Below are 57671 nucleotides of genomic sequence, written 5' to 3'. Positions count from 1 at the left end.
TCGCTGTGCGCGTGGCGCGAGACGGTGCCGAACACCGTGACCAGGATGGACAGTCCGAGGCTGCCGCCGACCTGCTGCATCGTCTGGAGCAGGCCGGACGCGGAGCCCGCCTCCTTCGGCTCGACGCCGGAGAGGATGAAGGTGTTGAGCGGCATCATCGTGAAGCCGACGCCGACACCGATCAGGATCAGCGGGCCGAGGATGCCGCCCGCGTACCCGTCGGACGCGTTGAGCGTGGAGAGCCAGACCGTGCCGCCGACGTTGAACAGACCGCCGGTGGCGGCGACGCGCTTGGCGCCGAAGCGGGCGAGGGCGCGCGGGGCGAGGCGGGCGGCGACGAACAGCGGTCCTGCCAGCGGCAGGAAGGCGAAGCCGGTCCGCAGCGGGCTGTAGTGCAGATACGTCTGAAGGTACTGGGTGGAGAAGTAGAACACGCCGAACATCCCGGCGGGGACGAGCAGCATGATCCCGTACGCCAGCGCGCGGTTGCGGTCGAGGAAGAGCCGCAGCACGACCAGCGGGCGCTCGACGCGGGTCTCGTTGATCAGGAACGACACGAGCAGGGCGGCGGCGATGACGAAGCTGGTCAGGGCGCGGGAGTCAGTCCAGTGGCTCTCGCCGACGCGGATGAAGGCGTAGACCAGCGAGGCCATGCCGAGGGTGCCGGTCAGGGCGCCCGCGATGTCGAACCGGCCGCCGGGGTGCCGCTCGGTCTCCTTGATGTAGCGCGGGGCGAGCAGCACGATGGCCAGGCCCACGGGGACGTTGACGAAGAAGACCCAGCGCCAGGAGCCCCAGTCGGTGAGCATGCCGCCGACGGTGAGGCCGATCGCGGAACCGGCGCCGGAGATCGCGGAGAAGACGCTCAGCGCGCGGTTGCGTTCCGAGCCCTCGGAGAACGAGGTGGCGATCAGCGCCAGGGTGCTGGGCGCGGCCAGCGCGGCGGCGGCGCCTTGCAGGCCGCGGGCGATGAGCAGGGTGGTGGAGTCGTTGGCGACGCCGCCGGCCACGGAGGCGAGGGTGAAGGCGCCGACGCCCCACATCAGCGCCCTGCGGCGGCCGATCAGGTCGCCTATCCGGCTGCCGAGCAGCAGCAGGCCGCCGAAGGCGAGCGTGTAGACGTTCAGCACCCAGGACATGCCGGTGGGCGAGAAGCCGAGATGGGTGCCGATGCCCGGCAGGGCGACATTCACCACGGTGGCGTCGAGCAGCAGCATGAGCTGCGTGCCGACGATGGCCACGAGGGCGATGAACGGTCGCCCGCGGGCGGGGGACGGAGTGCGGGATGCGGTGGAGAGCGCGCGCACTGCGGGTGTGGACATGCTGAGTAAGCCTCCAGCGGAGAGCAATAAACGGAGGGTTCCTCCGTTAACTATACGGAGACAGCCTCCGGTTCTACAATCGCTTTTGGGCGGACTTTGACGAACGATGGGTTCGGGCGAGCCGCGGGCACGGGTGGCGTGGGCGTGGTCAGCCGTGGACGTGGGCGCGCCGCGGGTACGGGCGAGCCGTGAGGACCGGCACTTCAGGAGGCATGACGCCATGCGGGCAGACGCGCAGCGCAATTACGACCGGCTGCTGGAAGAGGCCGCCCAGGCCTTCTTCGTGCACGGCACCGACGTCGCCCTGGAGGACATCGCGCGGCAGGCCGGGGTGGGCATCGGCACGCTGTACCGCCACTTCCCCGACCGCTACACCCTGATGAACGCCGTCTTCGAGCGGGAGCTGGTCAAGCTCAACGCGCGCGCGCAAGAACTGCTGGAGGAGCCGGACCCGGTCGACGCGCTCACCAAGTGGCTCTACGCGGTCGCCGTGCACTCCACCGCGTACCGCGGCCTCGCCAAGGCCATCATGTCCGCGCCGGACGCGAAGATGCCCGCGTGCAAGGCGCTGCTGCGCTCGTCGGGCGAGGCGCTGCTGCGGCGTGCGCAGGACGCGGGCGAGATCAGGCCGGACGCCACCATGTCCGACCTGCTCAAGCTGATCAACGCGATCGTGCTGACCGCGGAGAACAACCGGGAGGACACGGGGCTGTTCGTTCGTCTGATGACGCTGACCCTGGACGGCCTGCGGACCCGGCAGGACACCGGCCGCGGGGCCGTGGAGGACACCGGCCGCAGGGCCGTGAGGGAGACGGCCGCGGAGCCGGTCTAGGAAGCTCGGGCAGCGGGGAGCTCCGGTGGGCGGGGTGCCCTAGCGGCGGCGGACGTCCGCCAGCCGCGGGGTGGGCTCGGTGCCGCCGCCTCCGGCCAGCGACGGGCCGCCACCGGGCAGCGGCTGGGCGCTGCGCAGGGGCTGGGGCCGCCGGGGTCCTGGCAAAGGCTGGTCGTGGCGCGGACGTCCGGCGGCGATGGCGTCCGCGCCGGTCAGCGGCGCCACGGTGATCTGCACGCCGCGGTCGGCGAGCGCCTGGAGTTCGGTACCGGCCCGCTCGTCGCCGCCGGGCGGCTCGTCGGTGACCAGGTGGGTGATGAGGTCGGTGGGCACGGTCTGGAACATCGTGTCGGTGCCGAGCTTGGTGTGGTCGGCGAGGACGACGACCTCGGCGGCGGACTGCACCAGCGCCCGGTCCACGCTCGCGGAGAGCATGTTGGACGTGGACAGGCCGCGTTCGGCGGTCAGGCCCGCGCCGGACAGGAAGGCGCGGGAGACCCGCAGCCCCTGGAGGGACTGCTCGGCGCCGCTGCCCACCAGGCCGTAGTTCGACCCGCGCAGCGTGCCGCCGGTCATCACCACCTCGACCCGGTTGGCGTGCGCCAACGCCTGTGCCACCAGCAGGGAGTTGGTGACCACGGTCAGTCCCGGCACCCGCGCGAGCCGACGGGCCAGCTCCTGCGTGGTGGTCCCCGCGCCGACGACGATGGCCTCGCCCTCGTCCACGAGATCGGCGGCGAGTTCGGCGATGGCCGACTTCTCCGCGGTCGCTAGATGGGATTTCTGCGGGAAACCGGACTCCCTGGTGAAGCCACCGGGCAGGACCGCACCGCCGTGTCGGCGGTCCAGCAGTCCTTCGGCCTCCAACGCCCGCACGTCCCGGCGCACGGTCACTTCTGAGGTCTGGACGACACGGGCGAGTTCACGGAGCGAGACCGCCCCGTTCGCCCGCACCATTTCGAGGATCAATTGGCGACGTTCTGCAGCGAACACGGAACCGACAGTAACGCCAACGTCCGTCGGCTTTCAGCACTTTGCACCAGATGACGGAAGTCGTGCACAAAAGAGACCGGCGAGTGCTATACGCCGACCGTGCGTTCGCAAACGGCGCCTTTCCGGATGACGCGAGGGGCCGTCAGCCCAGATCCGCCTCGGCCGCCTTGCGGGTGTGCAACTGCCGTGCCACCTCGGCCACCGAGCCGGACAGCGACGGGTACACGGTGAAGGCGCTGGCGATCTGCTCGACCGTCAGATTGTTGTCGACGGCGATCGAGATGGGGTGGATCAGCTCGCTGGCCTTGGGCGCGACCACCACTCCCCCGACCACGATCCCCGTGCCGGGACGGCAGAACAGCTTCACGAAGCCGTCCCTGATGCCCTGCATCTTGGCCCGCGGATTGCGCAGCAGCGGCAGCTTGACGACATTGGCCACGATCCGCTTGTTGTCCACGTCGGCCTGCGTGTAGCCGACGGTGGCGATCTCCGGGTCGGTGAAGACGTTCGAGGAGACCGTCTTGAGGTTGAGCGGGGCCACCGCATCGCCGAGGAAGTGGTACATCGCGATCCGGCCCTGCATGGCCGCGACCGACGCGAGCGCGAAGATCCCGGTCACGTCACCGGCCGCGTACACGCCGGGCGCGCTCGTCCGCGACACCTTGTCGGTCCAGATGTGACCGGAGTCGGTCAGCTTCACGCCCGACTCCTCCAGGCCCATGCCCGAGGTGTTCGGGATCGCGCCGACCGCCATCAGGCAGTGCGTGCCCGTGATCACCCGGCCGTCGGCCAGCGCGACCTCGACCCGGTCGCCGATCCGCTTGACGGACTGGGCGCGGGAGCGGGCCATCACGTTCATGCCGCGGCGCCGGAAGACGTCCTCCAGTACGGCGGCGGCGTCCGGGTCCTCGCCGGGCAGCACCCGGTCGCGGGACGACACGAGCGTCACCGTGGAGCCGAGCGCCTGGTACGCGCCCGCGAACTCCGCGCCGGTCACGCCGGAACCGACCACGATCAGTTCCTCGGGCAGCTCGTCCAGGTCGTAGACCTGTGTCCAGTTGAGGATGCGCTCGCCGTCCGGGAGCGCGTCCTCCAGTTCGCGCGGGCGCGCGCCGGTCGCCACGAGCACCGCGTCTGCGGTCAGCCGCTCGGTCGTGCCGTCCGCGGCCTCGACCACCACGCAGCGGCTGCCGTCGGCGGCGGTCTGACAGCCGTCGAGCCGCCCCCGCCCGCGCATCACCCGGGCGCCGGCCCGCGTCACGGACGCGGTGATGTCGTGCGACTGCGCGAGCGCCAGGCGCTTCACGCGTCGGTTGACCTTGCCCAGGTCCACCCCGACGACGCGCGCCGCGCGCTCCAGCGGCGGGGTGTCGTCGGCGACGATGATGCCGAGTTCCTCGTACGACGAATCGAACGTCGTCATCACCTCGGCGGTGGCGATGAGGGTCTTGGACGGTACGCAGTCGGTCAGCACCGACGCCCCGCCCAGGCCGTCGCAGTCCACGACGGTCACCTCCGCGCCGAGCTGCGCCGCCACCAGGGCAGCTTCGTAGCCGCCGGGTCCGCCTCCGATGATCACGATCCTTGTCACGTACCCCATTGTCCCGCACGCGCCAAGTGTTCTCCGCCAGGGGGCACGCTTGTCCGATCCGGGCGCCGTCGCCCGCCGTCCGGACACCCCGAAACGGCGTGCGGCCGTCCGCCGCGCGTGCTCCCGTACTCTCGTGGTCATGTCGCTCTACGCCGCCTACGCCAGCAACCTCGACGCGCGGCTGATGACCCGCCGCGCCCCGCACTCCCCCCTGCGCGGCACCGGCTGGCTCGACGGCTGGCGGCTCACCTTCGGCGGCGAGCAGATGGGGTGGGAGGGGGCGCTTGCCACGCTCGTGGAGGACGAGGACAGCCAGGTCTTCGTCGGGCTGTACGACATCGCGCCCGTCGACGAGGAGTCGCTCGATCGCTGGGAGGGTGTGCCGCTCGGTCTCTACCGGCGCGCCACCGTCCGCGTTCACACGCTCGACGGGGAGGTCGCCTCGTGGCTCTACGTGCTCAACGACTACGAGGGCGGGCTGCCCTCTGCCCGCTACCTGGGTGAGTTGGCTGACGCCGCCGAGTCTGCCGGGGCCCCGCATGACTACGTCATGTCCCTCCGCAAGAGGCCCTGCTAGCGCCTGGGCCTTTCCCGGCCGTGTCTTTTTTCCCACCCGCCCACCCGTGCGGGTGTTTTCTTCGTCTGCGGGTGCCGCTTGTGCCTGGGTCGGTGCCGGTCCGGGGCACCTCCTCGAAATGCGGCTACCTGGCCTTGCCCATCCGGCACCCTCCCTGTCACCGCATTTCTGCGGGGGCACCCCGGCCCGTCCCCTCCCGGTACGTCGGCGTCCGCCTGTCCGGTGGGGGTGGCCGGGGTGGGTGTCCAAGACCGTGAGGGCACCCCGAGCGTCCTCCACCCAAGGGGCTGCATGGGTGGCGCACAGGCACACGCCGACGTACTGGAGCCCTCGCGCCCACCCCGGCAGGTCGACGGCGGCGCAGGACCCGCACCCCACCCCCGTCCGTCACCACAGCCGACCGTCAGACGCCGACGTGCCCGAGCCCATCCATCCCCCTCCCGCCGCCGCGGGCGGGTCGGGGGGCGCAGGGGCCGAGCCCCCACCCACCCCCCTCCCGGCAACCCCCACCGGACCGTCGGACGCCGACGTACCGGGAGGGGACGGGGCGGGGTGCCCCCGCAGAAATACGTTGACGGCCGGGTGCCGGATTCGCGAAGGCCAGGTGATACGGATTTCGAGGAGGTGCCCCGGCCCGGCACCGACCAGGCACAAGCGGCACCCGCAGACGAAGAAAGCACCCGCACGGGTGGGCGGGCGGGCAAAAACGGGGTCCTGCCGGAGGAGCCGCACTTCGTAAGCCCAGGGCACCGTCTACGCGCGTAGGCCGAGACAGGTTACCCTCATGCGCGTGAACGCTTCTGTGAATGCCGACCCCTACGCCGCGGCCGACGCCGCCGCCGCCCGCCTGCGCGAGCTGACCGGCGCCGAGACCCACGACGTCGCCCTGGTGATGGGCTCGGGCTGGGTGCCCGCGGCCGACGAGCTGGGCGTGGCGGACTATGAGCTGTCGATCACCGACCTGCCGGGCTTCCCGGCCCCGGCGGTGGAGGGCCACTCGGGCAAACTCCGCTCCGTGCGGATCGGCGGAGTGCGCGCCCTGATCTTCCTGGGCCGTACGCACCTGTACGAGGGCCGGGGCGTCTCCAGCGTCGTGCACGGAGTGCGCACGGCGGTGGCGGCCGGCTGCAAGACGGTGGTGCTCACCAACGGCTGCGGCGGCCTGCGCCCCGGTTACCTGCCGGGCCAGCCGGTGCTGATCAGCGACCACATCAACATGACGGCGACCTCGCCGATAGTGGGCGCGAATTTCGTCGACCTCACCGACCTGTACTCGCCGCGGCTGCGGACGCTGTGCCGCGAGATCGACCCGACCCTGGAGGAGGGCGTCTACGTCCAGCTTCCCGGGCCGCACTACGAGACCCCGGCCGAGATCGGGATGGTGCGGGCGATCGGCGGCGACCTGGTCGGGATGTCGACCACGCTGGAGGCCATCGCGGCCCGCGAGGCCGGCGCCGAGGTGCTGGGCATCTCGCTGGTCACGAACCTGGCCGCGGGCATGACGGGCGCGCCGCTCAACCACGAGGAAGTGCTGGAGGCGGGCCGCGAGTCCGCGACCCGGATGGGTTCGCTGCTCGGGCGCGTCCTCGGACGTCTGTAGGCACGTGGAGCCCGCGGGCGCGTAAAGCCGGGTGGACGGGCGGGGTAGTACGTAAAACTGACCCTGCCGGTGGAAACCGGCCCTGCCGCCCCGCGCGGCGGCATCGGCTGGAGGGGCGGGCCCTGGCGGCCCGACCCACGTGGAACGGAGAGCGGCATGGCGGGCGGAAACGGCGGGCGTGAGCTGGTGGAGCGCGCGCGCCAGTGGCTGGCGGAGGACCCGGACCCGGACACCCGCGCGGAGCTGGCGGGCGTCCTGGAGGCCGCGCAGGCGGGCCCGGACGACCCGCGCGGCGCGCAGGCGCTCGCGGATCTGGGGGACCGTTTCAGCGGCACGCTCCAGTTCGGCACCGCGGGCCTGCGCGGCGAGCTGGGCGCCGGGCCGATGCGGATGAACCGCGCGGTGGTGATCAGGGCCGCCGCGGGCCTGGCCGCGTATCTCGGGGAGCGCGCCGAGGACGCCCTGGTCGTGGTCGGCTACGACGCCCGGCACAAGTCGTACGACTTCGCGCGCGACACCGTGGCCGTGATGGTCGGCGCCGGGCTGCGCGCCGCGCTGCTGCCCTCGCCGCTGCCGACGCCCGTACTGGCCTACGCCATCAGGCACTTGGGCGCCGCGGCCGGGGTGATGGTGACCGCGAGCCACAATCCGCCGCAGGACAACGGCTACAAGGTCTATCTGGGCGACGGCTCGCAGATCGTGCCCCCGGCCGACGCGGAGATCGCCGAACGGATCGCCGCGGTGGGCGCGCTGGCCGATGTGCCGCTGGCGGCGGGCGGTTGGCGGGTGCTCGGCCCCGACGTGGTGGAGGCGTATCTGGCCCGCGCGGCGGGCGTGGTCGCCGAGGGCGGCGCGCGCGATGTGTCGGTGGTCTACACGCCGATGCACGGGGTGGGCCTGAGGACGCTGATGGCGGCCTTCTCCCGCGCCGGTTTCCCCGCGCCGACGCCCGTGTCCGAACAGGCCGAGCCCGACCCGGACTTCCCCACCGTGGCCTTCCCGAACCCGGAGGAGCCGGGGGCGATGGACCTGGCGTTCAAGTGCGCCCAGTCCGTCGGCCCCGACGTCGTGATCGCCAACGACCCGGACGCCGACCGCTGCGCCGTCGCCGTACCCGACCGCGACTCCCCCGCGGGCTGGCGGACGCTGCGCGGCGACGAGTTGGGCGCGCTGCTCGCGGTGCACCTGGTGCGTACGGGCGCGGCGGTGGCCGGGCGCGACACGTTCGCGGCGAGCATCGTCTCGTCGTCGCTGCTGTCGAGGATCGCGGCGGGCGCGGGCCTGGCGTACCGGGACACGCTGACCGGCTTCAAGTGGATCGCCCGCGTCGAGGGCCTGCGGTACGGGTACGAGGAGGCGCTGGGCTACTGCGTCGACCCGGGGGGCGTACGCGACAAGGACGGCATCACGGCGGCGCTGCTGATCGCCGAACTGGCCGCGACCCTCAAGCAGCACTCGCGCACGCTCACCGACCTGCTGGACGACATCGCGCTCGACCACGGTCTGCACGCCACCGACCAGCTCTCGGCGCGGGTCGCGGACCTCTCGCTGATCGCGGACGCGATGGCCCGGCTGCGCGATCGGCCGCCGGCCGCGCTCGCGGGCCTCGCGGTGACGTCGGCGGACGATCTGGCCGAGGGCAGCGAGCAGTTGCCGCCGACGGACGGGCTGCGCTACCGCCTGGCGGGCGCCGGGACCGTCGAGTCGGCGCGGGTCGTCGTCCGGCCGAGCGGGACCGAGCCGAAGCTGAAGTGCTACCTGGAGGTCGTGGTGCCGGTCGCCTCGGCCGCCGATCTGGGCGCGGCGCGGCGTACGGCCGACGAGGTGATGGCCGCGCTGAAGGCGGATGTGGCGTCGGCGGCGGGTATTTGACGGCGCGTCACATCGCGTGCGGGTCGGGCCCGTTCAGTCGCGGGTCAGATAGCTGAAGCCGGTGTCCGGGCCCACGCAGGTCTGGAGGGTGAGGTCGCCCCAGTAGAGGCCGTTGTCGGGGCCGCCCCTGCCGGGGTTGACGTAGGTGGCGTAGACGTGGAAGGACAGCGTGCCCTTCGGGGTGTCCAGGGTGACGCGGGTGCCGACCGGCAGCGGGGCGAGCTTGTCGTAGCCGCAGTAGTCGTGGCCGACGATGACGGAGGTCCGCATCTCGTAGCCGTCGGAGAGCGCCGGATCGGGTCCCGAGAACAGCACGGCCGCCCCGCACGCGTCGATGGTGGCCTGGTCGCCGCGCACGACGGGCCGTGACCAGTCGCCGATCCGCAACACCGTGGTGCCGGGCGGGTATTGACGCTCGGCGGCGGCCTTCTTCGGCGCGGCGGGTGCGCCGCGGGACGGGTTCGGCCCCGGCCGGGCGGCCGTCGTGGCGGGCGGCGGCGCGCCCGTCCGGGAGGGGGCGGCGGATGCCCCGGCTCCCTTCGTGCCCTTCGTGCCCTTCACGGCCTCGGCCTTCCCGGTCGGCGGCGGGAAGGCCGGTGGGGTGCTCGCGGCCGGATCGGCGTACGGACGCGGCCGGTTGGCGTCCCCGGCCGGTGACGCGGCGGACGGGTCGGGCACGGTAGGCGCGCTGGGCACGGCGGGCGCGGACGGCCGCTGTACGGGGACGCGCGTACGGTCCGCGGCGGCCGGTGGGGTGTGCGCCGCCGGGTGGGCGCACGAGGTCAGGGCCGCGGCCAGCGCGGTGGCCACGGACGCGGTCAGCAGCGCGGGTGCGTACGGGCGGCACCGTGGGCTGCGCGGAGGTCGCACGGGGCGCCGCCGCTCAGCCGAACCGGCCGTTGACGTAGTCCGACGTGCGTGGGTCCTGCGGGCGGTTGAACATGTCGTCGGTCGGGCCGTGCTCCACGATCACGCCGGGCGTGCCCTGTTCGGCGAGGAAGAAGGCGCAGGAGTCCGAGACACGGGCGGCCTGCTGCATGTTGTGGGTGACGATGACGATGGTCACGTCGTCGGACAGCTCGCCGATGGTCTGCTCGATGCGCCGCGTGGAGGTCGGGTCGAGCGCGGAGCACGGCTCGTCCATCAGCAGCACGCGCGGCCGTACCGCCAACGACCGTGCGATGCAGAGGCGTTGCTGCTGGCCGCCGGAGAGCGCGCCGCCGGGCTGCCGCAGCCGGTCGCGTACTTCCTTCCACAGCCCGGCCTTGGTCAGGCACTCCTCGACCAGGTCGTCGCGCTCGCCGCGCCCGGCCTTGACGCCGTTCATCTTCAGTCCGGCCAGCACGTTGTCGTAGATCGACATCGCGGGGAACGGGTTCGGCTTCTGGAACACCATGCCGATCTCGCGGCGGGCGTGGGTGATCCGGCGGCCCCGGTCGTAGATGTCCTCGCCGTCGAGCAGGACCTGCCCGGCGAGCGAGGCGGTGCCGATCAGTTCGTGCATGCGGTTGAGGATGCGCAGGAAGGTGGACTTGCCGCAGCCGGAGGGGCCGATCAGCGCGGTGACGCGCTGTGCGGGCATGGTGAGCGACACCCGGTCGAGCACCTTGTGGTCGCCGAACCAGGCCGACACCTCACGGGCGTCGAGGGTCGCGGAACGGGAGGCGGAACGGGGGTCGGAGCGGGGGTCGGAGCGGGGGTCGCCGCCGGTCGGCGGGTCGCCGGGGACGGGCGGCAGTACGACGGTCTCGTCAGTCGCTGACATCGTGTTCCTCATATGCGTCGGGTATGCGTCGGGGCGGTTCGTGGCGGGCTCGGTCCGAAAGCGGCTCAAGCGGTCAGGTCCCAGGCGGTCCGGTACCAGGCGGTCCGGTCCCGGGAGGTCCGGCCTCCAGCACGCCGGTCCAGCACACCGGTCCCAAGTACGCCGGTCTCACAGCAGGTTGGGCAGCAGGCGGGTGGCCTCACCGGACAGGGCGACCACGACGGCGGCGAGCACCGGGACCGCGCAGATCCACGTCTGCCAGCGCCCCCAGCGCCGGTAGGTCCAGGTGACGGCGACCGCGACGAGCAGCAGCCCCTGCGTCCACAGCAGGATCGGCAGCCAGGCGGCCGGGTCACCGGCCAGCGGCTGCTCGGCCGCCGAGATGCCGCCGCCCGCCGCCGGGCCCGGCTGGACGTCGCTGACCAGTTCCGCGTCCACCCGCAGCACACCGTGCGGGGTGTAGAGGCCGCCGGTCGCGGTCATCAGGATCAGCCGGCCCTGTCCGGTGCCGGGCAGCGCGGGCGCCGGGTCGCCCGCGTGCCGCACTCCGGTCACCTGGTACCGCTGCTGGCCCTGGCCCGTCGTGACGGTGATCGGGTCCCCGGCCTTCAGCTCGTCGATGTGGTTGAACGGGCTGCCGTAGCCCCACTGACGGCCCATCACGATGCTGGTGCCCGGCTGGCCCGGCAGCGGGGTGTCCCTGCGGTGCCCAGGACCCGACCTGAGCACACCGGACGTCGTGCCCTGGAAGACGACCTCCTTGAGGCCGATCGCCTTGATGTGCAGCACCGCGACCGGCGAACCCAGCGGCACGGGCTCGCCCTTGTCGTCCAGGCGGCCCACCGGGGCCGTGCCCTTGGCGAGTTGGGCGCGCAGGTCGGCGTAACCGGTCTGCTGGGCGCGGGCGTGCTCGACGTGGCCGAGCAGCGTGAGATTGACGACGAATCCGAGCAGCAGCGCGGCCAGCAGGGTCAGCGCCGCGCCCGGGATGACGAACCAGGCGGCGGGCGGCTGTTCGGCCGCCCGACCTATCTGCGGCTCGGCCGGTTCCGGCGGCGGCCCGGCGGCCTCGCGGGACGGTGACAGTACGGCCACGGGTGGCGCTCCTTCGCGTGCGTGCGTTTCGCTGACGTGCTCGGACGGGGGGGGTCGGCGCCGCGGTCTCGTACGCGGCCCCGACAGCGGTCGTACGGACCGGTCGTAGCGGTCGGTCGTAACGGCCGGTCGTACGGCGGCAGTACGGCCGGTCGCCGGGCGGCGGACGGTCGGAACCGCCCGCCGCCCGGCGTACCGCGTGCCGCGTGCCGCGTACGGTCAGTCGCGCGGCGTGGGACCGAAGGTGAGCAACTTGCCGTCCCTGCGCACCCGGTAGGCGGCATAGCCGCCACCGGTCACCATCAGGAACGCCAGCACGCTCAGCGGGACGACACCGGTGGCTCCGGTGGCCGCCAGCGGGCCGTTGCTGCCGCCGGAGCCGCCCGACGTCCCCGACGAACCGCCGCTGGACAGACCGCCGTTGGACGTGCCGCCGTCAGTCGACGTGCCTCCGCCGTCCGCGCCGCCGGTGTCGGTGGGCGTGTCCGTGGGGGTGTCGGTCGGGGTGTCCGTGGGCTCGTCGGTCGGCGTGCCGGTCGGATCGTCGGTCGGCGAGGTGCCCGCGCCCGCCGTGAACGCGAACGTCTGCTTGATGCCGCTGGTCGCGCCGGTCAGCACCAGGGAGTGGCTGCCGTCGGCGAGGTCGGCAGGCAGGGTCACCGCGTAGTTGGCGATCTTGCCGCTGTTGTCGGCGGTCGCGTCGTCGGCAGCCGGGGACCCGTCCAGCGCGAAGGTGATCTTCTCGCCGTTCCCGCCCGTGGGGCCCGGCAGGAACCCCTCCGCGGTGACCTTGATCTTCTGGCCCTTGGTGAGCGCCGGGGTGTCGTGCAGTTCGGTCCCGGAGTCGTCGAGCACGGTCAGGTCGGGCTCGGCCACCACGGGATACGACACCCCGTTCTGGCTGGCGGCGAACTTGAGCGGGTCGCTGGGCGTGAACTGCGCCGAGAGCGTGATGACGCCGGGGTTGCCGATCCCTGGAATGCTCGCCGTCGCCACGCCGTTGACCAGCGGAATCATGTTCCCGCCGGTGACGGGCACGGCGCCCTGCTTGAAGGTCACGGTGCCTTCGGCGGTGTCCGGCGTGACGGTGGCCTTGAGGGTGATCTTCTTGTCCGCCACGGCCCGGCCCGCCGGGTCGACGGTGAGAACGACGGAGGTCGACGTCGGCGGGGTGACCGTCTTCACCGCCCAGTCGGAGCCGGTGATCTCGATGAACGTGGTGAAGGTCGGCAGGTCCCCGGCGGACGGGTCGGCGGACTTGCAGACCACGTCGATCGGATACGTGCCGTCGGCGAGCTCCACGCTTGACGCGTCGAACGCGGAGCTGATCGACCGGAGGATCGTGCCGTTGCCCCCCGAGGCCGGGAGCCGCGCGGTGATGGGGGCGGTCGAGAACGGGGCGCCGTTGGTCAAGTGGGTCGCCAGGAGCGACTCCGCGCCGTCGAGGACGATGTACACGCTCACGGCGTCCTGGTAGTTCGCGGGGCATGCCTGGTCGACCGAGACCGATGCGAAGGCCGGGGAGTCGTCGACGGTGCCGGCGGCGGGCGACAGCGTCACGTTCCCGGCCAGATCCGCGTTCGCGGTCCCCGCGGTGGTGAGGACCAGGGCCCCGGTGCCCAGGACCAGTGCGAGCACGCTCAGCAGCGCCGCGTGCATTCTTCGTTTCATGTCTCCTCGTCCCCTCGGGGATATGCGTCGGTCGTACGAGTCGCGCGGGTCGTGCGGTGGCGGTGCCGTTCCCGCCGTGTCACGGCGGCAGCCGGGCATCTGGACGATGCCCGGCCGGTGGTACGTCTGTGCTGGTCAGCGCTGTTTCGCGGTTACTTCGTGGTGAAGGTGAAGGAGACCTGGACGAAGCTGCACAGACCGGTGAGGGTCAGGGTGTGGGAGCCGCGGGCGATCAGCTTCGGCACCGTCAGGTCGTAGCCGGTGACCGAGCCCCGCGCGTCGGTCGCCACCGGGGCGAAGAGCGCGAGGGCGTTGGACACGAACGGCAGCACCTGCTCCTGGCTCTGCGGCAGGAAGCCCTGCGCGGAGACCTTGATGTGCTGTCCGGGGGTCAACTGCGGGCTGTCCCCGAGGGCGTTGCCGTCCGCGTCGGTCACCGTGACGGACGGCGCGTTGACGAACGAGTAGCTGAGGACCGAGTAGTCCTGCGCGTAGGCGAGTTGGTCGGCGGGGATGAAGACCGCGATGTAACTGCGGACGTTCGGCGCGGTGTTGGCCGGCGGCTGGAAGGTGGCCACGCCGTTCACGACCGGCACCGGGGTGTCGTACACGGTGACGCCGTTGTCCGCCTCGAACTGGACGGCTCCGGGCACGCCGCCCGCGACCTTCGCGGTGAGCGTGAAGGGCTTGCCGACCTGGACGTGGTGGGCCGGGTCGGCGCTGAGCCTGACGCTGGTGGCGACCGGGGCGGCGTGGCCGGAGACCTGCCAGGTGTCACCGGTCACGTCGATGAAGCCGGTGAACGTCGGGTGCTCGGGGAAGTTCGCCCGGTCGGCGTTCGCGCAGGTCACGTGGATCGGGTAGGTGCCGTCCGCCACCGGGACACTGGCGACGTCGAAGGCGGTGGCGATCGACCGGACGATGGTGCCGTTGCCCGACGCCTCCGGGACCTGCGCCGTGACCGGGGCCTTGGTGTACGGGGCGCCGCCGGTCAGGTGGGAGGCCAGGAGCGACTCCCGGCCGTCCGGTACCACGAGCGACACCGTGAGGGCGTCCTGGTAGTTCGCCGGGCACGCCTTGTCGACCGACACCCGCGCGAACGGCGAGTCGTCGTCGATGCCGGTGCCGCGGGCGGTGAGGGTGACCGTGCCCGAAGTCGCCGTCGGGGTACCGGTGGTGGCGCCTGCGGTGCCCGCCCCCGCGAGCAGCGCGCCCGTGCCCATGGCCAGTGCGAGCGCGCCGACCAGAACGCCGCGCAGTCTTCGTCTCGTCATTGTCTTCTCTCCCCCTGAAGGAGTCCGGTGTGTACGTGGCACCGCGTCGCGGTGCCGGGAGCGGCCGGGCGCCCCCGAGGGACGCCCGGCCCGGCGGACGGTGGTCCGCCGCTGTGACGGGTCAGACGACGGGTCAGACGAGGTCGCGGCTGACCAGGGTGGTCGCGTTGCCGCAGTTGGTGTCGGTGCCGAAGCCGTACTTGTTGATCACCGTGGTGGTGGAGTCGTACTTGGCGGTGCACACCTTGGAGGCGCTGCCGACGAAGGTGTTCTTGATGAGCGTCTCGCCGGTCACCCGGCTGTCCGGGATGACGTTGTAGACCTCACGCGTGACCGGGAACGCGGTGTTGAGGTTCCCGCTCGCGTTCAGCGGCGCGGTGGAGTTGACGGTCTTGAGCACCGCGCCGTTGCGACGGTCGGTCACGCCCGGCAGGGAGCGGCCCTGCGCGATGTGCTGCGCGATCGAGAACGGCATGAGGTCGTTCGGGCCCTGGAGGGCGCTGCCGTTGTGCTCCTGGACGGCGGCGCCGTTCGCGGCGGTGTCCTTGACGCAGGACGGCAGGGTGGTGGCGTTGAAGCCCAGCGTCGAGGCCCAGAACTTGCGGGTGCCGGAACCGGCCTGCGGCACCAGCGGGTGGACGGTGACGCCACCGATGGTCGGGTACGTGCCGGCCGGCAGCGGGTTGCCCGCCGTGTCCAGGCAGTTGTAGACCCGGGTCAGGTCGGAGGTGGCCTTCTGGGCGTTCGTCAGGGAGGAACCGCCGGCCAGGTAGGTGAAGTTGGCGGGCAGGTTGGTGGTGGTCGCCGTCGCCGCCGTCACCGCGTCCACGGCGAACGGGATGAAGGTGAACTGGCCCGTGGCGTTGGGGGTGGAGGAGGACCGGGCGAAGTCGATGCAGTGGCTGCCGGCCGCGATGTCGGCGCGCAGCGCGTTGACACCGGCGCCCGAGCCGTCGGGGCGGGTGACCGACGCACAGGTGGTGTCCCGCGTCGAGATCGTGGAGGAACCGGTGGCGTCGTAGGACGCGATCAGGTTGCCGTCCGAGGAACCGGTCGGGTTCGGGTCGGCGATCTTGTTGCCGAGGCCGTTGAGCACGTCCTGCGTGGTGTCGGAGCCGACCGCGACGAGCGTGCGGTGGACACCGGCCGCCGGGTCGGCCTGAGCCGTACCGGCCACGATGGTGACACCGAGGGTCGCGGTACCGACCACGATCGCCGCCCGCTTGGCGAATTTCACGTTCACTGTATTTCCTCCGAGTCGATGCGGATGGAATTTCCAGACGTGTGACACGCAAGGAGAATTGATAATTCCCCCAAAAGACCTGACCTGTCGGTCCGGCCATGAATGATCCTGCCGATCTCCTCAAGAAGTGGCAACCAAAATTACCGCCCCGCAAAAGTGAACAACGGGTATTCCAAATTCTCTTTTATTTTCCTTCCAAGGGGCGCCCAAGTACCCGTCACACCGGTTTCCTGCCGCGGACGACGGCCGCGCGCATCAGCAGGGGTCCGGCCAGGGAGCCCGCGATGCCCGCGATGAGGACGATCAGCAGCACCCAGCGGACGGCGCCGAGAATCGCCTGGGGGGTGGTGCCGCCGGTCTGGGCGACGTTGCTGACGGGGGGCGAGGCGGCGGGTCCGCCGGTGGAGCCCTTGGTCGTACCGGCCGCGGGGGCCGACGACGACGGGGACGCGGGCGGTGCGCCGCCCGGACCCGGTCCCCCGCCGGTCGCTCCGTGGCCGGCGTCGCCGCCCGTACCGCCGCCGGTCGTTCCCGTACCGCCGGGGCCGGAGCCGGAACCGCCGTTGGAGGACGTGTCACCCGGTCCCGTGGCCGGGGGCACACCGGCGATCAGCGCGGACGCGGCCGTGAGGGCCTGTTCGCGCAGGGTGGCGGTCAGGGGTGCGTAGCCGAGCGGCAACAGGCCGAAGCCGATGCCCTGTCGCTGGCCGGAGCCCGCCGCGTACCGGATCAGCGCGGCGTAGGTCTTGCGGTCGGCGGCGTCCAGCGAGGTGGAGGCGGCGGCGTAGGTGACGGTGGTGAGCGGGTAGGCGCCCGGTGTCTTCGCGGAGGGGTCCGCGTCCAGGACGCCCGGGGCCTTGCCCGCCTTCATCCCGTTCACCGCCCTGGTCATCGAGTCGACCGTCGGGGCGACGAACTGGCCGTCGGCGTTGAGGAGTTCGGCGGTGCCGAGCCGGTAGCGGGCGGCGCTGGCCGCGTCCGTCAGGCCCATGATGAAGTTCGAACCCGCGGGCTGCGTCTCGGCCTTCGTCAGCGCCGGGGGCGTGGACGTGGGGTTGAAGCCGGTGATGCCGCCGTTGTTGGCCTTGCGGACCGTCCTGGCGTCGTCGCTCAGACCGCTGCCGTACGGGTTCACGCCGACGGCCGTCAGCCGGATGTCGGGGAAGCGGCTGTCGGGCGCCCACACCGTCGGGTCCGGCTTGTCGAAGCCGGACGGCGGGGTGCTGACCGGTGCCAGTTCCAGGAAATACGGATTGATGACCGTGCCCCACGGGTCGGGTTTTCCGGAAAGGAAGCTGCGCGCGTCGGGGTCGGAGAGCAGCCATTTCCACAGCTGCCCCGCCGAATCGCTCGCGCCCTGCGGGACCCCGATACCGAATCCGCAGGAACTGCCCACGGGGTAGGGCACACCGGCGTTGAGCCGCGCGAATTCGGGATCGCGCTCGATACCGAACGGGTTCTTCGCCGGAAGTCTGCCGCGCGGGAAGTCGTTGCCCGGCAGGTCGCACTGGTAGGACTCGGTGAGCATCTTCGCCACGAGCCGCGCGTTCAGCCGTATCCGGGGCACCTGTTGGGACGATCCGGCCACCTGGACGCTGTAGCCGATGACGAGTCCGGAGACCGCGACCGGCGCGTGGACGACCGGTGCCACGTCCGGCTGGGGCAGCACCGGGTTCTCGATGAAGGCGAGTCCGGCCGAGCCCGTACCGGGGCTGGTGACCTGCGTACGGGAGAAGTCCTCGAGCTGCGGAACGTATCCGTAGGTGACCTTCTGCGAGGTGCACAGGGTCGGCGCCCAGGAGCTCATCGCCTCGAAGATCATCTCGGAGCCGATGGTGGGCTGTTCGTCCTGGCCGATCGGGCAGGGCGAGTCGGTCGGGGCGAAGTCGAGGCGGAACACGATGCGTTGGGCCCAGTTCCCCGCGGACAGCGGGGAGCTGATCAGTCCGTTGGGCGGCGGCGCTTCGGAGCCGTCGGGTTCGTGGGTGCCGCGGGGCACGACCACGAGCCAGCACGGCTCGGGCGCCTGACCGGTCCTCGCCACCGTGCCGCACCCCAGGATCGGCGAGGTGTCCGCGTCCTCCGCCTGGAAGATCGTCTGGCCGCTGCCGTCGACGCCGGTCGTGGCGAGGTCCTGCTCATTGGTCGCGTACTGCGTGAAGAACTGGTTGACGTCGGTCGAGCTGGCGCCCTTCACCGTGGTGAAGGGCACGGTGTGCTGCGCCGGCTCCAGCGGGTCCAGATTGCCCACGCTCCGCCCGACGTTGAGCACGCCCGTGTTCGGCGGCGGGTTCCCGTACTCGCACTGCTCCGGGGTCGGGCCGGTCGCCGCGTCACCCCAGCACTGCATGAGCTGGAGGTAGTTGCCCGCGTTGTTGGGCGAGCTCTTCACCCCGCCCGCCCATGAGACCTTCAGTCCCTGCGTCCGCAGATTCCTCGTCTGCTCGACCGTCACCCTCAGGTGCGAGAAGTCGTCGTAGGGACCCTTGGTGCCGGGCTTGGTGACGGCGGAGCCGGTGTCCGTGCCGGTGTCCGCGTGGGCCTGTCCGCCGCCCGCCGACGGCGGCAGCAGGGTCAGGCCGACGGCGGCGAGCACCGAGGTGAGAAGCGCGCCGAGGCGGACCGACAGGACGCGGCCTCGGGCGGCTCCGGGGTGGTTACGCGCGGCCATCACGCCTCCCGTTCCTGGTCAGCCGCCTGGCGAGGGTGGGCGGGGCGAGGACGACCAGCAGCAGCGCCAGGGCGGAGAGCCCCATGAGCCAGGTCCGCATGCCCCAGAAGGTCTCGTTGCCGACGCCGACACTGGAGGCGACGATGTCCTGGTTGCCGCCGGTGCCGCCGGAGTCGCCCGCGGGCAGGCCGGTGTCGGGGTCGACGCTCTGGCCGGTGCCGCCCGTGGCGGTCGTACCGCCGGTGGCGGCGCCGCTCGTACCGGCCGTGGTGCCGCCGGACGTGGTGCCCGTACCGCCGCTCGCGCCCGCCGTGGTGCCGGACGAGCCGCCGCCCGTACCGCCGGAACCGCCCTTGCTCCCACCGGAGTTGCCGCCGTTGGAGCCGCCGCCCGAGGCGGCGTTGGCCTGCGGCTTGACCGAGGTGGGCTGCCTGGACGCGCCGCCCGTGCCGTCGGAGCACTGCTGCGTGCCCTGCCGGTCGCACGCCTTGGGGAACGGCGCGTTCTTGGCCAGGGTGTTGGTGCCGTCGCTGGAGAAGGTCGGATTGTGGCAGCCCGCCAGATTGATGGTCTGGGCCTGCACACCGGGGACGCGTTTGAGCTGGTCGAATCCGGCCTGTACGAGGTTCTTCGGCAGCGGCGAGAAGCCCAACGGCTGCGCCTGCGACTGGCCTTGGCACAGGAAGTAGTAGCCGAACGCGCCGAGCGTTCTGCCCTTGTCCTCGGTCAGCGGCGAGTCCAGCGAGGTCGGCAGGATCATGTAGCTGTAGCTGGACAGCGGATACGTCCGCGCGTCCTGGTACGCGTAGACCTTGTCGAGGATCTGCGTCAGATACTGCGAGGAGTTCTCGTCCTGGTTGATCTGCGCCTGGGTCAGCGCCACGGCGACGTTGGAGGCGGTGGGCTCGGTGTAGTAGCCCTTGGCGTTGAGCACCTTGGCGACCGGGAAGCCGGTGGTGACCGCGTAGGAGTACTCGACGTAGGTGATGGCGCCCTCGGCGTAGTTCTGCCGGGTGTAGCCGGACACGCCGAGCGAGCCGGACTGGGCGATGAAGCCGGAGCCGGGGATCACCGGGTAGTACGACGTCAGGCCGCACGGGGTGGGCTTGTTGGCGCGCTTGCAGTAGTCGTTCCACACCGCGCCCTGCTGCTTGGACATCCACAGCGTGAACTGGGCGGTGGTGCCCGAGCCGTCGGAGCGCACCACCGGGATGATCTTGCGGGCCGGGAGGGTGAGGCCGGGGTTGTCGGCGGCGATCTGCCGGTCGGACCAGTTGGTGATCCGGCCGGTGAAGATCTTGGCGACCGTGCCGCCGCTCAGCCGCAGATTGGTGACCCGCTTGCCGCCGATCTTCAGGTTGTACATGAAGGCCGTGCCGCCCGCGACGATCGGCATGTACGCGTAACCGCGCTTGGGCGGAGGTTCGCGCACCCCGAACTCGGTCATGCCGTAAGGGATTTCGGACACCGCGAAGTCGACGGTGCCGTTGGTGAACTGCTGGCGGCCGTCGGACGAGCCGCTGCCCGTGTAGTCGACGGTCATCCCGTACTTCTTGACGCTCGCCCGCCACTGGTCGACGGCGTTCTGGCTCCAGGTCGAGCCGGCGCCGCTGATCCTCGCGTACGAGTCGGCCTTGGCCGGCGGTGCCTGGCCGAGGAACAGCAGCGAGATCAGCAGCGCGGCCATCGCCCCCGCTGCCGCCCTCGCCGCCCTGAGGCCCGTCAAGCCGATCCTCTTCACGATCCGTCAACTCCCTGTGCAGGTTGAATTGTTGTCGTGCGGAAGGCCGGGGCGGCCGACGCCGACGAGTAGCCGTCGCGCGCCGCGGCGCGCTCGGTGAAGCGGCGCGCGTCCCGGCGGGAGGCGACGACCCTGCGGTGGGTGCCGCGCCTGCTCAACTGGCCCGCGTCGCGCCCGCCGAGGACCCGGGCGAGCGCGAAGAGCACCAGGACGAGCACCAGCAGCACCGACGCCGCGCCGAACCCGCGCGCGATCATGGTGGGTTGGGGGGACTTCACGAACTCGAAGGTCGCGAGCGGCAGCGACACCATCGGGTTCTGCGAGGGGTCGTAGTTGGTGCTCGCGCCGAAGCCCGCCGTCAGCAGGACGGGAGAGGTCTCGCCGATGCCGCGGGCGGTGCCGAGGATGACCGCGGTGGTCAGCCCCGACCGGGCGGTGGGCAGCACCACATGCCATACGGTCCGCCAGCGCGGCGACCCCAGCGCGTACGACGCCTCGCGCAGGGTGCCGGGCACCAGCCGGATCACCACGTCGGAGGCGCGGATGATGATCGGCAGCATCATCACGGAGATGGCCAGCGACGCCGCGAAGCCCGACTTGGGGACGTTCAGCGCGAGGATCACGGTGGCGTAGATGAACAGACCGGCCACGATCGACGGCAGCGCGGTCATCGCCTCGACGACCGTACGGACGAAACGCGCGTAGCGTCCGGGCACCTCGTTGAGGAACACCGCGCACAGCAGTCCCGCCGGGACGGTGAGGACCAGGGCGATGCCGATCTCGATCAGCGTGCCGACCACGGCGTGCTTGATGCCGCCCGCGCTCAGCGGGTCGAGCGGCCCGGTGACGGACATGTCCCGGGTGAAGAAGTTCAGGTGCGGTATCGCCCTGCGGCCGGACCACAGCGTGTAGACGACGACGAACAGCAGCGCGACCAGCAGCAGCACCGCGATGCTGTGGACCACGGCGGAGGCGATCTTGTCGCGCACCACCGGGCCGTCCTCGTCGAAGGAGACCAGCAGCGCGTACAGCGCGATGAACAGCGCGTACCAGAAGACGACGAAGCCGAGGGCCCCGCTGAAGGGGGCGATCCTGGCGAAGAACAGCCAGGTGAGGGAGAGGGAGGCGGCTGCCGAGCCGAGCAGTCCGAGCAGGTCGGTCTGGCGGACGGTGGAGGTGGAGCGCCGGCGTTCCGCTGCCGCGGGGGGCGGGCCGGGGATGACGGTGCCGGTGCCGGGGGCCTTCGTGGCCGGGTGCGCCGGGGCCGGGTGCGCCGGGGCGGTGGCGGTCCCGGCGGATTCCGGCGCCGTGGTGACGGAGTCCGGTGCGTCCGTGGTCATACGAGGGGGTCTCCTGGTTCCGCCGATCGCTCGGCCTACGGCGTGCGTGCGGCTGACGGATGCGGGCTGACGGTGGGGCGGCGGCTCAGCGGCTCGGCTACTGGGCGGCTCGGCTGTCGGCTGCTCGGCGGCTACTCGGCGGTGGCGCCGGACCGGCTGCGGGCGACGATCGACGAAGCGGCGAAGTTGACCACCAGCGTCATGAGGAAGAGGGCCAGACCCGCGGCCATCAGCGCGGACATGCCCAGCGGGCTGGCCTCGCCGTACCGCAGCGCGATCAGCGACGAGACGGAGCTGGTGCCGCTCTGGAGGATGTGCGGCTGGATGACGAAGATCGGCGAGATGACCAGGTAGACGCCGATGGTCTCGCCGAGCGCGCGGCCCAGGCCGAGCATGGTGCCGCCGATCATGCCGCCCATGCCGTACGGCAGGACGACCGAGCGGATCATGCCCCAGCGGGTCGCGCCCAGCGCGTACGCGCCCTCCCGCTCCCCCACCGGGGCCTGCGAGAACACCTCGCGGATAATCGAGCAGATGATCGGGGTGACCATCATGGCCACGACGATTCCGGCGACGAAGGTGGACGCGGTGTAGACGGTCGCGGTGGCGAGCGGGTCGTGCGGGTCGGCGCCGTCCACGTGGAAGAGCGGGATCCAGCCGAAGTACGTCGACAGCCAGCGGGCCAGGCCGATCACCTTGCCCTGGAGGAAGAACAGCCCCCACAGGCCGTAGACCACCGACGGCACGGCGGCCATCAGGTCCACGGTGCTGACCAGCGTGCGGCGCAGCCTGGCGGGGGCGTACTCCGAGATGTACAGCGCCGTGCCGATCGCCATCGGCACCGCGATGACGATGGCGACCGCCGCGATCAGCACCGTGCCGATGATGACCGCCGCGATGCCGAAGTGCCCGGCGTCCGGGTCCCATTCGGCGGTGGTCAGGAACGCCGGAACGCCCACCTTGCGCAGTGCCTGCCACGCCCGGTACAGCAGGAATCCGCCGACCAGCAGCATCACGACGAGCACCAGGCTGCCGCCGCCGCGCGCCACTGCCCTGAACACCCGGTCGGGCAGCCCCGAGTCGGCGTGCAGCCGCCGGGCGCTGTCGGCTCCGGGCCCGTCACCCTGGTCCGGCTCGCCGGTTCTCGCCAGTGTTCGCATCGTCACGCATTGACGCTCATGGTCCGCGATGGCCGCATTCGCAAGCCGATGTGAACGACAGCACCCGTAGGGGCAACTTCGGTTTCCGTACGGAATCACGTGGGCCGTACAGCCGTACGGGCCGGGGGGCGGCGGGCGGCTCGGGGCGCGGGGTGGACGCGGGGCGCGGGGGCCGGCCGGGCGGGCGGGGAAACACGGCGGCCACGTCCCGCCGCGCGTCGGCGCGGCACGGAACGTGGCCGTTGAGGTTCTTCGGTCAGCTCGCGTCGTCCCAGGGCACGGATTCGGCGGCGCCGAGCCCGAGCAGTGTCAGACGGAACCGGTCGTACGCGGCCTGGCACGTCGAGTGCCGCTCGTACGCCCGCGCCGACACGGCCTGCACACGACCCTCACTGTCCCGTAACCGCCAGATCCATCCATTGGACTCGGCGGCGTGCTGTACTCCGCCCGCCAGTCCCTCCGCGCTCTCGCACAGCCCCTCGAAGGAGGCCCTGCACTCGGCGTCGTCCGGATACGCGTTCGCCCCGAGAGCGATCACCCGGCCGTTGTTCGCCGTCAGTCGCCACGAGTGCCACCCGTTCTCGTCGATGTCGATCTGACACCGTGTCCCCACCACACTGGCCCCACCGATCTCTCCTGCCATCTGCCGCAACCCCACCCCTGATGACCTCTTTGTCGCCCCACGTCGAGGAAGGCCGCACGCGCGGTAGATCGTGCGGCACGGGCAATGTATGTGGCCTCAGATAATTGAGGGTTGTCTCACAGGTTGCCCACGGCATCCTTCACCGCGAAGTTGCCCCTTGTTCACGGACGGTCGCTAGGGGTGACGTGCGCAGGGCGCGCCGGGCGGCGCGGGGGCCTCGGGGGGTCTCCGCAGGGCTCAGGGGGCCTCGGGGGGAGGGTCAGCCGCCGATGGCGAGGAGGACGACGAGGACGACGAAGCCGGCGACGGCCGGGGCGATGACCTCGTAGGCCCAGCGGATCTCGGGCTTCGGGGGCTCGGAGCCGTCGTCGGCGCCGTGCCGCTCCTTGAGCTCGCGCAGCTCGTGGATGGCCTGGTCGGAGGGCGAACGGTAGGCGCCGTCGTCATCGACCGGGAGGCCGGGGCGCGGCTTGCGGCGCGGGGGCGCGCCGAAGGGGTCGTCGCCCGCCGCCTTGGCGCGCATCTGCTGCTTGGTCGCGCGCTTGCGCGCGCGCAGCGAGACCGGGATCGCCCAGATCTGGTACTTCTTGCCGCCCGCGAACAGCTCGTTCGAGAACGACGCGCGCAGCGACTCGACGCCGGCCCACGCCACCGAGATCGTCCTGAACGGGTTGCGGACCTTGAGCCGCTGCTCGCCCGCGTAGACGGCGGGCCGCAAGGTGAACGCCACGATCAGCGGGATCGCCAGCAGCAGTGAGGCCAGCGCCAGCCACGGCGCGTGTCCCTTGCCGTGCACCACGGCGTCGCCGCCCAGCCACAGCGCGAGCACCAGCAGCAGCACACCGGCGCACAGTCCGGCCACCGAGCGGTAGACCCGGTCGGGGTACTGCGGTGTCCCGCCTGCCGGGTCGGGCGTGGTGGCCTGCGCGGCCGGGCGGTTGTGGTGGCTCGTCATAATCCCCGATTCTGCCCCACCGAGCCGCCGCCCTCGCCCCCAGCCCTGTTGCGTTCCCGCATCTTTCCCCCAAACCCGCACTTCCCGCCAGGCGCGCGGGGAACCGCGCGCGCAACCCCCCACCGGCCGGAGGCGGGAAAACATCCGGGCTGCCCCGCCCGGGACCGGTGGCGACCTGCGCGAGCGCTCCAACTGACCGCGCAGTTCCCCGCGCCCCTCTAACGATCGGCCCGCCCCGCCGGGGGCGCGGGGAACTGCGCGAGCAACCCACCACCGACCGGAGGCCGGAAAACAACCGGACTGCCCCGCCCGGGACCGGTGGCGACCTGCGCGAGCGCCGTGGCTGGCCACGCAGTTCCCCGCGCCCCCCCAAAAAAGACCGGCCCGCCCCCCAGGCGAAAAGAGGCCCGCCCCGCCAGGGGCGCGAGGAACCGCGCGAGCAACCCACCACCGGCCGGAGGCCGGAAATAACCGGACTGCCCCGCCGGGGCCGGTCGTGACCTGCGGGAGCGCCGTAGCTGGCCGCGCAGTTCCCCGCGCCCCTCAAAAGACCGGCCCGCCGCCCGGGCGAAAGGGGCCCCGCCCCGCCGGGGCCGGTCGCGACCTGCGCGGAGCGCCATGGCTGACCGCGCAGTTCCCCGCGCCCCCAAAAGATCGGCCCGCCGCCCAAGGCGGAGAAGCGTTCGGAGGGGAGCCCCGGGAGATCGGGGGCCGTCGAGGGTGGGGGAACCCTCGCCCGGAGGGGGGTGGCGGGTTGCTACGCGCGTAGATATGCTGAGGTGGTGACCATGTCTTCGCCGCCGCCTACGCCGGTAGTCCCCGCCTATGATCCCGATGCCGCGCGCCGTACGGCGACGATGTCGGATGTGACCGCTTCGGACAGCGCCCTGCGCCGCTTCCTGCACGGACTGCCGGGGGTGGACGCGGTGGGCCTGGAAGGGCGGGCGGCGTCGCTCGGCACACGGTCGATCAAGACGACGGCGAAGGCGTACGCCATCGACCTGGCGATCTCGATGATCGACCTGACGACGCTGGAGGGCGCGGACACGCACGGCAAGGTCCGGGCGCTGTGCGCGAAGGGCGTGCGTCCTGATCCGACCGACCGCACGACCCCGAAGGTCGCGGCGATCTGCGTGTACCCCGACATGGTGGCGACGGCCAAAGAGGCCCTGGGCGACTCCGGCGTGCACGTCGCCTCGGTGGCGACGGCCTTCCCGGCCGGCCGGGTCGCGCGCGACGTGAAGCTGGCCGACACCGCCGACGCGGTCGCGGCCGGCGCGGACGAGATCGACATGGTGATCGACCGCGGCGCGTTCCTGTCCGGCCGCTACATGGATGTCTTCGAGGAGATCCGCGCCGTCAAGGAGGCGTGCGCCCGCCCCGACGGCGAGAGCGCCGCCCACCTGAAGGTGATCTTCGAGAACGGCGAGCTGGCGACGTACGACAACATCCGCCGCTGCTCCTGGCTGGCGATGCTGGCGGGCGCGGACTTCATCAAGACCTCGACGGGCAAGGTCGCGGTCAACGCGACCCCCGCGAACACCCTGCTCATGCTGGAAGCGGTCCGCGACTTCCGCGCGGCCGTCGGCGTACAGGTCGGAGTGAAGCCCGCGGGCGGCATCAGGACCTCCAAGGACGCCGTGAAGTACCTGGTGATGGTCAACGAGACGCTCGGCGACGACTGGCTGTCCCCCGACTGGTTCCGCTTCGGCGCCTCCAGCCTGCTCAACGATCTGCTGATGCAGCGTCAAAAGCTCAGCACCGGCCGGTACTCCGGTCCCGATTACGTGACGGTGGACTGAAAACCATGACCGACCAGAGCACCGACCAGAGCACCGGCCAGCCCGGCATGCGGCCCGGCCGGAATCCCGGCCAGCGACCCGGCCAGAAATTCGCGTACGCGCCCGCGCCCGAGTCGCGGTCCGTCGTCGACATCGCGCCTTCCTACGGCCTGTTCATCGACGGCGAGTTCACCGCCGCCGCCGACGGCACCGTCTTCAAGTCCGTCTCGCCGTCCAGCGAGGAAGTCCTCGCCGAGGTCGCGCGCGCGGGCGAGGCGGACGTGGACCGCGCGGTGAAGGCGGCCCGCAAGGCGTTCGAGAAGTGGTCCGCGCTGCCGGGCGCCGAGCGCGGCAAGTACCTCTTCAGGATCGCCCGCATCATCCAGGAGCGCTCCCGCGAACTGGCGGTGCTGGAGTCGCTGGACAACGGCAAGCCGATCCGCGAGACCCGCGACGTCGACCTCCCGCTGGTCGCCGCGCACTTCTTCTACTACGCGGGCTGGGCCGACAAGCTGGCGTACGCGGGCTACGGCCCCGACCCGCGCCCGCTCGGCGTGGCCGGCCAGGTCATCCCGTGGAACTTCCCGCTGCTGATGCTGGCCTGGAAGATCGCCCCGGCGCTCGCCGCGGGCAACACGGTGGTGCTCAAGCCCGCCGAGACCACCCCGCTGTCCGCGCTGTTCTTCGCCGACGTCTGCCGCCAGGCGGGCCTCCCGCGCGGTGTCGTCAACATCCTGACGGGGTACGGGGACGCGGGCGCGGCCCTGGTCGCGCACGAGGGCGTGGACAAGGTCGCCTTCACCGGCTCCACCGGGGTCGGCAAGGCCATCGCCCGTACGGTCGCGGGCACGGACAAGAAGGTCACGCTGGAGTTGGGCGGCAAGGCGGCGAACATCGTCTTCGACGACGCCCCGGTCGACCAGGCCGTCGAGGGCATCGTCAACGGCATCTTCTTCAACCAGGGCCATGTCTGCTGCGCGGGCTCCCGGCTGCTGGTCCAGGAGTCGGTGCAGGACGAGGTGCTCGACGCGCTCAAGCGGCGGATGGCGACGCTGCGGGTCGGCGACCCGCTGGACAAGAACACCGACATCGGCGCGATCAACTCGGCCGAGCAGTTGGCCCGGATCACCGCGCTGGCGCAGGCCGGTGAGGAGGAGGGCGCCGAGCGCTGGGCCCCGGCGTGCGAACTGCCCGACGCCGGTTACTGGTTCGCGCCGACGCTGTTCACCGGCGTCACCCAGGCGCACCGCATCGCCCGCGAGGAGATCTTCGGCCCGGTCCTGTCGGTGCTGACCTTCCGCACCCCGGCCGAGGCGGTCGAGAAGGCCAACAACACCCCGTACGGCCTGTCCGCGGGCATCTGGACCGAGAAGGGCTCGCGCATCCTGTCGATGGCGAACAAGCTCCGGGCCGGTGTGGTGTGGGCGAACACGTTCAACAAGTTCGATCCGGCCTCCCCCTTCGGCGGCTACAAGGAGTCCGGTTACGGCCGCGAGGGCGGTCGGCACGGCCTGGAGGGGTACCTCGATGTCTGACGTCCGCGACGCTCGGCTGAGCGTGTTCAAGACCTACAAGCTGTACGTCGGGGGCAAGTTCCCCCGCAGTGAGAGCGGTCGGGTGTACGAGGTGACGGACTCCAAGGGCGGCGCCTGGCTGGCCAACGCGCCGCAGGCGTCCCGCAAGGACGCGCGGGACGCGGTGGTCGCCGCCCGCAAGGCCGTGTCCGGCTGGTCGGGCGCGACCGCGTACAACCGCGGGCAGGTGCTGTACCGCGTCGCGGAGATGCTGGAGGGGCGGCGCGAGCAGTTCGTCCGCGAGGTCGCGGAGGCCGAGGGGCTCTCCAAGACGAAGGCCGGGGCCGCCGTCGAGGCCGCCGTCGACCGCTGGGTCTGGTACGCGGGCTGGACCGACAAGATCGCCCAGGTGGTAGGGGGCGCCAACCAGGTGGCCGGTCCTTACTTCAACCTCTCGACGCCCGAGCCGACCGGTGTGGTCGCCGTCCTGGCTCCCCAGGACTCGTCCTTCCTCGGCCTCGTCTCGGTCCTCGCCCCGGTGATCGCCACGGGGAACACCGCGGTGGTCGTCGCCTCCGAGCGCTCGCCGCTGCCCGCGCTCTCCCTCGGCGAGGTCCTCGCCACCTCCGACGTGCCGGGCGGCGTCGTCAACATCCTCTCCGGCCGCACCTCCGAGATCGCCGCGCCCCTCGCCGCCCACCAGGACGTCAACGGCCTCGACCTCACCGGCGCCGACGCGGACCTCGCCGCCGAGTTGGAGCGGGGCGCGGCCGACAACTTGAAGCGGGTGCGCCGTCCGGCGCCGGAGGACTGGGGGACGGACCCCGGCCTCTCCCGCCTCACCGCGTGGCTCGAGACCAAAACCGTCTGGCACCCCATCGGCGCCTGACGGGTCCCCCGTAGGGGCGCGAGGAACTGCGCGACAAGCCACGACGTGCGTGCACGTCACCACCCGCCCCGGCGGGGCAGATCGGTGGTCTCCGGACCACCGGCCGGTGGGGGCGGGCAGCGCAGTTCCCCGCGCCCCTAAAAATCGGCCTGCCGTCCCCGGCAAAGGAACCGCTCAGTGCGGGAGGAGTCCCGTGACAGGTCCCACCAGGGGAAGCGTGCCGAGGGAGCCCCCGTTGGTGATCGGAGCGGTCACGGCGGAGGTGGAGACGGGGTGGAAATCGGCGACCTGGGAGCCGACGGCGTTGTCGAGCGGGTCGACACCGGTGTTGCTCAACGGATCGATCGTGAGGTCGCGGACGGGGGCGACGCCCGCGCCGAGTGCGCCGGTGACGTACTGGGTGGGGAGCGCGGAGGTGACGTCGGACGTCGGGAGGGCGTCGGTGGCGCTCTGGGCCGCCGCGAGGGGATCGGCGGCGGCGACACCGGCCGGTACGACGACGGCGGCCGCGGCGGCGGTGAGGGTCAGGGCGAGGGCGGTACGGAGCGAGGGCATGGACCGGTTCCTGTCGACGGGAGTCTTCCTGGCGCAGCGTAACGCAATGACCGCGCAGGGTAGTTGTCCTACGGCGGGTCGTCCCCCGGCCGGGGATACGGGACAATTGTTCTCCGTGAGTTCATCCCCGGTGTCGCTTCGCTCCCGTGTGATCCTGCTGACCGGCCCCTCGGGGTCCGGCAAATCGTCCCTCGCCACCCGTGCCGGACTGCCGGTGCTGGCCCTCGACGACTTCTACAAGGCGTGCGACGACCCGACGCTGCCCGCCCTGCCCAGCGGCGCGGGCACCGACTGGGACGCCCCGGGTTCCTGGAACGCGGACGCGGCGCTCGCGGCCGTGGCCGCGCTCTGTGCGGACGGCGCCGCCGACACCCCGGTCTACGACATCGCGACGAGTTCGGTCACCGGCCGTACCCGCCTCGACCTCGGCGGAGCGCCCGTCTTCGTCGCCGAAGGCATCTTCGCCGCCGAGATCGCCGGGCGCTGCCGGGAGCTGGGGCTGCTCGCGGACGCCCTGTGCCTGCGCGGACGCCCGACGACGACCGCGCGCCGGCGTTTCGTACGGGATCTGCGCGAGGCGCGGAAGTCGGTGCCGTTCCTGGTCCGCAGGGGCTGGAACCTCATGCGCGCGGAACGCGCGATCGTGGCCCGTCAGACCGCTCTCGGCTGCCACCCCTGCGGCCGTGACGAGGCGCTGGAACGTATCGCCGCGGCCGTCACCCCCGCGCCCCCGCTGCCCCGCGTCCCGGCCGAGGCGTAACGCCGTAAAGCTGTAAAGCCGTAGAGCTGTACGGCAGTGGACGTACGACAGGGCCGGACGGCATTCCCCTGGCCGTCCGACCCTGCTCCCCCGTACCCCCCCCGTTTCCCCCCTGCTCCCCCGTGTCCCCCCGACCGGCCCCCGTACCGGCGTGTGGAAATCCTTGGCCTTGAGCCGGGCCTCGGACGGCCCTCAGGCGACCAGTTCGCCGAAGGCGTCCTCCTCGTCGCGGCCGAAGCTCAGGGCCTCGTCGTCGCGCATGCGGCGCAGGGAGCGCCAGATGCTGCTCTTGACGGTGCCGACGCTGATCCCGAGGATGTCGGCGATCTCGGGGTCGGTGCGGCCCTCGTAGTAGCGGAGCACGAGCATGGTGCGCTGCTGCTCGGGCAGCCGGGCGAGCGCCTGCCACAGGACGGCGCGCAGTTCGGTGCCGCCCATCTCGTCGGTGTCGCCGACCGTCTCGGGCAGCTCCTCCGTCGGGTACTCGCTGAGCTTGCGCCGCCGCCAGGCGCTGATGTGCAGATTGGTCATGGTGCGCCGCAGGTAGCCGCCGACGGCCGCCTTGTCGCTGATCCGGTCCCAGGCCCGGTAGGTGGAGAACAGGGCGCTCTGGAGCAGGTCCTCGGCCGCGAAGCGGTCCCCGGTGAGGTGGTACGCGGTCGCGTAGAGCGACGCGCGGCGCTCCTGGACGTAGGCGGTGAAGGCCGCTTCGGCCTCGGCCCGCGCCGGGGTGCGGGCGGCGGCGCCGTCGAAGGTGCCGGACGGCTGGTCGGCGGTGGTCGCGGACGGTACGGGCTTCGCCTGGTGCTCGGCGCCGCTGTCGACCGCCGCCATGAACGGCGGGCGGTGCCGGGCGCTCGTCGGGTACGAGGTGCCGCGTCCGGCGCCGCGTACGTACCCCCGTCCGTTCGCGGCGCCGGACTTCTCCGTGGTGCGGACGGCGCAGGTCCCCGTGGAGTGCGCCGAGTGCGTGTGCGTCGCATGAACCGCGGTGTCGGTGGTGATGTGCAGTGTGTTCATGTCCCGCCCCCGTCGTTGGAACCTGATGCGTGGTCTTCGGCGTCGCATCCGGTACGGCGTGCGCTCTTCCGATGTGACAACAGACTGCCGGGCCAGTTTCATGACGCTGTCCGCCGAGTGTCACAGGCCCGTCACAGAGGCCGCGCGCCGCGTGACCGGCCGGTCGGCCCGGGTGCGGCACCGCCGGTCAGCAGGTCACGAGCAGGTCACGCGGACAGGGTCATGTCAGGGCGGAAGGTCCCCGCACTTCATGCGGACGCCGTCGTTAGGCAACAATGACCGGCGTGCCTTTCCTGTTGCTTATCGAGGATGACGACGCCATCCGTACGGGCCTCGAACTCGGCCTGTCCCGTCAGGGTCACCGCGTGGTGGCCGCTGCGACGGGCGAGGACGGCCTGAAGCTGCTCAAGGAGCAGCGCCCCGACCTGATCGTGCTGGACGTGATGCTGCCGGGGATCGACGGGTTCGAGGTGTGCCGGCGCATCCGCCGTACCGACCAGCTCCCGATCATCCTGCTCACCGCGCGCAGCGACGACATCGACGTGGTGGTGGGGCTGGAGTCCGGGGCCGACGACTACGTGATCAAGCCGGTGCAGCCGCGGGTGCTCGACGCCCGCATCCGGGCGGTGCTGCGGCGCGGCGAGCGGGACAGCACCGACTCCGCGGCCTTCGGCGCGATCGTCATCGACCGCAGTGCCATGACGGTGACGAAGGACGGCGAGGACCTTCAGCTCACGCCGACCGAGCTGCGCCTGCTGCTCGAACTGAGCCGCAGGCCGGGACAGGCGCTGTCCCGGCAGCAGTTGCTGCGTCTGGTGTGGGAGCACGACTACCTCGGTGACTCGCGTCTCGTCGACGCGTGTGTGCAGCGGCTGCGCGCCAAGATCGAGGACGTGCCGTCGTCACCGACCCTGATCCGTACGGTCAGAGGCGTGGGATACCGCCTGGACACGCCCCAGTGACATCGCGGTTCGGCGACGGGAACGGCGGGCACGGCGGGAAGGATCGGCACGACCGGCAGGATCGGCACGACGACCCCTCTGAGAGCGGCCCGACCGACAACGGCCCTTCGGACGACGGCGGTTCCGACGGCACCGCCACCGCCACCGTCACCGCCACCGGCACCGGTACCGGCTCCGCCACCGGCCAGGAACGCGACCGGGGCTGGAACTGGTCGCCCGGCATGGTGCGTTGGACGAGTCTGCGGCTGCGCCTGGTCGCGGTCTTCGCGGCCGTCGCGCTCACGGCCGCCGTCTCCGTCTCCGGCATCGCGTACTGGCTCAACCGCGACGCGGTGCTGACCCGCGCGCAGAACAGCGCGCTGAACGACTTCCGTGACTCCTTGCAGCGCAACGCGGCCTCGCTGCCGGTCTCACCGACCTGCGAGTCGCTGAACACCGCGGCGGGCCGGATCGGCGGACCCGACACGTACCAGGTGGTGCTGATCGACACGACGCGGGACAACGCGCCGTGCGCCGCGCCCTCCAACCGGGACGTGTTCACGCTGGACGACGTGCCTGCGCAGTTGCAGCGGGCGGTCAACACCCCGGACGCCAAGGACCACAACCGCTACCACCTGCGGTGGATGCGGATCTCGTTGCAGGGCCGCCCGTATCTGGTGGCGGGCGCGCGGATCAACGACGACGGCGCGACCGGCTACATGCTCAAGTCGCTGGACGCGGAGCGCAAGGACCTCAACTCCCTCGCCTGGTCGCTGGGGATCGCGACCCTGCTCGCTCTGGTGGGCGCCGCGCTGCTCGCCCAGGCGGCGGGCTCGACCGTTCTGCGTCCGGTGCGGCGGCTCGGTGAGGCGGCGCAGCGGCTCGGCGAAGGCCACCTGGACACCCGGCTGAAGGTGTCGGGCACCGACGAACTCGCCGAGATGTCACGGACGTTCAACAGCGCGGCCGAGGCGTTGGAGAGCCGCGTCGAGGAGTTGAGCGCGCGGGAGGCGGCCAGCCGCCGCTTCGTGGCCGACATGTCGCACGAGTTGCGCACCCCGCTGACGGCCATCACGGCGGTCACCGATGTGCTGGAGGACGAGGCGGAGGCGCTGGACCCGATGATCGCCCCGGCGGTACGGCTGGTGGTCAGCGAGACGCGGCGGCTGAACGAGTTGGTGGAGACGTTGATGGAGGTCACCCGCTTCGACGCGGGCACCGCGAAGCTGCGGGTCGACGAGGTCGACGTCGCGGACATGGTGATGGCCTGCATGGACGCCAGGGCGTGGGTCGACTCGGTCGAACTGGACGCGCCGCGCGGCCTGCTGGCCACCCTGGACCCGCGACGGCTGGATGTGATCATGGCGAATCTGATCGGGAACGCGCTCAAGCACGGCGGTTCCCCGGTCCGGGTCAGCCTGCGCAGGGAGGGGGGCGCGGACGGCGACGTCGTCATCGCGGTCTCCGACCACGGCCCCGGCATCCCCGAGGACGTCCTCCCGCATGTCTTCGACCGCTTCTACAAGGCCGACGCCTCGCGCGCCCGCTCCGAGGGCAGCGGTCTCGGCCTGTCGATCGCGATGGAGAACGCGCACATCCACGGCGGCGACATCACGGCGGCCAACTCCCCGGACGGCGGCGCGGTCTTCACGCTGCGGCTGCCGGTCAGGCCGCGCACCGACGAGGACGAGGACGACGCGGACGGCGACGGGGGCGCGAACGGCTCGGGCGCCACGGGCACGTCGCAGGGGCCCGGCGGTGACGCGCGATGAGACACCGCCCGACGAAATACCGCCCGCCGAAATACCGCCCGACGAGATACGGCCCGACGAGATACGGCCTGATGAACCACCGCTCGATGAGACGCCGCCCGATGAGCCTCGGCCGGATGAGACATGCGCCACGCAAGGTGCTGGCCGTCGTCCTGCTCGCCGCGCTGCCGCTGATCGGCGGCTGCGGCATCCGGTCGACCACGGTCCCGGTGGACGCGGGGCCCGCGCCGTCACGGGTGTCGTGCGCGGTGCCGCGCGACGGCAAGGCGCCGGAGACGGACACCGTCGTACGCCAGGTGTATCTGGTGTGCAGCATGCAGACCACGCCGGTCAAGCGGAATGTGACGCTGCGGCCGGGCAGGATCGACCGGCTGACGCAGGTCAGGGAGCTGGTCGCGCAGTTGCAGCGCAGCCCGCTGTCGGCCGAGGCGCAGGCCGGTTTCTCCACCGAGGTGCCGGGCAGCCTGGAGATCCTGGGGCCGTTCAAGGGCGATCCCGAGAACGCGCTGCGGCTGAACCAGCCGGTGGACGAGCTGCCGTCGTTCGCGCTCGCGCAGATCGTCTGCACGCTCGTCGACGACCCGTCGGTCACCGGCGACGGCGGTGTGGTGCTCGGCGGCGACGACCCCGACAGCAAGCCGCGCCGCTACGCCTGCACGCCCGACCTGCGGACCCGCCCGGACGCCGCGGACAGCGCGGGAACCGCGGTGGGGTGAAGCCGCGTCTTGGAGGGCGTGCGGCACGAAGGCTCCATTTTCAGGGTGCGCGCGGCCGGGCTGCTGCTCACCGCCGCGTACCTCGCTTTCGTCGCCTGGCTGCTGCTGCGTCCGCATTACGTGGCGTGGGTGCCCGCGCCGAATCTGCGGCCGTTCGGCACGATCCGCGCCGACCTGGCGATGAGCGCGGGCGAGGCGGCCCGGCGGATCGCCGAGGGCCTGGGTCTGCTCGCGCCGCTGGGCGTGCTGCTGCCGATGGCGGGCGGCCGGGTCCGCACCTCGGGCTTCGCGTCCTTCGCGCGGACGGTCTTCGCCTCGCTGATGGTGTCGCTGACCCTGGAATTCCTTCAGACGATGGTGCCGGGCCAGCTCTTCGACGTGGACGCGCTGCTGCTCAACACGGCGGGCGTGGCGCTGGCGCACCTCCTGGTGGTGCCGCCCGCGCGGCGCGCGCTGCGCAGGCGCGAGGCACGCAAGCGGGCCGCGCCCCCTGCCGAGGATCGCTCGGCGGGGGCGCGGCCCGTGGGGGTCTGACCGGTCGGCCGACGTACCGAGGCGGTACGCGCGGAGGCGGTACGCGCCGAGGCGGTACGTACTCCGGCCGGTGCCTGCCTGCTTGCTCCGTGCCGACGCGGAGACGCGCCGACGTGCCGACGTGCGTACGTGGAGACGCGCCGACGTGTCCGCGTATCTCCGCGCCGACGTGTCCGCGGCCTACTTGCCGGTGAGGCCGCCGACCGGGAGGCCGCCGAGGAGGCCGTTCGCCGGGCTGACCTGGTTGCCGGAGGGCAGCAGCTTGCCCGGGTTGCCGGGGAGCGCGGAGGTGCCGTTGGTCAGCGCCTGCTGCGCGCCGTTGGCGCTGTCGGCGGCGCCGGGCAGGAGCTTGGCGGCGGTGCCGACCGGAGTCCCGTCGAGCACGGTGGGCGAACCGGCGTGGCCGAGCAGCGAACCGGCCTGGTCGGTGATCGGCAGGGCCGGGAGGGAGGCCGCGGAGGCGGTGCCCGCCGCGGCGGCGGCGAAGGCGAGGCCGAGCACGGTGGTGGCGAGGGTCTTCTGGGTACGGGTCTGCATGACTTCGGAACGTAGTCAGATGTTGACCGGCCGTGCAAACGGCGTGGCGCGGCCGTCACCCCTCGGGCCGGCCGCGCCGTGAAGGTGTTCCGTCAGCCCTCGTCGGGCACGGAATCGCTGGCCAGGGTCGGTGCGGCGGCCGACTGCCGGAACAGCCACTCGGCCTTCAGCTCCGCGTACCCCGGCTTGATCACCTCATTGATCATGGCCAGACGTTCATCGAAAGGGATGAACGCTGATTTCATCGCATTGACGGTAAACCACTGCATGTCATCGAGGGTGTAGTCGAACGCCTCCACGAGGTGCTCGAACTCCTGACTCATGCTGGTGCCGGACATCAGCCGGTTGTCGGTGTTGACGGTGACCCGGAAGTGCAGCCGCCGCAGCAGACCGATCGGGTGCTCGGCGTACGAGCTGGCCGCGCCGGTCTGGAGGTTGGAGGTGGGGCACATCTCCAGCGGCACGCGCTTGTCGCGCACGTACGACGCCAGGCGGCCGAGCTTGACCTGGTCGCCGCGCCCGTCGGAGGAGATGTCGTCGATGATCCGCACGCCGTGCCCGAGCCGGTCGGCGCCGCACCACTGGAGCGCCTGCCAGATGGACGGCAGGCCGAACGCCTCGCCCGCGTGGATCGTGAAGTGGTTGTTCTCGCGCTTCAGGTACTCGAAGGCGTCCAGGTGCCGGGTGGGCGGGTAACCGGCCTCGGCGCCCGCGATGTCGAAGCCGACGACGCCCAGGTCCCGGTAGCGGTTGGCCAGTTCGGCGATCTCCTGGGAGCGGGCGGCGTGCCGCATCGCGGTCAGCAGCGCGCCGACGCGAATCCGGTGGCCGTCCTCGCGCGCCCGGCGCTCGCCTTCCCTGAAGCCCTCGTTGACCGCCTCGACGACCTCTTCGAGGGTCAGGCCGCGCTCCAGGTGCTGCTCGGGCGCGTACCGGATCTCGGCGTAGACCACGCCGTCGGCCGCCAGGTCCTGCGCGCACTCGGCGGCGACCCGTACCAGCGCGTCCCGCGTCTGCATCACGGCGCAGGTGTGCGCGAACGTCTCCAGATACCGCTCCAGCGAACCGGAGTCGGCGGCCTCGCGGAACCACGCGCCGAGCTTGTCCGGATCGGTCTCGGGCAGCGCGTCGTAACCGGTCGCGCGCGCGATGTCCACGATCGTGCCCGGGCGCAGGCCGCCGTCGAGGTGGTCGTGGAGCAGCGCCTTGGGGGCGCGGCGGATCTGTTCCGGGGTGGGAGTGCTCGGTTTGGGGTTCTGCATGCTCAAACGATAGCCCCTACGCGCGTAGATATCGCGCTGCGCCCAACAATTTTCCGCCCGGCCATACAGTGCACACCCCTGCGTCTGCCATCGTTGCGCCATGGCTTCCCAAGCATTACCGGCGCGTGGCGCACGATTGGGCCGCCCGGTGCCGTCCGGGCTGGTGCCCGCGCCGAGGCAGCGCGAACACGATACCGGCGCCACGGTGCGCGCCGTCGTGCTCGCCCTGCCCGGCGGTGACGCGCTGAGCACCCGGCGCCGCTCCCCGGTGGCGGCGGCCGTCATGTGGCCGCTGGCCCGCCATCTCGTCCGCGAGGGGGCCGCCGACGGGGTGGCCGCGCACGTCGTGCACTACCGCTTCCGCGGCTGGAACGGCGGTCACGCGCATCCGGCCGAGGACGCCGAGTGGGCGGTCGGCGAGGCCGTACGGCGCTACGGTGACGTGCCCGTCTGCCTCGTCGGCATGGACATGGGCGCGCGGGCCGCCCTCCACGCCGCCGGTCACCCCGCCGTGACCTCCGTCGTCGCGCTCTCTCCGTGGCTGCCGCGCGGTGCCGAGCCCGAGCCGGTCAAGCAGCTCATCGGGCGGCGCGTGCTGCTCGTCCACGGCACCGAGGACGAGTCCACCGCGCCCGACATCTCCTACGGCTTCGCCGAACGCCTCAAGAAGGTCAACCGCGACACCTGCCGCTTCGAGGTGCACTCCGACGGTCACGGCCTCCACCAGCACCGCAGCGAGGTCTTCGCCCTCACCTCCGATTTCGTCCTCGGCTCCCTTCTCGACCGGCCCCACGCCCGGCCCATCGCCGACGCCCTCGCGGCTCCGCCGCCTCTCGGCCTCCGCATGCCCCTGGCCTCCGGCTTCGGCAAGTCCCTCCGCGTCTGACCCGCCCCCTTACGGCCCCGTCAGGGGCGAGGCCCCTGTTCCCGCGCCTGGCGGAGGTACGTGCCCCGTAGGGGCGCGGGGACGCGCGCCGCGCGGACGGAGGTGAGTGCCCCGTAGGGGCGCGGGGAACTGCGCCGCGCGGACGGAGGTGAGTGCCCCGTAGGGGCGCGGGGAACTGCGCGGCCAGCCCACCACAGGCCGGTGGTCGCGAAACGCACAGCGTCTGCCCCACTGGGGCGGTTGTTTACCCGCGCCGCCGTCGTGGCTGAGCGCGCAGTTCCCCGCGCCCCTAAAAAACATGGGCTGGCGTCCCACGCCAAGGAACCGTACAGGGGCCGCGCCCCAAAGGCGTCGGGCTTCGCCCTCCGCAGGAGACCGGCTCAGGCCGGCAGAAGGGTGCCCGTCTGGGCGAGCAGGAAGGCACGGAAAGCCGCGACCGGGGGCGGGGCCGGGGCACCGTCGAGCCAGGCGAGGCCGATCTCACGGACGGCTCTGCGGCCGGTGAGGTCGAGTTCGGCAACGCCCGGGCGGGGCACGGCGGGTGGCGGGAGGACAGCGACGCCGAGACCCGCGGCGACCAGGCCGCGCAGCGTCTCGGCCTCCTCGCCCTCGAAGGCGACCCTCGGCGTGAACCCGGCCTCGGCGCACAAGGCGTCGGTGATGCGCCGCAGCCCGTAGCCCGGTTCGAGCGTGACGAACACCTCGGCGGCGGCCTCGGCGAGCCGCACGCGCTTGCGGCCGGCGAGCCGGTGCCCGGCGGGGACGACGAGCCGCAGCCGCTGCTCGTCGAGTTTGCGGACGACGAGACCCGCCTCGTCCGGCGGCGGGGACGTCAGGCAGAGGTCGAGTTCGCCCAGCCGCAGGCGCTCCAGCATGGCCTCGCCGTACGTCTGCACGAGCTGGAAGCGGACGCGCGGATACTCGGCGCGGAAGGCGCGCAGGAGGGAGGGGACGGTCTCGGGCCCGAGCGTGTGGAGGAACCCGAAGGCGACCCGCCCGCTGTCGGGATCGGCGTCGAGGCGTACGGACTCGGCGGACCGTTCCACCTCGGCGAGCGCCCGCTCGGCGGCGGCGCGGAAGGTGACCCCGGCGCGGGTGAGGCGGACGGCGCGGCCGTGGCGGGCGAAGAGGGCGACACCGAGATCGGCTTCGAGGCGGGCCAGCGCGCGGCTGAGCGTCGACTGCGGCATGCCCAACTCCTGGGCGGCGCGCGTCACATGCTCGTGCCGCGCCACGGCCGCGAACTGCGCGAGGCGCGGTGCCAGCAGCGCGCCCCAGGACTCCGGGTCCGGCCTCGTACCGGCTGTGTCGGCCACCGTATATGCCCCCTCCACCTGCGCTCATGCACCAGTGCATCAATCATGCACGATCTGTGCATTGGACGCATAAATGTGGACGCCCCTACGGTCGTGACATGTCACCCGCCGATACCGGGGCGGTCGCCGCGACCCGCGCGAACGCCCGAGCCCGAACGCAGGCCGCCACCACGGCCGATGACCGGCTCCGCCCCGGCTCCCCCGGCTACCGCCGCGCCAACCTCGCGCTGTTCGCCGCGGGACTGGCCACCTTCGCCCTGCTCTACTCCACGCAGGCGCTGCTGCCCGCCCTGTCCTCCGGCCTGTCGCTGAGCCCCGCGCGGGCCAGCCTCACCGTCTCGGCGACGACGGCCGCGCTGGCCGTCGCGCTCCTGCCGGTCAGCGCCCTCAGCGAGAAGTACGGCCGTACGCCGGTGATGACGGCCTCCGTCTTCGCCGCCTCGCTGCTCGCCCTCGCCGTGCCCTTCGCGCCCGACCTGGCCGTCCTCGTCGCGCTGCGCGCCGTGCAGGGCGTGGCGCTCGCCGGGCTGCCCGCGACCGCGATGGCGTATCTCGCCGAGGAGGTCCACCCGGCCGCCGTCCCCTCCGCGATCGGCCTGTACGTGGCGGGCAACTCCATCGGCGGCATGAGCTCGCGCGTCGTCGGCGGGGTCCTCTCCGAGGCGTTCGGCTGGCGCGCCGCGCTCTTCGCCGTCGGCCTGTCGGCGCTGGCCTGCGCGGTCGCCTTCCGGCTGCTCGTGCCGCCCGCCCGGCACTTCACGCCGGGACCCGTGCGTCCGGCCGCGCTGTGGCGCACGGTCACCGGGCACCTCGGCGACCCGCTGCTGCGCGGCCTCTACGCGATCGGCCTGCTCTTCATGGCGGTCTTCGGCGCCGTCTACACCGTCCTCGGCTACCGGCTGACCGCCGCGCCCTTCGGCCTCTCCCAGACCGCCGTCGGCGCGATCTTCCTCGTCTACCTCGTCGGTACGGCCGCCTCCGCCGCGTCCGGCGCGCTCCTCGCCCGTACGGGCCTGCGCGGCGCCTTCACCGTCGCCGCCGTACTGTGCGCCGCCGGGCTGCTGCTCACCCTGTCCGGGTCCCTGGCCCTGATCCTGCTCGGGCTCGTCCTGGTCACGGCCGGTTTCTTCACCGGCCACTCGGCCGCCTCCGGCGCGGTCAGCCGGACGGCCCTCACGGGCCGCGCGCAGGCGTCCGCGCTCTACCTGACCGCGTACTACATCGGCAACAGCCTCGGCGGCACGCTCGGCGCCGGCGCGTTCCACGCCGGGGGGTGGGGCGCGACGGTGTCGCTCGCGCTGGCGACCGTCGGCGCCGTCGGGCTCGTCGCGGGCCTCGCGCTCAGGCGGCCGGGCGCCGCCACGCCGTGACGTCCAGCTTTCCGGTGGTGCCCAAGTCGACCATCATCGTGACGCGTTGGGGCGGGGCGTCCTTGACCGGCGTGATCTCCAGGTATTCGCCCGTGCTCGCCGCGACCGTGATGTCCGTCACCGTGTTGCGCCACACCAGCACTGTCAACGCCCGCTGTCCCGGCCGCAGTTCGATATGTGTCGGGGCCGGGTCGTCGATGCCGGTCGTGATCGACAAGCCCTGATGGACCGTCACCTTCAGGCGCTCGCGCGCCTTGTCCAGGACATACGTCCGCGGGTAACCCTCCACCGTGCGCGGCGACTTCCCGCAGTTCGTCACGTAGACGGCCATCGCCCGCAGGCCCATCGCGGCGTCCGGTTCCTCACCGGTGACGGCCAGGCCGCCCTCCGGACACGGCGGTTCCGTCACCACCGGCGCCGGCGCGGGGGGTGCCGCGTCCGTCGGCAGCCCCACGGCCGCCTCGGACCCCGCGTCCGTCCCGCACCCGCCCACCGCCAACACCGTTGCGGCCGCCGCCGCCACCGCCCACGTCCTCATCCCCACCATCCGCCGATCCTGACACATCCCCGGGGAGCCCCTCCGGGGCGGTGAGCCGATCTTCTACGGGGCGCGGCCCCGACGCCCCTTCCACCCGGGGCGGTGGGCCGATCCTTTAGGGGCGCGGCCCCGGACGCCCCCTTCACCCAGGGCGGTGGGCCGATCCTTTAAGGGGCGCGGGGAACTGCGCGGCCCGCCCCCACCGGCCGGTGGTCCGGGGACAACCGAACTGCCCCTCTGGGGCGGGTGGTGACGTGCACGCACGTCGTGGCTTGTCGCGCAGTTCCCCGCACCCCTAAAGGCCAGGCCCTGCGCAAAGGCACCGCGCCACCGGCGCCCCTAAAAACCAGGCCCTGCGCAAAGGCACCGCGCCCCCCCGCGCCCCTAAAAACCAGGCCCTGCGCAGAGGCAGCGGGCCCGGTGCCGGGGCCTAGACGATGCGGTCGAGGATGATCGGGCGGGGGGAGAAGGAGGCACCCTCCGGGGCAACGGAGAAGGAGCCGTCGAGGGCTTCCTCCGCGTACGGAAACTTTTCCGGCGTGTCGGTGTGGAGGGTCAGGAGGGGCTGGCCCGCTACGACGGAGTCGCCCGGTTTGGCGTGCAGCTCGACCCCGGCCCCCGCCTGGACGGAGTCCTCCTTGCGGGCGCGGCCGGCGCCGAGCCGCCAGGCGGCGACGCCGACGGCGTAGGCGTCGAGGGAGGTGAGGACGCCGGAGGCGGGCGCGGGGACGACGAGGGTTTCGCGGGCCACCGGGAGCGGAGCGGAAGGGTCACCGCCCTGGGCGCGGATCATGCGGCGCCAGACGTCCATGGCGGAGCCGTCGGCGAGCGCCTTGGCGGGGTCGGCGTCGGGAAGCCCGGCGGCGGCCAGCATCTCGCGGGCGAGCGCCAGGGTCAGCTCGACGACATCGGCGGGGCCGCCACCGGCCAGCACCTCGACGGATTCGCGGACTTCGAGCGCGTTGCCCGCGGTGAGCCCGAGGGGTACGGACATGTCGGTGAGCAGGGCGACCGTGCGGACGCCGTGGTCGGTGCCGAGCCCGACCATGGTGGACGCCAACTCCCGTGCGTCCTCGAGGGACTTCATGAAGGCGCCGGAGCCGACCTTGACGTCGAGCACGAGCGACCCGGTGCCCTCGGCGATCTTCTTGGACATGATCGAGGAGGCGATCAGCGGGATGGCCTCGACCGTCCCGGTCACGTCGCGCAGCGCGTACAGCTTCTTGTCGGCGGGCGCGAGCCCGTCCCCGGCGGCGCAGATGACGGCGCCGACGTCGTCCAGGACGGCCAGCATCTCCTCGTTGGAGATCGAGGCGCGCCAGCCGGGGATGGATTCGAGCTTGTCGAGGGTGCCCCCGGTGTGCCCGAGGCCGCGCCCGGAGAGCTGCGGGACGGCGGCGCCGCACGCGGCGACCAGCGGGGCCAGCGGCAGCGTGATCTTGTCGCCGACGCCGCCGGTGGAGTGCTTGTCCGCGGTGGGGCGGGTGAGCGCCGAGAAGTCCATCCGCTCACCGGAGTCGATCATCGCGGCGGTCCAGCGGGCGATCTCGGCGCGGTCCATGCCGTTGAGCAGGATGGCCATGGCGAGCGCCGACATCTGCTCGTCGGCGACGGCACCGCGCGTGTAGGCGTCGATGACCCAGTCGATCTGGTCGTCGCTCAGCCTCTGGCGGTCCCGCTTGGTACGGATGACGGAAATGACGTCCACGAATAGTCCTAGCGGTGTAGCGGTTCAACCGCGTCAGCGGTTCAGGTCTTCCGGGCCGAACGCGTCCGGCAGGATCTCACTCATCGGCCGGATGCCGCCCGCGGTGTCGACCAGCAGGCCGGGCCCGCCGTTCTCCCACAGCAGTTGGCGGCACCGCCCGCACGGCATCAACAGGTTGCCGCGCAGGTCGGAGCAGGTGAAGGCGGTCAGTCTGCCGCCGCCCGAGGCGTGCAGCGCCGAGACCAGCCCGCACTCGGCGCACAGCGCGACCCCGTACGCGGCGTTCTCGACGTTGCAGCCGACGACCGTACGGACCGTGCCGTCGTCGGCGACGGCCAGCGCCGCGGCGCCGACCGGGAAACCGGAGTAGGGCGCGTACGCCTTCTCCATGATCTCCCGGGCGGCGGACCGCAGGCGGTCCCAGTCGACGGCGGCCGGGTCGGTGACGGGAGGCGTCATCCGCCCTCCCCCTTCCGGTACGGGACCCCGTCCGCCTTCGGCATGCGCAGCCGCTGTGCGGACAGGCCCATGACGAGCAGCGTGGCGACGTACGGCGTGGCCTGGACGACCTCGTCGGGGACGGAGTCGGTCAGCGCGTACCAGACGGCGAGCAGGACGGCGAAGCCCAGGGCGACGGCGGCGGGCACGTAGGACTTGCGGAAGAACTTCCAGGCGGCCATGGCCAGCAGCAGCAGCGCGAGCAGGAGCAGCAGGGCGTGCACGGAGGAGCTGCCGTTGCGGAGCTGGAGGCTGTCGGCGTATCCGAACAGGCCCGCGCCCATGGCGAGTCCGCCGGGGCGCCAGTTGCCGAAGATCATGGCGGCGAGACCGATGTAGCCGCGTCCGCCGGTCTGGCCCGCGAGGTAGAAGTGCGTGCCGATGGCGAGGAAGACGCCGCCGAGTCCGGCGAGGCCGCCGGAGACGATGACGGCCATGTACTTGTAGAAGTACACGTTGACGCCGAGGGATTCGGCGGCGACCGGGTTCTCGCCGCAGGACCGCAGCCGCAGGCCGAAGGCGGTGCGCCACAGCACGAAGAAGGTGGCGACGAAGAGCACCAGCGTGAGGATGGTCAGCGACGAGATGTGCGTGACCAGGCCGCCGAGGATGCCCGCCACGTCGGAGATCAGGAACCAGTGGTGGTTCTCGACGGTGGCCAGCCAGTGCGAGAGTCCGGGCACGGTGAAGGACTTGATGGAGTCCATCGGCGGGGACTGCTTGGGGCTGCCGCCCTTGGAGGCCGCCTCGCCGACGGTGAACCAGCGCTTGGCGAGGTACGCGGTGACGCCGGTGGCGAGGATGTTCATGGCGACACCGGCGATGATGTGGTCGACACCGAAGGTGACGGTGACGATCGCGTGCACGAGGCCGCCCGCCGCGCCGCCGAGCACACCGGCCAGGACGGCGAGCCACGGGTCGGTCTGCCAGCCCACCGCCGCGCCGAAGAAGGCGCCGAGGATCATCATGCCCTCGAGGCCGATGTTGACCACACCGGCCCGCTCGGACCACAGGCCGGCGAGTCCTGCCAGGCCGATCGGTACGGCGCCGGCGAGCGCTCCGGCGATCTGGCCGTCGGAGGTGATGTCGTTCGCGCCGGTGATGATCCGGACCAGGGAGACGACGATCAGCGCGGCGGCGATCATCAGCAGGATCACCGGGAAGGTGAGCTTGAGCCGGGGCGCCTTGCCGCCGTTGGTCACGCGCGGCGCGGCCGGCGGCGGGGTCTGGGTAGCGGTGGCAGTCACGCCGTCACCTCCTGCTTGTCGTCGGGGCCGGAGTCGGGGCCATTGCCGGTGCCGTTGCCTGAACCGTTGCCGGTGCCGGGGCCTGTTCCGTTGCCCGGACCGGACGCCGCGGCGAGTTCCGCGCCCACCTGGCGCTGCTGGCGGGTGATGCCGTAGCGGCGGACCAGTTCGTAGGCGATGACGACGGCCAGGACGATGACGCCCTGGATGACGCCGACGATCTCCTTGTCGTACCCCTCGAACTCCAGGCCGTTGGAGGCCCGCTCCAGGAAGGCCCAGAGCAGGGCGCCGATGCCGATGCCGATCGGGTTGTTGCGGCCGAGCAGGGCGACCGCGATACCGGTGAAGCCGATACCGGTCGGGAAGTCCGTGCCGTACTCGTACGACTGGTTGAGCAGGGTCGGCATGCCGACGAGTCCGGCCATCGCGCCGGAGATCAGCATGCTGGTGACGACCATCTTCTTGACGCTGACGCCGCTGGCCTCGGCGGCGGACTCCGAGCGGCCGACCGCGCGCAGGTCGAAGCCGAAGCGGGTGCGCGAGAGCACGAACCAGTAGATGACACCGGCCAGCACCGCGAAGACGATGAAGCCGAAGACCGGGTCGGTGGAGGTGGTGAAGTTGAACAGGTGGCTGGAGGACGGCAGCGGCTTGGTGGAGATCATGTTCGCCGCTTTGTCGGTGACGCCGAGCCGTCCGTCGCGCAGGAAGTAGCCGATCACGATGCCCGCGAGGGAGTTCAGCATGATCGTGGAGATGACCTCGCTGACCCCCCGGGTCACCTTGAGGACACCCGCGATGGCCGCCCACAGCGCGCCGACGACCATGGCGGTGAGGATGATGACCGGGATCTGGATGATGCCGGGGATCGACATCGCGCCGCCCGCGGCGGCGGCGAAGAAGGCCGCGAGCCGGTACTGGCCGTCCACACCGATGTTGAACAGGTTCATCCGGAAGCCGACCGCCACCGCGAGACCCGCGAGGTAGTACGTGGTCGCCTTGTTGAGGATGTAGACCTGGCTGTCGGTCTTGCTGCCGTAGTTCACCATCACGTCGAACGCGTGGAACGGCTCCTTGCCGGTGGCCAGCAGCACCAGGGCGGTGACCGCCAGCGCGCCGACGACGGCGAGCACGGGGGCGGCGACGCCCAGGGCCAGCCGGTCCTTGTCGAACTTCTTCATCGGTCCTCTCCCCCGAGCTTCTTGGGCCGGTCCTCTGAGACGGCCGAGGTGTCGGTCCCGGCCCCGTGTTCGAGATGGCCGCTGGCGGCACCGGTCATCGCGGATCCCAGCTCTTCCGGGGTGATGGTGGCGGGGTCGGCGTCGGCGACGAGCCGTCCCCGGTACATGACGCGCAGAGTGTCGGACAGGCCGATCAGCTCGTCGAGGTCGGCGGAGATCAGCAGCACCGCCAGACCCTCGCGGCGGGCCTCACGGATCTGGTCCCAGATCTGCGCCTGCGCGCCGACGTCCACGCCCCGGGTGGGGTGCGCGGCGATCAGCAGCTTGGGCAGGTGGCTCATCTCGCGGCCGACGATCAGCTTCTGCTGGTTGCCGCCGGACAGCGAGGCCGCGGTGACCTCGATGCCGGGGGTACGGACGTCGTACTCCTTGACGATCCGCTCGGTGTCGCGGCGGGCGGCGCCGGAGTCGATCAGGAAGCCGCGGCTGTTGGGGCGCTCGGTGACATGGCCGAGGATGCGGTTCTCCCACAGCGGCGCTTCCAGCAGCAGGCCGTGCCGGTGCCGGTCCTCGGGGATGTAGCCGATGCCGTCCTCGCGCCGCTTGCGGGTCGGCACGTGGGCGATGTCGCTGCCGTCGAGCACGAGGCCGCCGGAGTCCAGCTCCCGCATGCCCATGATGGCCTCGACCAGTTCGGCCTGGCCGTTGCCCTCGACGCCCGCGATGCCGAGGATCTCGCCCTTGTGGATGGTGAAGGAGATGTCGTCGAGCACCTTGCGCTCGATGCCGTCGAGGTCGACGGTGCCCAGCCGCAGCCCGTCCACGGTGAGCATCGGCTCGGTGGTGACGGTCGACTCGCGGGTCTCGGGCGAGGGCAGTTCGCTGCCGACCATCAGCTCGGCGAGTTGCTTGGCCGTGGTGGTCCCCGGGTCCGCCTCGCCGACGGTGGTGCCGCGCCGGATGACGGTGATGACGTCGGCGACCGACAGCACCTCGCCGAGCTTGTGCGAGATGAAGATGACGGTCAGGCCCTCGGCCTTCAGTCCGCGCAGGTTCTCGAAGAGCGCGTCGACCTCCTGCGGCACCAGGACGGCGGTCGGCTCGTCCAGGATCAGCGTGCGGGCGCCGCGGTAGAGGACCTTGAGGATCTCCACCCGCTGCCGGTCGGCGACGCCCAGGTCCTCGACCAGGACGTCGGGGCGTACGCCGAGGCCGTAGGCGTCGGACAGCTCCTTGATCCGGGCGCGGGCCTTGCCGCCGATGCCGTGCAGGCCCTCGCTGCCGAGGACGGTGTTCTCCAGCACGGTGAGGTTGTCGGCGAGCATGAAGTGCTGGTGCACCATGCCGATCCCGCGGGCGATGGCGTCGCCGGGGTCGCCGAGCGTCACCACCTCGCCGTCGATGGCGATGGTGCCCTCGTCGGGCTTCTGCATGCCGTAGAGGATCTTCATCAGGGTGGACTTGCCGGCGCCGTTCTCGCCCACGAGGGCGTGCACGGTGCCGCTGCGCACAGTGATGTCGATGTCGTGGTTGGCGACGACGCCGGGGAACCGCTTGGTGATGCCGCGCAGTTCGACGGCGGGCGGCGCGGCGGACCGGCCGGGGGCCGGGGCGGCGGGTGGACTCGTGGACGCGTTGATGACGCACTCTCCTGGGGGGAAAGGCTCGGAGCGGCAGGGCGGGTGGGGTGAAGGTATCGCGTGAACGTATCGCGGAAATGGCACTCTACGCGCGTAGTTGTGTTCATTCCACAGGCTGGGGACCACGGGATTCCGACAGGACGGTTCCTGGGATTTCCGGGTGTTCCCGCATGGTTCCGCACAGTGATCGAGGCTCGGCGGGGGGCGCCGCAGCATCCCCCCGCCGAGCCTCGCGAACCGGTTGTCGTACCGCCGGTCCAGCGGGGACCCGTGGCCGGGTCCCCGGCTTACGTCACGGCTTCGAGCTCACCTTGATCGCGCCCGAGACGATCTTCTGCTTGGCCGCGTCGAGCTGCGACTGGATGTCGGCGATGAAACCGCCGGACGTCGCCAGCGACACACCGTCGTTGGCCAGGTCGTACGTGTTGGTGCCGGTCTTGGCCTTGCCCTCGTGCACCGACTTGATCAGGTCGTACGTGGCCACGTCGACGTTCTTGACCGCCGAGGTCAGGATGTGGTCCTTGTACTTGGCCAGGGCCGGGTCCTCGTACTGGTCGGAGTCCACGCCGATCGCCCAGGCGCCGGCCTTGCCCGCCACCGCCTGGATCGCGCCGTCACCGGACAGACCGGCGGCGGTGTAGATCACGTCCACGCCGCTGTCGAGCATGCCCTGCGCCTTGCCCTGCGCCGACGTCGGGTCGTTGAAGCCCTTGGTGTCGGTCTCGTACAGGTACTGGCGGGTGAGCTGGACCGACGGCTTGGTGTCCTTGACGCCCTGGGCGAAGCCCGCGTCGAAGGTGCCGATCAGGGTGTTGTGCACACCGCCGATGAAGCCGACCTTGTTGGTCTTGGTCTTCAGGGCCGCGGCCACACCGGCGAGGTACGAGCTCTGCTCGGTGGCGAAGACCATGGAGTCGACGTTGGGCAGGTCCACGACCGAGTCGACGATGCCGAAGGTCACCTTGGGGTACTTCTTGGCGATCTTCGTGACCGAGTCGCCGTAGGTGAAGCCGACCGCCACGACGGGGTTGTAGCCGCCGCCCGCGAGGAGGTCGAGGCGCTGCTCGCGGTCGGACTCCGTCTCGCCGTTGCTGGCGGTCTGGTCCTTCGACCCGATCTTGAACTCCTTGACGGCCTTGTCCATGCCGCGGGCCGCGGAGTCGTTGAAGGAGTGGTCGCCACGGCCGCCGACGTCGAAGGCGAGACCGACGCCCTTGTCCTTGCCGCTGTCCGAGGAGCTGCTGCTGCCGCACGCGGTGGCAGTGAGCCCCAGAGTCGCGGACACCATACCCGCGACGATGATCTTGGATACCCGGCGCAAGAGGGTCCCCTTCAGTCTGAAGCGCCCCGTCCGGCGCTGGCTAAGCGGGAGCTTAACGCGCGTAGATGTCAGGTAAAGACCGAATGACGGCCCGTTATCGGATCGACGCATTTCAGCCAGGTGACGGACCGGTAGCGGGGGGTTCACCCGGTGTCAGGACAGCAGGACAGCCGCCGTGAAAAGCTCCACGCCGACCGCGATCGCCCCCTCGTCCACGTCGAAATCGCCCTGGTGCAGATCGCGCTTGGCGGTGTCGCCGACCGGCCGCACGCCGAGCCGGGCCAGCGCGCCCGGCACCCGCTCCAGATACCAGGAGAAGTCCTCGCCGCCCAGGCTCTGCTCGGTGTCCTCGACCGCGTGCAGGCCGTAGCGCGCGGTCATCGCGTCCCGCAGCAGCTCCACCGAGACCGCCTCGTTGACCACCGGCGGCACACCGCGCTGGTAGGTGATCTCGCACTTCGCCCGGTACATCGCCGTGATCTGGTCGATCACCTCGTGCACCAGGTCGGGTGCGTCGTGCCAGGCCGTCAGGTCCAGGCAGCGGACGGTGCCCTCCAGCTCCGCGTACTGCGGGATGACGTTGGCCGCGTGCCCGGCCTGGATGCGGCCCCACACGATGCTCAGCCCGGACCTGGGGTCCACGCGCCTGGCCAGTACGGCGGGCAGTTCGGCGGCGAGCTTCGCGGTGGCCATCACCAGGTCGGTGGTCAGATGCGGGCGGGCGCTGTGTCCGCCGGGGCCCTCCAGCGTCAGGGTCAGCCGGTCGGCGGCCGAGGTGATCGGCCCCTGGCGCAGCCCGATCCTGCCGACCTCCACCTTGGGGTCGCAGTGCACCGCGAGGATACGGTCGACGCCGTCGAGCACGTTCGCCTTGATCGCGTCCAGCGCGCCGCCGGGCATGATCTCCTCGGCCGCCTGGAACACCAGCCGCACCGGGCGCGGGAGCGTGCCCCGCTTGTCCAGCTCCGCGAGGACCAGGCCGGCGCCGAGCACGATCGTGGTGTGCACGTCGTGGCCGCACGCGTGCGCCCGGCCCTCGACCGTCGAGCGGTACTCCACGGTCTTGGTGTCGGGCACCGGCAGCGCGTCCAGGTCGGCGCGCAGGGCGAGGCGGGGGCGCTGGGAGCGTGCCGCGCCAATGTCGCCGCCGCTGCCGCTGTCGTCCGTGTCGCCGATGTCGCACACCAGTCCGGTCCCGCCGGGCAGCACCCGCGGACTCAGCCCCGCGCGCTCCAGCCGCGCCCTGATCTGCTCGGTCGTCCGGAACTCCTGCCGCCCCAGTTCGGGGTTCCTGTGCAGGTCACGGCGGAAGGCGATCAGCTCGGCGCGCAGTGCGTCGTCCACGACGGTCTCGGCGAGACCGGACAGCACAGCCGCGGTCAGCCCGTCGGACGGCGGTGTAGGTGAATCGTTCACCTCAGTCAGCGTAGGGCCCATCACCGGCTCCTCTTACGTGATCGGGAAAGTTTTTGTCCTGCGGGAGGAGAAGAAGTCGCCCGATCGGCGCATACCCAGTCACCCTCGGGGGTAAGAAAACTTTTTAGGTCTCTTACACCCATACTGGCTCAACGAGCCGTCCCACGCGAGGCAACGCGACCGTCTCCGACGACCCCCGCCTCACGGGTGAGACCCCTTACCTTACGACCCTCGTGTTACGGCAACGTGTGCCCGCCCGAGTGTTCCGCGCCCCACGCCCCATGCCCCGCACCTCCGCCGCCCACCGCGCCCGGCTGCGCGCCCAACGCGGCGGATACTCTCGCGACATGGGCGACTTCCTTCAGGTGAGCACTGCTACGGAAACTCGTGACCAGGCGGTGGAGTTGGCCGCGTCCGCGGTGCGTGAGCGTCTGGCCGCGGGGGCGCAGGTCGTCGGGCCGGTGACATCGGTGTTCTGGCACCTGGGGAAGTTCGGTACCGGGGAGGAGTGGCGGTTGCTGCTGACCACCCGGGCGGAGCGGTACCAGGCCCTCGAAGATCATCTGTTGCGGCACCATCCGTGGGACAACCCCGAGGTGTCGGCGGTGCCGGTCGTCGCCGGTTCGGAGGCGTCCTTCCGGTGGATCGAGACGAACACCACGTCCGAAGCGGCTTCGTAACCCTCAGACCGCTGCCTTCTCCAGCACGTCCGCCACCGCGGCGACATCACGGTGCCGCGCGAGCCGCTCCACAAACGGTGCGAGGCGCTGCTTCGGACGGACGGATGCGACCCCGTTGGCGAGGTCGAGCGCCCGGCCGGTGACCTTGGCGGCCTGTTCGATCTCTCCGGCGGTCAGGTAGGAGGCGGCCAGCCACGACAGGTAGAGCGCTTTGTCGCGGGCGTGGCTGTCGTCGTACCCGGCCAGTGCTGCCTCCAGCACGGGCACGGCGCGCAGCGGACGGCGCAGTTCGCTCCAGCAGCGGCCGGACATGATCTGGAGTTCGTTGCTGTCGACCCATGCCACCCAGTCGGGTTGGGGCGCGGCGCCGAGGTCGGCCAGTGCTTCCTCGGCGCGGCTGAGCGCCTTCTCCGCTTCCGTGGCGAGTCCCGCGACGGCGCAGGCCCACGCCAACCGCTCGTGGAGCAGGGCTCGCACCCCGGCCGGGGCGTCGGGTGTGAGGGTTCGGCAGGAACGCGCGGCGATCTCCACTCCGGCTTTCCGGTCGCCGGCCACGGTCTGGTAGGCGGTGTGGCGATCGCTGGGGTCGTTCGCGCTCACCGTCGCCACGCCCGCCCGCGTGTATCTCTACGAAGCGCGCGGCCTGAGTTGTGGTCCGCAGGAACTCGCGGAAAGCGAAGCGGACTTCGCGCTCGGGTGGTGGTCCATGGGAGAGGCTTTGCGCGCCGCCGGGGACGGTCGGTTTCTGTTGACCGCGGGGCCGCTCGCGCTGTTGCTGGCGGACCGGGCGGGTGGTCAGGGGGCTCAGGTGTCGGAGGGGCGGGGGCCCAGGAGGCGGGCGTAGAGGTCGAGGAGGGGGGCGGACTCGGTCTGCCAGGACCATTGGCGGAGGATGTCGGTGCGGTCGTATGCCTTGCGGTAGCGGCGCGGGTTGGTGAGGACGGCACCGACCGCGCGGACGAAGTCGGCGGTGTCGCGGGCGCGGAAGACCTCGCCGTTGCCGAGTTCGAGGGTGGCGGCGGCCATGGCGCGGACGTCGCTGACGACCACGGGCAGCCGGGCGTGGGCGTATTCGAAGTAGCGGGTGGCCAGCACCGTTTGGTGGTGCGGGAGTTGGTGGACGGGCAGGACGCCGATGTCGGCGGACGCGAGGAAGCGCGGGATCTCGGCGACGGGGACGTACGGGAGGACGTGCAGCCGTCCGTGGACGCCGAGTTGGGCGGCGCGCTCGCGCAGCTCGCGCAGGTGCGGGTGGCCGGGGTCGGGCACGACGAAGGCGGCGTGCAGGTCGTACAGCTTGGGCAGCGCCTCCACGACGGTGGCCGGGCCGCGGTCCGGGGTGACGGGTCCTGTGTGCACCAACAGCGGGATGTCGGGCGCCAGATGGCAGCGCGCCCTGATGCCCGCGGGGTGCGCGGCGACGGAGGCGGCGGCCAGCGGCGGGGCGTTGCGGACCACGGCGGGCGTGGCCGACAGCCGGTGCCGTGCGCGCAACTCCCTTGCCAGGCCCTCGCCGACGGTGACGACACCGTCGGCCTCGGGCGCGAAGGTCCGTTCGTACGCCTCGCCCGCCACGGCCGCGCGGCGGGAGGCGGCCGGGGTGCGCGGCGGCGCGTCCCACACGACCTCGATACGGTGCCCCGCCCCTTCGGCCCGCAGCGCCGCGCGGGTGGCGACGCCGAGCGCCCGGTGGCCGAGCGCGTGGATCAGATGCGGGCGGACGGCGTCCAGCACCGGGCCGTACGCGACCTCCTCGTCCAGCAGGCCGGGGTCGAGGCGGCGCCACGCGCGGCGGCCGAGCAGCAGCCGCAGCGTCTCGGTGACGAAGTTGTCCAGCCGGGCCGTCGGGCTTTTGCGGCGGCGGACCGCCGCCAGGTACTGCGCCGCGCGCAGCCGTGTCCATCCGGCCCGCAGTCCGTGCCGCAGCCACGCCAGCGCGTGGCCCGTGCGGGCCGCCGCGAGCAGCGGCAACGCCCGGTGCACGACGTCCAGTTCCGCGGTGCGGGTGACGAGCACCGCGCGCTCGGCCGTCACCAGTGCCGTGCGGTGGTCGTACGCCGCCGCGCTCCGGTACGCCAGTGGCCAGCGCAGCCCGGGTCTCGGCCGCCGCACCCGGTGCGCGCCGAGTACGCCGCGCACGGCGACCTTCCGTACGTCCACGCCCTTCGGCGTCACCGTCGCCGGTGCCCTGCCGATCAGCGTGACCCGATAGCCCGCCGCCCGCGCCGCGTCCGCCACCCTCAGGGCACGCGAGTCGCCGTCCAATCCACCGGGGTCGCCTCCGGCGAGGATCGCTACGTGGGCCGGGGCCCTTAAACCCTCCGTCATTCCCGAAGCCAACCTCACGGGGGTGATCATTTGGTTACGTCAGCCTTGACGTGAGGCGAACGAGGCTGAAGCGCCGCCCGTTGGCCCCGCCGGCCGGTGGTCAGACAACAGCCGAATCGCCCCGCTGGGGCCGGGGGTGACGTGCAGCCACGTCTCGGCCGGCCGCGCAGTTCCTCCCCCGGCTACCGCTGGGAGGTGCCCCCAGCGCCCCAAAAAGATCGGCCTAACGTCTCGGAGTTGTGGCCGCCCAGAGGAGGAGAGCGGCCAGGCTCAGGGCGGCGCCGAGGGCGCAGACGGCGGGCCAGCCCGCGGCGGCGTAGAGGGTGGTGGCGGCGAAGGCGCCGGAGGCGCTGCCGAGGGAGTAGAAGACCATGTAGCCGCCGATGAGGCGGCTGCCGGCTTCGGGGCGGAGGGCGTGGACGAGGGTCTGGTTGGTGACGTGGACGGCCTGTACGGCGAGGTCGAGGACGATGACGCCGACGGCGAGGGCCCAGAGGGACTGGCGGGTGAAGGCGAGGGGGAGCCAGGAGACGGTGAGCAGGGTCAGGGCGATGCCGGTGGTGCGCTGGGACAGGCCGCGGTCGTTGAGGCGGCCGGCCGCGGTGGCGGCCAGGGCGCCGGCGGCCCCGGCCAGGCCGAAGGCGCCGATCGCGGTGTGGGACAAGGAGAGCGGGGGCTCGCTGAGCGGCAGCGCGACACTGCTCCACAGGACGCTGAAGGCGGCGAAGACCAGGAGCGCGAGCAGGGCTCGTATCCGGAGCAGGCGTTCCCGCGCGAACAGCGTGACGGTGGAGCGCAGCAGCCGCCCGTATCCCCCGGACGTTCGCGGAGCGCCGGGACGGGACGGCAGCAGGCGGTGCAGGGCCAGGGCGAGCACGCAGGTCAGGACGGCGGAGGTGAGGTAGACCGAGCGCCAGCCCGCGAGGTCGGCCAGGACGCCGGAGGCGGTACGGGCGAGCAGGATGCCGGTGACCACGCCGCTGGTCACCAGGCCGACGACGCGCCCGCGTTCGCCGGGCGGAGCCAGCGACGCGGCGAAGGCGACGAGCGTCTGGGTGACGACCGCGAGCAGTCCCACGGCGGCGAGCCCCACGAGCAGGAGCGCCGCGTCGCCCGCGGTGCCGACCGCCGTCAACGCCCCTGCCAGGAACAGGAGTTGTGCCACGACGAGGCGTCTGCGGTCGAGCAGGTCGCCGAGCGGTACGAGGAAGAAGAGGCCGAGGCCGTAGCCGACCTGGGTCAGGGTCACGATCGCGCCGACCGTCGCCGTACCGATCGAGAAGTCGCGGCCCAGGGTGACCAGGAGGGGCTGCGCGAAGTAGACGTTGGCCACGGAGGTGCCGCAGGCGACCGCGAAGAGCAGGGTGACGCCTCGGGTCAGCGTGAATCCGGGTTTCGCCGCGCCGGGCCCCGCGACCCGCGCCGTATCGACGGGACCGGCCTCCCCCACGACCTCGCACGCTCGTCCCACGCCAAGCCCTCCCTCGCTGGTTTCATCTTGCTACCAGTTGGACCATAGGCCGATCCGGTAGCATGATGCAACCAGGACGGAACACGTCACAGAGGGAGGGCGAGATGGTGGAGCGGACCCGCTTCGACGACAGCGACTGCCCCGTCGCGCGCTCGGTCGACACCATCGGGGACTGGTGGTCCCTGCTGATCGTGCGGGACGCCTTCGACGGCAGCCGCCGCTTCGGGGAGTTCCAGCGCGGTCTCGGCGTCGCAAAGAACATCCTCACCGCGCGCCTGCGCTCGCTGGTCGCCGCCGGGGTGCTCGACACCGTCCCCGCCTCGGACGGCAGCGCCTACCGCGAGTACGTACTGACGCCGAAAGGCAAGGATCTGTTCCCCGTCGTCGTCGCGCTGCGGCAGTGGGGCGAGCGCAATCTCTTCGCCCCCGACGAGCCGCACTCGGAGCTGACCGACCTCCGCCAGGGACGTCCCCTGCGCACGCTGGAGGTCCACGCCGCGGACGGGCGGCGGCTCGACGCCGACGACACCGCCGTCACCAAAGTCACCAAAGTCCCCTGAGGCGGCGGGACTTGAGCCGGACCCGGGGCCCTGGGGCTCAGGCCGGACCCGGGACTTGAGCCCGACCCGGGGACCTGGGGCTCAGGCGGGACCCGGGACTCAGGCCGGGCTCGGGGACTCGGCCCCGTTCAGGCCGTGCAGGTCACGGGCCGAGTGGTTGATGCCGGTCAGGAAGGTGTGGGCGCGCGGCGAGGCGGCGGCCGTCAGCCACTCCTGGTCGATGTCGATGACGACGATACGGACTCCCGTACCGCCGAGCGCGAGCGGCAACGTGTGCACGACCGTGGAGGGGAAGGACAGGACGGTCCGGCCGATCGGGCCGCGGCGGGCGACGAGTTCGAGCGGGAGGTCGGGCCGGACGATCTCCAGGCCGGTCTCGGCGGCGAGCCGGTGAAGCTTGTCGACGGCCTCGCGGCGGTGGGCGAAGTACCGCTTGGCGCCGTGCCGTTCGGCGAGCGAGCGGACGACGGCGAGGTACCGCTCGGGGTCGACGACGCCGGTCTCGACGAGGGAGGTGCCGATCAGGTCGGTGCCCGCCAGCGTGCGCGGCGGCCCGAAGCGGCTGCGGGTCCAGGCGAAGCGGTTGGTGCGCAGCGCCATCCCCGGAGGCGGCGTCGCGGGCATCGCGCTGAAGAGTTCGACATGGCGCCGCTTGCCGGGCGTCAGGCGGCGGCGCGCCGCGGAGGAGAAGATCCCGAAGGCCGCGTCGACGGGCGAACGGCGCCGCCCCGAGCGGTGCCAGCGCACCAACCGGCCGCCTCGGGAGAGGATTTCGGTGAACTCCATGGTCGCGGTGCCGTCGTCCACGACGGTCAGCTCACGGGCGCGGCACAGCGGGAGCAGTACCTGGACGAGGCGTGAGAACGGGTCGCCGATCACGAGGTGCCTGACCCGGAAGAGCAGCGGCGCGAGCGAGACCGCCGTACGCAAGAGGCCGCCGCGGCTGCCGCGGGCCTCGAACCAGCGGACCACCGCGCCTTCGTCGCGGGCGAGTTCGGCCATGCGGCGCAGTTGGCCGCGGCTGGTGGGGTCGACCGGGGACAGGACGACGACGGTGAGCGGTCGCGCGACCGGTTCCGGTTCGGCTGGTACGGCCGGTTCACCGGTGGTGCGGGCGGCGGGGACGGTGGGCGGATGGATGTGCGCCCACTCCAGGACGTTGAGGAGCTGGACGGGTGACTCGACGAGCGCGACGGCGCCGATACCCGGTGCGGGCACCTGCCCCGCCGCGACTGCGGGCTTACCGGTCATGGCCGTTCCCCTTTTCCTCTGCGGTTGTGCGCGGGACCGGGAGACCCGAAGGTCCCGCGGTCCCGCCGGTCCTGGTCAGTGATCCCCGCCGCCCTTCCGGGGTCAGACGGCGGCGGGTGCCTCGACGCCCGCGGCCTCGGACTCGGCGACGACGCCCGCGACGCGGCGCAGCTTCTTCATCGGGCCGAGCTCGCCCTCGTAGACCTTCTTGACGCCGTCACCGAGGGAGGTCTCGATGATCCGGATGTCGCGCACCAGGCGCTCTAGGCCGGTCGACTCGACCGAGGCGGCCTGGTCGGAGCCCCACATGGCGCGGTCGAGGGTGATGTGCCGCTCGACGAAGACGGCGCCGAGCGCGACCGCGGCGAGCGTGGTCTGGAGGCCGACCTCGTGGCCGGAGTAGCCGACGGGCACGTTCGGGTACTCGGACTGGAGGGTGTTGATCATGCGCAGGTTCAGCTCTTCGTGCTTGGCCGGGTACGTCGACGTGGCGTGGCACAGCACGATGTTGTCGCTGCCGAGCACCTCGACCGCGTGCCGGATCTGCTTCGGCGTGGACATGCCGGTGGACAGGATCACGGTGCGGCCGGTGCCGCGCAGGGCGCGCAGCAGGTCGTCGTCGGTCAGGCAGGCGGAGGCCACCTTGTGGGCGGGCACGTCGAACTTCTCCAGGAAGGCGACGGACTCGACGTCCCACGGGGAGGCGAACCAGTCGATGCCGCGCTTGCGGCAGTACTCGTCGATCGACCGGTAGCCGGCCTCGTCGAACTCGACGCGGTGCCGGTAGTCGATGTACGTCATACGGCCCCAGGGGGTGTCGCGCTCGATCTCCCACTGGTCGCGCGGGGTGCAGATCTCCGGGGTGCGCTTCTGGAACTTGACCGCGTCGCAGCCCGCGGCGACGGCCGCGTCGATCAGTGCGAACGCGTTCTCCAGGTCGCCGTTGTGGTTGATGCCGATCTCGCCGGTGACGTAGACGGGCTGTCCGTTGCCGATGTGGCGGGAGCCGACGCGGCGGAGGTTTGCGGGGATGGATGTGGTCACGAGGGTGTTCCTTACGGGTTGGGACTGTCGGGGGGATGGATGTGTGCCGCCGGCGCGGCCGGGGTCGGCGGTCGCCGGCGGCTGCTTGTCAGCGGGCGAGAGTGGGGCCCAGCAGCCAGGCGGCGATCTCTCTGATCGCGCCGTGACCGCCCTGGGCGGTGGTGATGGCGCGGGCCGAGGCGCGCACCACGTCGTGGGCACCGGCGACGGCGACGGGCCAGCCGACCAGGCCGAAGCACGGCAGGTCGTTGACGTCGTTGCCCGCGTAGAGCACCCGCTCGGGCGCGATGCCGTTCTCCTCGCACCACTGCTTGAGGGCGAGGTCCTTGCGGTCGATGCCGTGCAGCACGGGGACCTTGAGCTTGCGGGCCCGTGCGGCGACGACCGGGTTGGTCTCGGTGGACAGGATGAGGACGGGCATTCCGGCGCGGCGCAGGGCCGCGACGCCGAGGCCGTCACCGCGGTGCACGGTGACCGACTCGTGCCCGTCGGCGTCGATCAGCACCCGGTCGTCGGTCTGGGTGCCGTCGAAGTCGAGGACGACCGCGTCGACGTCGCCCCAGCCGGGGGTCGTCGTGCGCGGGTCGAGC

The 57671-nt window shown here is 71.9% G+C and carries 50 protein-coding genes (2 of these 50 only partly in view); 16 read left to right on the top strand and 34 right to left on the bottom strand.

Annotation, left to right across the window (positions count from 1 at the left end):
- On the bottom strand, positions 1–1322 hold the 5' portion of the coding sequence (locus ACFZAM_RS30550; RefSeq protein WP_391050566.1) for a DHA2 family efflux MFS transporter permease subunit. Its footprint begins 112 nt before the window's first position; the window shows 1322 of its 1434 coding nt (coding positions 1–1322); the start codon lies at positions 1320–1322; its stop codon lies beyond the left edge, outside the window.
- Between the two features lie 220 nt (positions 1323–1542).
- Here ACFZAM_RS30550 and ACFZAM_RS30545 point away from each other — a divergent pair, with 220 nt between their 5' ends.
- Positions 1543–2154 (top strand): helix-turn-helix domain-containing protein, encoded by a 612-nt coding sequence (locus ACFZAM_RS30545; RefSeq protein WP_355350344.1) that lies wholly within the window; start codon positions 1543–1545, stop codon positions 2152–2154.
- A 39-nt stretch (positions 2155–2193) separates the two neighbouring features.
- On the opposite strand, the gene ACFZAM_RS30540 is transcribed toward ACFZAM_RS30545, so the two are convergent.
- Together ACFZAM_RS30540 and ACFZAM_RS30535 are read right to left on the bottom strand one after the other, a co-directional pair.
- Complete coding sequence (locus tag ACFZAM_RS30540) at positions 2194–3147, bottom strand: DeoR family transcriptional regulator (RefSeq protein ID WP_391050564.1); 954 nt, start codon at positions 3145–3147, stop codon at positions 2194–2196.
- 142 nt (positions 3148–3289) lie between these two features.
- Positions 3290–4747 (bottom strand): NAD(P)H-quinone dehydrogenase, encoded by a 1458-nt coding sequence (locus tag ACFZAM_RS30535; protein WP_355350338.1) that lies wholly within the window; start codon positions 4745–4747, stop codon positions 3290–3292.
- A 130-nt stretch (positions 4748–4877) separates the two neighbouring features.
- Between ACFZAM_RS30535 and ACFZAM_RS30530 the strand changes: the two genes are divergently transcribed.
- The 3 genes from ACFZAM_RS30530 to ACFZAM_RS30520 all read left to right on the top strand — a co-directional run bounded on the left by ACFZAM_RS30530 (position 4878) and on the right by ACFZAM_RS30520 (position 8787).
- Positions 4878–5315 carry a gamma-glutamylcyclotransferase gene (locus ACFZAM_RS30530; protein WP_355350335.1) on the top strand — a complete coding sequence of 146 codons (438 nt, stop codon included), beginning with the start codon at positions 4878–4880 and terminating at the stop codon, positions 5313–5315.
- A gap of 784 nt (positions 5316–6099) precedes the next feature.
- Positions 6100–6915 carry a purine-nucleoside phosphorylase gene (locus tag ACFZAM_RS30525; protein ID WP_391050561.1) on the top strand — a complete coding sequence of 272 codons (816 nt, stop codon included), beginning with the start codon at positions 6100–6102 and terminating at the stop codon, positions 6913–6915.
- Positions 6916–7071: 156 nt separating this feature from the next.
- Positions 7072–8787 (top strand): phospho-sugar mutase, encoded by a 1716-nt coding sequence (locus ACFZAM_RS30520; RefSeq protein ID WP_391050559.1) that lies wholly within the window; start codon positions 7072–7074, stop codon positions 8785–8787.
- A gap of 33 nt (positions 8788–8820) precedes the next feature.
- On the opposite strand, the gene ACFZAM_RS30515 is transcribed toward ACFZAM_RS30520, so the two are convergent.
- From ACFZAM_RS30515 to ACFZAM_RS30460, 12 genes are all read right to left on the bottom strand, one after another.
- On the bottom strand, positions 8821–9657 hold the full coding sequence (locus ACFZAM_RS30515) for a hypothetical protein (RefSeq protein WP_391050555.1): 837 nt from the start codon (positions 9655–9657) through the stop codon (positions 8821–8823).
- A 13-nt stretch (positions 9658–9670) separates the two neighbouring features.
- On the bottom strand, positions 9671–10552 hold the full coding sequence (locus ACFZAM_RS30510) for an ATP-binding cassette domain-containing protein (protein ID WP_391050553.1): 882 nt from the start codon (positions 10550–10552) through the stop codon (positions 9671–9673).
- A 168-nt stretch (positions 10553–10720) separates the two neighbouring features.
- Positions 10721–11647: a sortase domain-bontaining protein gene (locus tag ACFZAM_RS30505; protein ID WP_391050551.1), complete on the bottom strand. Its 927-nt coding sequence runs from the start codon at positions 11645–11647 to the stop codon at positions 10721–10723.
- Positions 11648–11866: 219 nt separating this feature from the next.
- Complete coding sequence (locus ACFZAM_RS30500) at positions 11867–13318, bottom strand: hypothetical protein (protein ID WP_391050549.1); 1452 nt, start codon at positions 13316–13318, stop codon at positions 11867–11869.
- A gap of 152 nt (positions 13319–13470) precedes the next feature.
- On the bottom strand, positions 13471–14592 hold the full coding sequence (locus ACFZAM_RS30495; RefSeq protein ID WP_391050547.1) for a hypothetical protein: 1122 nt from the start codon (positions 14590–14592) through the stop codon (positions 13471–13473).
- Between the two features lie 133 nt (positions 14593–14725).
- Positions 14726–15835 (bottom strand): hypothetical protein, encoded by a 1110-nt coding sequence (locus ACFZAM_RS30490; protein ID WP_355336915.1) that lies wholly within the window; start codon positions 15833–15835, stop codon positions 14726–14728.
- Between the two features lie 217 nt (positions 15836–16052).
- Complete coding sequence (locus ACFZAM_RS30485) at positions 16053–18506, bottom strand: hypothetical protein (protein WP_391050545.1); 2454 nt, start codon at positions 18504–18506, stop codon at positions 16053–16055.
- The gene (locus tag ACFZAM_RS30480; RefSeq protein ID WP_391050543.1) at positions 18493–20247 is read right to left on the bottom strand and encodes a substrate-binding domain-containing protein; all 1755 of its coding nucleotides are present in this window, start codon (positions 20245–20247) and stop codon (positions 18493–18495) included. Before ACFZAM_RS30480 ends, ACFZAM_RS30485 begins: the two co-directional genes overlap by 14 nt.
- Positions 20244–21587, bottom strand: a complete 1344-nt coding sequence (gene pstA / locus ACFZAM_RS30475; RefSeq protein WP_391050541.1) for a phosphate ABC transporter permease PstA — start codon at positions 21585–21587, stop codon at positions 20244–20246. Before pstA ends, ACFZAM_RS30480 begins: the two co-directional genes overlap by 4 nt.
- Before the next feature lie 131 nt (positions 21588–21718).
- Positions 21719–22747 (bottom strand): phosphate ABC transporter permease subunit PstC, encoded by a 1029-nt coding sequence (gene pstC, locus ACFZAM_RS30470; protein ID WP_355337214.1) that lies wholly within the window; start codon positions 22745–22747, stop codon positions 21719–21721.
- A 256-nt stretch (positions 22748–23003) separates the two neighbouring features.
- On the bottom strand, positions 23004–23390 hold the full coding sequence (locus ACFZAM_RS30465) for a hypothetical protein (protein ID WP_391050539.1): 387 nt from the start codon (positions 23388–23390) through the stop codon (positions 23004–23006).
- 259 nt (positions 23391–23649) lie between these two features.
- Positions 23650–24345, bottom strand: coding sequence for a PH domain-containing protein (locus ACFZAM_RS30460; RefSeq protein ID WP_355336910.1), 696 nt, complete (start codon positions 24343–24345; stop codon positions 23650–23652).
- Between the two features lie 857 nt (positions 24346–25202).
- Between ACFZAM_RS30460 and deoC the strand changes: the two genes are divergently transcribed.
- Genes deoC through ACFZAM_RS30445 form a run of 3 tightly spaced genes read left to right on the top strand, consistent with a single transcriptional unit; the run spans position 25203 to position 28529 of the window.
- Positions 25203–26147 carry a deoxyribose-phosphate aldolase gene (gene deoC / locus ACFZAM_RS30455; protein WP_355336909.1) on the top strand — a complete coding sequence of 315 codons (945 nt, stop codon included), beginning with the start codon at positions 25203–25205 and terminating at the stop codon, positions 26145–26147.
- 47 nt (positions 26148–26194) lie between these two features.
- Positions 26195–27661, top strand: coding sequence for an aldehyde dehydrogenase family protein (locus ACFZAM_RS30450; RefSeq protein WP_391050583.1), 1467 nt, complete (start codon positions 26195–26197; stop codon positions 27659–27661).
- Positions 27654–28529 carry an aldehyde dehydrogenase family protein gene (locus ACFZAM_RS30445; protein WP_391050537.1) on the top strand — a complete coding sequence of 292 codons (876 nt, stop codon included), beginning with the start codon at positions 27654–27656 and terminating at the stop codon, positions 28527–28529. The genes ACFZAM_RS30450 and ACFZAM_RS30445 overlap by 8 nt, the downstream gene beginning before the upstream one ends.
- Positions 28530–28703: 174 nt before the next feature.
- Here the strand turns inward: ACFZAM_RS30445 and ACFZAM_RS30440 are convergent, their stop codons facing one another.
- On the bottom strand, positions 28704–29084 hold the full coding sequence (locus ACFZAM_RS30440) for a hypothetical protein (protein WP_355336906.1): 381 nt from the start codon (positions 29082–29084) through the stop codon (positions 28704–28706).
- Between the two features lie 115 nt (positions 29085–29199).
- Between ACFZAM_RS30440 and ACFZAM_RS30435 the strand changes: the two genes are divergently transcribed.
- Positions 29200–29844: an ATP-binding protein gene (locus tag ACFZAM_RS30435; protein ID WP_391050535.1), complete on the top strand. Its 645-nt coding sequence runs from the start codon at positions 29200–29202 to the stop codon at positions 29842–29844.
- Between the two features lie 192 nt (positions 29845–30036).
- Here ACFZAM_RS30435 and ACFZAM_RS30430 read toward each other — a convergent pair whose 3' ends face one another.
- Positions 30037–30864, bottom strand: coding sequence for a SigE family RNA polymerase sigma factor (locus tag ACFZAM_RS30430; protein WP_355336904.1), 828 nt, complete (start codon positions 30862–30864; stop codon positions 30037–30039).
- A 284-nt stretch (positions 30865–31148) separates the two neighbouring features.
- On the opposite strand from ACFZAM_RS30430, the gene ACFZAM_RS30425 reads away from it, so the two are divergent.
- The 4 genes from ACFZAM_RS30425 (at position 31149) to ACFZAM_RS30410 (ending at position 34827) form a co-directional block, all read left to right on the top strand.
- Positions 31149–31826, top strand: a complete 678-nt coding sequence (locus ACFZAM_RS30425) for a response regulator (protein WP_188279231.1) — start codon at positions 31149–31151, stop codon at positions 31824–31826.
- A gap of 221 nt (positions 31827–32047) precedes the next feature.
- Positions 32048–33577 carry an ATP-binding protein gene (locus tag ACFZAM_RS30420; RefSeq protein WP_391050581.1) on the top strand — a complete coding sequence of 510 codons (1530 nt, stop codon included), beginning with the start codon at positions 32048–32050 and terminating at the stop codon, positions 33575–33577.
- Between the two features lie 116 nt (positions 33578–33693).
- Positions 33694–34293, top strand: coding sequence for a hypothetical protein (locus ACFZAM_RS30415; RefSeq protein ID WP_391050533.1), 600 nt, complete (start codon positions 33694–33696; stop codon positions 34291–34293).
- A 45-nt stretch (positions 34294–34338) separates the two neighbouring features.
- Positions 34339–34827 carry a VanZ family protein gene (locus tag ACFZAM_RS30410; protein ID WP_355336902.1) on the top strand — a complete coding sequence of 163 codons (489 nt, stop codon included), beginning with the start codon at positions 34339–34341 and terminating at the stop codon, positions 34825–34827.
- 180 nt (positions 34828–35007) lie between these two features.
- Here ACFZAM_RS30410 and ACFZAM_RS30405 read toward each other — a convergent pair whose 3' ends face one another.
- Together ACFZAM_RS30405 and ACFZAM_RS30400 are read right to left on the bottom strand one after the other, a co-directional pair.
- Complete coding sequence (locus ACFZAM_RS30405; protein WP_355336901.1) at positions 35008–35364, bottom strand: ATP-binding protein; 357 nt, start codon at positions 35362–35364, stop codon at positions 35008–35010.
- Positions 35365–35456: 92 nt separating this feature from the next.
- Positions 35457–36626, bottom strand: coding sequence for an adenosine deaminase (locus ACFZAM_RS30400; RefSeq protein ID WP_355336900.1), 1170 nt, complete (start codon positions 36624–36626; stop codon positions 35457–35459).
- Positions 36627–36726: 100 nt separating this feature from the next.
- Between ACFZAM_RS30400 and ACFZAM_RS30395 the strand changes: the two genes are divergently transcribed.
- Positions 36727–37512, top strand: coding sequence for an alpha/beta hydrolase (locus ACFZAM_RS30395; RefSeq protein WP_391050530.1), 786 nt, complete (start codon positions 36727–36729; stop codon positions 37510–37512).
- Positions 37513–37892: 380 nt separating this feature from the next.
- On the opposite strand, the gene ACFZAM_RS30390 is transcribed toward ACFZAM_RS30395, so the two are convergent.
- Entirely contained in the window at positions 37893–38828 is a 936-nt protein-coding gene (locus ACFZAM_RS30390) for a LysR substrate-binding domain-containing protein (protein WP_391050528.1), read from the bottom strand.
- Between the two features lie 98 nt (positions 38829–38926).
- Between ACFZAM_RS30390 and ACFZAM_RS30385 the strand changes: the two genes are divergently transcribed.
- Positions 38927–40198 carry an MFS transporter gene (locus tag ACFZAM_RS30385; protein ID WP_391050527.1) on the top strand — a complete coding sequence of 424 codons (1272 nt, stop codon included), beginning with the start codon at positions 38927–38929 and terminating at the stop codon, positions 40196–40198.
- Here the strand turns inward: ACFZAM_RS30385 and ACFZAM_RS30380 are convergent.
- From ACFZAM_RS30380 to ACFZAM_RS30345, 8 genes are all read right to left on the bottom strand, one after another.
- On the bottom strand, positions 40170–40607 hold the full coding sequence (locus ACFZAM_RS30380; RefSeq protein WP_391050526.1) for a DUF4232 domain-containing protein: 438 nt from the start codon (positions 40605–40607) through the stop codon (positions 40170–40172). The two genes, ACFZAM_RS30385 and ACFZAM_RS30380, sit on opposite strands and share 29 nt — an antisense overlap.
- 559 nt (positions 40608–41166) lie before the next feature.
- Positions 41167–42444, bottom strand: coding sequence for a thymidine phosphorylase (locus ACFZAM_RS30375; RefSeq protein ID WP_391050524.1), 1278 nt, complete (start codon positions 42442–42444; stop codon positions 41167–41169).
- A 33-nt stretch (positions 42445–42477) separates the two neighbouring features.
- On the bottom strand, positions 42478–42903 hold the full coding sequence (locus ACFZAM_RS30370) for a cytidine deaminase (RefSeq protein WP_355336894.1): 426 nt from the start codon (positions 42901–42903) through the stop codon (positions 42478–42480).
- Positions 42900–44189 carry an ABC transporter permease gene (locus ACFZAM_RS30365; protein ID WP_355336893.1) on the bottom strand — a complete coding sequence of 430 codons (1290 nt, stop codon included), beginning with the start codon at positions 44187–44189 and terminating at the stop codon, positions 42900–42902. Before ACFZAM_RS30365 ends, ACFZAM_RS30370 begins: the two co-directional genes overlap by 4 nt.
- Positions 44186–45370, bottom strand: a complete 1185-nt coding sequence (locus ACFZAM_RS30360) for an ABC transporter permease (protein ID WP_391050522.1) — start codon at positions 45368–45370, stop codon at positions 44186–44188. Before ACFZAM_RS30360 ends, ACFZAM_RS30365 begins: the two co-directional genes overlap by 4 nt.
- Positions 45367–47067: an ATP-binding cassette domain-containing protein gene (locus ACFZAM_RS30355; protein ID WP_391050579.1), complete on the bottom strand. Its 1701-nt coding sequence runs from the start codon at positions 47065–47067 to the stop codon at positions 45367–45369. The genes ACFZAM_RS30360 and ACFZAM_RS30355 overlap by 4 nt, the downstream gene beginning before the upstream one ends.
- 235 nt (positions 47068–47302) lie before the next feature.
- Positions 47303–48331, bottom strand: coding sequence for a BMP family ABC transporter substrate-binding protein (locus ACFZAM_RS30350; RefSeq protein WP_391050520.1), 1029 nt, complete (start codon positions 48329–48331; stop codon positions 47303–47305).
- Between the two features lie 153 nt (positions 48332–48484).
- Positions 48485–49768: an amidohydrolase gene (locus ACFZAM_RS30345; RefSeq protein WP_391050518.1), complete on the bottom strand. Its 1284-nt coding sequence runs from the start codon at positions 49766–49768 to the stop codon at positions 48485–48487.
- A gap of 326 nt (positions 49769–50094) precedes the next feature.
- Here ACFZAM_RS30345 and cutA point away from each other — a divergent pair, with 326 nt between their 5' ends.
- Positions 50095–50427, top strand: a complete 333-nt coding sequence (gene cutA, locus ACFZAM_RS30340) for a divalent cation tolerance protein CutA (RefSeq protein WP_391050516.1) — start codon at positions 50095–50097, stop codon at positions 50425–50427.
- A gap of 3 nt (positions 50428–50430) precedes the next feature.
- On the opposite strand, the gene ACFZAM_RS30335 is transcribed toward cutA, so the two are convergent.
- The 3 genes from ACFZAM_RS30335 to ACFZAM_RS30325 form a co-directional block, all read right to left on the bottom strand.
- Entirely contained in the window at positions 50431–51036 is a 606-nt protein-coding gene (locus tag ACFZAM_RS30335; protein ID WP_391050515.1) for a hypothetical protein, read from the bottom strand.
- A 195-nt stretch (positions 51037–51231) separates the two neighbouring features.
- Positions 51232–52692, bottom strand: a complete 1461-nt coding sequence (locus ACFZAM_RS30330; protein WP_391050513.1) for a glycosyltransferase — start codon at positions 52690–52692, stop codon at positions 51232–51234.
- Between the two features lie 286 nt (positions 52693–52978).
- Positions 52979–54136, bottom strand: a complete 1158-nt coding sequence (locus ACFZAM_RS30325; protein ID WP_391050577.1) for an MFS transporter — start codon at positions 54134–54136, stop codon at positions 52979–52981.
- 194 nt (positions 54137–54330) lie between these two features.
- Here ACFZAM_RS30325 and ACFZAM_RS30320 point away from each other — a divergent pair, with 194 nt between their 5' ends.
- On the top strand, positions 54331–54786 hold the full coding sequence (locus ACFZAM_RS30320) for a helix-turn-helix domain-containing protein (RefSeq protein WP_355336887.1): 456 nt from the start codon (positions 54331–54333) through the stop codon (positions 54784–54786).
- Between the two features lie 99 nt (positions 54787–54885).
- Here the strand turns inward: ACFZAM_RS30320 and ACFZAM_RS30315 are convergent, their stop codons facing one another.
- From ACFZAM_RS30315 to ACFZAM_RS30305, 3 genes are all read right to left on the bottom strand, one after another.
- Positions 54886–56037: a hypothetical protein gene (locus tag ACFZAM_RS30315; protein ID WP_391050510.1), complete on the bottom strand. Its 1152-nt coding sequence runs from the start codon at positions 56035–56037 to the stop codon at positions 54886–54888.
- Between the two features lie 102 nt (positions 56038–56139).
- A complete protein-coding gene (locus ACFZAM_RS30310) occupies positions 56140–57081 on the bottom strand; it encodes an N-acetylneuraminate synthase family protein (protein ID WP_355336885.1) in 942 nt (313 codons plus the stop codon).
- 88 nt (positions 57082–57169) lie between these two features.
- Positions 57170–57671 carry the 3' end of a cytidylyltransferase domain-containing protein gene (locus tag ACFZAM_RS30305; protein WP_391050508.1) on the bottom strand. 788 nt of this gene lie beyond the right edge of the window, so 502 of the gene's 1290 nt are visible here — the last part of the coding sequence; the start codon falls outside the window, past its right edge; it ends in the stop codon at positions 57170–57172.

The organism is Streptomyces sp. NPDC008079 (assembly GCF_042957385.1).
Lineage (GTDB): Bacteria > Actinomycetota > Actinomycetes > Streptomycetales > Streptomycetaceae > Actinacidiphila.
The sequence above is the reverse complement of the archived record's forward strand: the minus strand, read 5'-3'. Positions and strand labels throughout refer to the sequence as shown.

Coding starts and splice junctions, on each gene's coding strand:
- ACFZAM_RS30545 (WP_355350344.1), top strand. CDS start 1,543: ATGCGGGCAGACGCGCAGCGCAATTACGACCGGCTGCTGGAAGAGGCC.
- ACFZAM_RS30535 (WP_355350338.1), bottom strand. CDS start 4,747: ATGGGGTACGTGACAAGGATCGTGATCATCGGAGGCGGACCCGGCGGC.
- ACFZAM_RS30530 (WP_355350335.1), top strand. CDS start 4,878: ATGTCGCTCTACGCCGCCTACGCCAGCAACCTCGACGCGCGGCTGATG.
- ACFZAM_RS30525 (WP_391050561.1), top strand. CDS start 6,100: ATGCGCGTGAACGCTTCTGTGAATGCCGACCCCTACGCCGCGGCCGAC.
- ACFZAM_RS30520 (WP_391050559.1), top strand. CDS start 7,072: ATGGCGGGCGGAAACGGCGGGCGTGAGCTGGTGGAGCGCGCGCGCCAG.
- ACFZAM_RS30510 (WP_391050553.1), bottom strand. CDS start 10,552: ATGTCAGCGACTGACGAGACCGTCGTACTGCCGCCCGTCCCCGGCGAC.
- ACFZAM_RS30500 (WP_391050549.1), bottom strand. CDS start 13,318: ATGAAACGAAGAATGCACGCGGCGCTGCTGAGCGTGCTCGCACTGGTC.
- ACFZAM_RS30495 (WP_391050547.1), bottom strand. CDS start 14,592: ATGACGAGACGAAGACTGCGCGGCGTTCTGGTCGGCGCGCTCGCACTG.
- ACFZAM_RS30485 (WP_391050545.1), bottom strand. CDS start 18,506: ATGGCCGCGCGTAACCACCCCGGAGCCGCCCGAGGCCGCGTCCTGTCG.
- pstA (WP_391050541.1), bottom strand. CDS start 21,587: ATGACCACGGACGCACCGGACTCCGTCACCACGGCGCCGGAATCCGCC.
- pstC (WP_355337214.1), bottom strand. CDS start 22,747: ATGCGAACACTGGCGAGAACCGGCGAGCCGGACCAGGGTGACGGGCCC.
- ACFZAM_RS30465 (WP_391050539.1), bottom strand. CDS start 23,390: ATGGCAGGAGAGATCGGTGGGGCCAGTGTGGTGGGGACACGGTGTCAG.
- ACFZAM_RS30460 (WP_355336910.1), bottom strand. CDS start 24,345: ATGACGAGCCACCACAACCGCCCGGCCGCGCAGGCCACCACGCCCGAC.
- deoC (WP_355336909.1), top strand. CDS start 25,203: ATGTCGGATGTGACCGCTTCGGACAGCGCCCTGCGCCGCTTCCTGCAC.
- ACFZAM_RS30450 (WP_391050583.1), top strand. CDS start 26,195: ATGCGGCCCGGCCGGAATCCCGGCCAGCGACCCGGCCAGAAATTCGCG.
- ACFZAM_RS30445 (WP_391050537.1), top strand. CDS start 27,654: ATGTCTGACGTCCGCGACGCTCGGCTGAGCGTGTTCAAGACCTACAAG.
- ACFZAM_RS30440 (WP_355336906.1), bottom strand. CDS start 29,084: ATGCCCTCGCTCCGTACCGCCCTCGCCCTGACCCTCACCGCCGCCGCG.
- ACFZAM_RS30430 (WP_355336904.1), bottom strand. CDS start 30,864: ATGAACACACTGCACATCACCACCGACACCGCGGTTCATGCGACGCAC.
- ACFZAM_RS30420 (WP_391050581.1), top strand. CDS start 32,048: ATGGTGCGTTGGACGAGTCTGCGGCTGCGCCTGGTCGCGGTCTTCGCG.
- ACFZAM_RS30415 (WP_391050533.1), top strand. CDS start 33,694: ATGAGACATGCGCCACGCAAGGTGCTGGCCGTCGTCCTGCTCGCCGCG.
- ACFZAM_RS30405 (WP_355336901.1), bottom strand. CDS start 35,364: ATGCAGACCCGTACCCAGAAGACCCTCGCCACCACCGTGCTCGGCCTC.
- ACFZAM_RS30400 (WP_355336900.1), bottom strand. CDS start 36,626: ATGCAGAACCCCAAACCGAGCACTCCCACCCCGGAACAGATCCGCCGC.
- ACFZAM_RS30395 (WP_391050530.1), top strand. CDS start 36,727: ATGGCTTCCCAAGCATTACCGGCGCGTGGCGCACGATTGGGCCGCCCG.
- ACFZAM_RS30385 (WP_391050527.1), top strand. CDS start 38,927: ATGTCACCCGCCGATACCGGGGCGGTCGCCGCGACCCGCGCGAACGCC.
- ACFZAM_RS30370 (WP_355336894.1), bottom strand. CDS start 42,903: ATGACGCCTCCCGTCACCGACCCGGCCGCCGTCGACTGGGACCGCCTG.
- ACFZAM_RS30360 (WP_391050522.1), bottom strand. CDS start 45,370: ATGAAGAAGTTCGACAAGGACCGGCTGGCCCTGGGCGTCGCCGCCCCC.
- ACFZAM_RS30345 (WP_391050518.1), bottom strand. CDS start 49,768: ATGGGCCCTACGCTGACTGAGGTGAACGATTCACCTACACCGCCGTCC.
- cutA (WP_391050516.1), top strand. CDS start 50,095: ATGGGCGACTTCCTTCAGGTGAGCACTGCTACGGAAACTCGTGACCAG.
- ACFZAM_RS30320 (WP_355336887.1), top strand. CDS start 54,331: ATGGTGGAGCGGACCCGCTTCGACGACAGCGACTGCCCCGTCGCGCGC.
- ACFZAM_RS30315 (WP_391050510.1), bottom strand. CDS start 56,037: ATGACCGGTAAGCCCGCAGTCGCGGCGGGGCAGGTGCCCGCACCGGGT.